The 57,671-nt window shown below is 42.0% G+C and carries 44 protein-coding genes and 1 tRNA gene (1 of these 45 running past the window's edge); 23 read left to right on the top strand and 22 right to left on the bottom strand.

The genetic code is table 11. From position 1 onward, the window contains the following. From QA601_01335 to QA601_01285, 11 genes are all read left to right on the top strand, one after another. Nucleotides 1–641, top strand: partial view of a CheR family methyltransferase gene (locus QA601_01335; GenBank protein ID MDG5813710.1) — the 3' portion only. The gene continues 844 nt to the left of window position 1, outside the view; 641 of the gene's 1,485 nt are visible here — the last part of the coding sequence; its start codon lies beyond the left edge, outside the window; it ends in the stop codon at nucleotides 639–641. Then, nucleotides 638–1,168, top strand: a complete 531-nt coding sequence (locus QA601_01330; protein MDG5813709.1) for a chemotaxis protein CheW — start codon at nucleotides 638–640, stop codon at nucleotides 1,166–1,168. Before QA601_01335 ends, QA601_01330 begins: the two co-directional genes overlap by 4 nt. Nucleotides 1,169–1,280: 112 nt before the next feature. Beyond that, complete coding sequence (locus QA601_01325) at nucleotides 1,281–2,753, top strand: methyl-accepting chemotaxis protein (GenBank protein MDG5813708.1); 1,473 nt, start codon at nucleotides 1,281–1,283, stop codon at nucleotides 2,751–2,753. Nucleotides 2,754–2,785: 32 nt separating this feature from the next. Beyond that, a complete protein-coding gene (locus tag QA601_01320) occupies nucleotides 2,786–4,984 on the top strand; it encodes a response regulator (GenBank protein MDG5813707.1) in 2,199 nt (732 codons plus the stop codon). A 3-nt stretch (nucleotides 4,985–4,987) separates the two neighbouring features. Beyond that, nucleotides 4,988–6,043 carry a chemotaxis protein CheB gene (locus tag QA601_01315; protein MDG5813706.1) on the top strand — a complete coding sequence of 352 codons (1,056 nt, stop codon included), beginning with the start codon at nucleotides 4,988–4,990 and terminating at the stop codon, nucleotides 6,041–6,043. 18 nt (nucleotides 6,044–6,061) lie between these two features. Next, nucleotides 6,062–7,696, top strand: coding sequence for a response regulator (locus tag QA601_01310; protein ID MDG5813705.1), 1,635 nt, complete (start codon nucleotides 6,062–6,064; stop codon nucleotides 7,694–7,696). A 227-nt stretch (nucleotides 7,697–7,923) separates the two neighbouring features. Then, a complete protein-coding gene (gene kaiC, locus QA601_01305; protein MDG5813704.1) occupies nucleotides 7,924–9,645 on the top strand; it encodes a circadian clock protein KaiC in 1,722 nt (573 codons plus the stop codon). Nucleotides 9,646–9,688: 43 nt separating this feature from the next. Then, nucleotides 9,689–10,030, top strand: a complete 342-nt coding sequence (locus QA601_01300; GenBank protein MDG5813703.1) for a circadian clock KaiB family protein — start codon at nucleotides 9,689–9,691, stop codon at nucleotides 10,028–10,030. A gap of 4 nt (nucleotides 10,031–10,034) precedes the next feature. Beyond that, a complete protein-coding gene (locus QA601_01295) occupies nucleotides 10,035–10,376 on the top strand; it encodes a circadian clock KaiB family protein (protein MDG5813702.1) in 342 nt (113 codons plus the stop codon). A 32-nt stretch (nucleotides 10,377–10,408) separates the two neighbouring features. Further along, nucleotides 10,409–11,767, top strand: coding sequence for a PAS domain S-box protein (locus QA601_01290; protein MDG5813701.1), 1,359 nt, complete (start codon nucleotides 10,409–10,411; stop codon nucleotides 11,765–11,767). 2 nt (nucleotides 11,768–11,769) lie between these two features. After that, nucleotides 11,770–12,129, top strand: coding sequence for a response regulator (locus QA601_01285; GenBank protein ID MDG5813700.1), 360 nt, complete (start codon nucleotides 11,770–11,772; stop codon nucleotides 12,127–12,129). A gap of 104 nt (nucleotides 12,130–12,233) precedes the next feature. On the opposite strand, the gene QA601_01280 is transcribed toward QA601_01285, so the two are convergent. Then, nucleotides 12,234–13,037, bottom strand: a complete 804-nt coding sequence (locus QA601_01280; GenBank protein MDG5813699.1) for a carbohydrate-binding protein — start codon at nucleotides 13,035–13,037, stop codon at nucleotides 12,234–12,236. A gap of 768 nt (nucleotides 13,038–13,805) precedes the next feature. Here QA601_01280 and QA601_01275 point away from each other — a divergent pair. Next, a complete protein-coding gene (locus tag QA601_01275; protein ID MDG5813698.1) occupies nucleotides 13,806–14,183 on the top strand; it encodes a hypothetical protein in 378 nt (125 codons plus the stop codon). A gap of 207 nt (nucleotides 14,184–14,390) precedes the next feature. Here the strand turns inward: QA601_01275 and QA601_01270 are convergent, their stop codons facing one another. From QA601_01270 to ispH, 4 genes are all read right to left on the bottom strand, one after another. Next, on the bottom strand, nucleotides 14,391–16,094 hold the full coding sequence (locus tag QA601_01270) for a lamin tail domain-containing protein (protein MDG5813697.1): 1,704 nt from the start codon (nucleotides 16,092–16,094) through the stop codon (nucleotides 14,391–14,393). A 245-nt stretch (nucleotides 16,095–16,339) separates the two neighbouring features. Next, nucleotides 16,340–17,344: an AEC family transporter gene (locus QA601_01265; protein ID MDG5813696.1), complete on the bottom strand. Its 1,005-nt coding sequence runs from the start codon at nucleotides 17,342–17,344 to the stop codon at nucleotides 16,340–16,342. A gap of 195 nt (nucleotides 17,345–17,539) precedes the next feature. Next, entirely contained in the window at nucleotides 17,540–18,619 is a 1,080-nt protein-coding gene (locus QA601_01260; protein MDG5813695.1) for a serine hydrolase, read from the bottom strand. Nucleotides 18,620–18,676: 57 nt separating this feature from the next. Next, nucleotides 18,677–20,542 carry a 4-hydroxy-3-methylbut-2-enyl diphosphate reductase gene (gene ispH, locus QA601_01255; protein MDG5813694.1) on the bottom strand — a complete coding sequence of 622 codons (1,866 nt, stop codon included), beginning with the start codon at nucleotides 20,540–20,542 and terminating at the stop codon, nucleotides 18,677–18,679. A gap of 91 nt (nucleotides 20,543–20,633) precedes the next feature. On the opposite strand from ispH, the gene QA601_01250 reads away from it, so the two are divergent. From QA601_01250 to QA601_01235, 4 genes are all read left to right on the top strand, one after another. Then, complete coding sequence (locus QA601_01250; protein MDG5813693.1) at nucleotides 20,634–21,551, top strand: ABC transporter ATP-binding protein; 918 nt, start codon at nucleotides 20,634–20,636, stop codon at nucleotides 21,549–21,551. Further along, entirely contained in the window at nucleotides 21,548–22,207 is a 660-nt protein-coding gene (locus QA601_01245) for a hypothetical protein (protein MDG5813692.1), read from the top strand. Before QA601_01250 ends, QA601_01245 begins: the two co-directional genes overlap by 4 nt. A 164-nt stretch (nucleotides 22,208–22,371) precedes the next feature. After that, nucleotides 22,372–22,992, top strand: a complete 621-nt coding sequence (locus QA601_01240; protein ID MDG5813691.1) for a UPF0182 family protein — start codon at nucleotides 22,372–22,374, stop codon at nucleotides 22,990–22,992. After that, nucleotides 22,886–25,165 carry a UPF0182 family protein gene (locus QA601_01235; protein MDG5813690.1) on the top strand — a complete coding sequence of 760 codons (2,280 nt, stop codon included), beginning with the start codon at nucleotides 22,886–22,888 and terminating at the stop codon, nucleotides 25,163–25,165. Before QA601_01240 ends, QA601_01235 begins: the two co-directional genes overlap by 107 nt. Here QA601_01235 and QA601_01230 read toward each other — a convergent pair whose 3' ends face one another. The 7 genes from QA601_01230 to pstS all read right to left on the bottom strand — a co-directional run bounded on the left by QA601_01230 (nucleotide 25,166) and on the right by pstS (nucleotide 31,759). Then, a complete protein-coding gene (locus QA601_01230) occupies nucleotides 25,166–25,450 on the bottom strand; it encodes a hypothetical protein (protein ID MDG5813689.1) in 285 nt (94 codons plus the stop codon). A 557-nt stretch (nucleotides 25,451–26,007) separates the two neighbouring features. Continuing rightward, the gene (locus tag QA601_01225; protein ID MDG5813688.1) at nucleotides 26,008–26,610 is read right to left on the bottom strand and encodes a hypothetical protein; all 603 of its coding nucleotides are present in this window, start codon (nucleotides 26,608–26,610) and stop codon (nucleotides 26,008–26,010) included. A gap of 475 nt (nucleotides 26,611–27,085) precedes the next feature. After that, nucleotides 27,086–27,781 (bottom strand): phosphate signaling complex protein PhoU, encoded by a 696-nt coding sequence (gene phoU, locus QA601_01220; GenBank protein MDG5813687.1) that lies wholly within the window; start codon nucleotides 27,779–27,781, stop codon nucleotides 27,086–27,088. A gap of 29 nt (nucleotides 27,782–27,810) precedes the next feature. Further along, the gene (gene pstB / locus QA601_01215) at nucleotides 27,811–28,665 is read right to left on the bottom strand and encodes a phosphate ABC transporter ATP-binding protein PstB (GenBank protein MDG5813686.1); all 855 of its coding nucleotides are present in this window, start codon (nucleotides 28,663–28,665) and stop codon (nucleotides 27,811–27,813) included. Nucleotides 28,666–28,701: 36 nt separating this feature from the next. Next, entirely contained in the window at nucleotides 28,702–29,565 is an 864-nt protein-coding gene (gene pstA / locus QA601_01210; protein MDG5813685.1) for a phosphate ABC transporter permease PstA, read from the bottom strand. Next, nucleotides 29,562–30,560, bottom strand: coding sequence for a phosphate ABC transporter permease subunit PstC (gene pstC, locus QA601_01205; protein MDG5813684.1), 999 nt, complete (start codon nucleotides 30,558–30,560; stop codon nucleotides 29,562–29,564). The genes pstA and pstC overlap by 4 nt, the downstream gene beginning before the upstream one ends. A 104-nt stretch (nucleotides 30,561–30,664) precedes the next feature. Next, complete coding sequence (pstS, locus tag QA601_01200; protein MDG5813683.1) at nucleotides 30,665–31,759, bottom strand: phosphate ABC transporter substrate-binding protein PstS; 1,095 nt, start codon at nucleotides 31,757–31,759, stop codon at nucleotides 30,665–30,667. A 639-nt stretch (nucleotides 31,760–32,398) separates the two neighbouring features. Here pstS and QA601_01195 point away from each other — a divergent pair. Further along, a complete protein-coding gene (locus tag QA601_01195) occupies nucleotides 32,399–33,490 on the top strand; it encodes a hypothetical protein (GenBank protein ID MDG5813682.1) in 1,092 nt (363 codons plus the stop codon). A gap of 586 nt (nucleotides 33,491–34,076) precedes the next feature. Here the strand turns inward: QA601_01195 and QA601_01190 are convergent. The 6 genes from QA601_01190 to QA601_01165 form a co-directional block, all read right to left on the bottom strand. Next, nucleotides 34,077–34,259 (bottom strand): hypothetical protein, encoded by a 183-nt coding sequence (locus QA601_01190; protein MDG5813681.1) that lies wholly within the window; start codon nucleotides 34,257–34,259, stop codon nucleotides 34,077–34,079. 157 nt (nucleotides 34,260–34,416) lie between these two features. After that, the gene (locus QA601_01185) at nucleotides 34,417–36,195 is read right to left on the bottom strand and encodes an ATP-binding protein (protein ID MDG5813680.1); all 1,779 of its coding nucleotides are present in this window, start codon (nucleotides 36,193–36,195) and stop codon (nucleotides 34,417–34,419) included. Then, on the bottom strand, nucleotides 36,186–36,890 hold the full coding sequence (locus tag QA601_01180) for a response regulator transcription factor (GenBank protein ID MDG5813679.1): 705 nt from the start codon (nucleotides 36,888–36,890) through the stop codon (nucleotides 36,186–36,188). Before QA601_01180 ends, QA601_01185 begins: the two co-directional genes overlap by 10 nt. A gap of 162 nt (nucleotides 36,891–37,052) precedes the next feature. Further along, nucleotides 37,053–39,992, bottom strand: a complete 2,940-nt coding sequence (locus QA601_01175) for a transglycosylase domain-containing protein (protein ID MDG5813678.1) — start codon at nucleotides 39,990–39,992, stop codon at nucleotides 37,053–37,055. 122 nt (nucleotides 39,993–40,114) lie between these two features. Then, a complete protein-coding gene (locus tag QA601_01170) occupies nucleotides 40,115–40,642 on the bottom strand; it encodes a hypothetical protein (protein MDG5813677.1) in 528 nt (175 codons plus the stop codon). Beyond that, nucleotides 40,639–41,709, bottom strand: a complete 1,071-nt coding sequence (locus QA601_01165) for a glycosyltransferase family 4 protein (GenBank protein MDG5813676.1) — start codon at nucleotides 41,707–41,709, stop codon at nucleotides 40,639–40,641. Before QA601_01165 ends, QA601_01170 begins: the two co-directional genes overlap by 4 nt. Before the next feature lie 227 nt (nucleotides 41,710–41,936). Here QA601_01165 and folP point away from each other — a divergent pair, with 227 nt between their 5' ends. The 6 genes from folP to rpmA all read left to right on the top strand — a co-directional run bounded on the left by folP (nucleotide 41,937) and on the right by rpmA (nucleotide 52,555). Continuing rightward, the gene (gene folP / locus QA601_01160; GenBank protein MDG5813675.1) at nucleotides 41,937–42,749 is read left to right on the top strand and encodes a dihydropteroate synthase; all 813 of its coding nucleotides are present in this window, start codon (nucleotides 41,937–41,939) and stop codon (nucleotides 42,747–42,749) included. Between the two features lie 98 nt (nucleotides 42,750–42,847). Further along, on the top strand, nucleotides 42,848–43,975 hold the full coding sequence (locus tag QA601_01155) for an SUMF1/EgtB/PvdO family nonheme iron enzyme (protein MDG5813674.1): 1,128 nt from the start codon (nucleotides 42,848–42,850) through the stop codon (nucleotides 43,973–43,975). Between the two features lie 2 nt (nucleotides 43,976–43,977). Beyond that, on the top strand, nucleotides 43,978–50,127 hold the full coding sequence (locus tag QA601_01150; GenBank protein MDG5813673.1) for a hypothetical protein: 6,150 nt from the start codon (nucleotides 43,978–43,980) through the stop codon (nucleotides 50,125–50,127). A 17-nt stretch (nucleotides 50,128–50,144) separates the two neighbouring features. Continuing rightward, the gene (locus tag QA601_01145) at nucleotides 50,145–51,671 is read left to right on the top strand and encodes an Rne/Rng family ribonuclease (GenBank protein ID MDG5813672.1); all 1,527 of its coding nucleotides are present in this window, start codon (nucleotides 50,145–50,147) and stop codon (nucleotides 51,669–51,671) included. Between the two features lie 272 nt (nucleotides 51,672–51,943). Further along, nucleotides 51,944–52,255 (top strand): 50S ribosomal protein L21, encoded by a 312-nt coding sequence (gene rplU / locus QA601_01140; protein ID MDG5813671.1) that lies wholly within the window; start codon nucleotides 51,944–51,946, stop codon nucleotides 52,253–52,255. Between the two features lie 42 nt (nucleotides 52,256–52,297). Next, nucleotides 52,298–52,555: a 50S ribosomal protein L27 gene (rpmA, locus tag QA601_01135; protein ID MDG5813670.1), complete on the top strand. Its 258-nt coding sequence runs from the start codon at nucleotides 52,298–52,300 to the stop codon at nucleotides 52,553–52,555. Nucleotides 52,556–52,844: 289 nt separating this feature from the next. Here rpmA and QA601_01130 read toward each other — a convergent pair whose 3' ends face one another. The 4 genes from QA601_01130 to QA601_01115 all read right to left on the bottom strand — a co-directional run bounded on the left by QA601_01130 (nucleotide 52,845) and on the right by QA601_01115 (nucleotide 57,375). Continuing rightward, complete coding sequence (locus tag QA601_01130; GenBank protein ID MDG5813669.1) at nucleotides 52,845–53,735, bottom strand: hypothetical protein; 891 nt, start codon at nucleotides 53,733–53,735, stop codon at nucleotides 52,845–52,847. 156 nt (nucleotides 53,736–53,891) lie between these two features. Beyond that, nucleotides 53,892–55,460 carry a DegQ family serine endoprotease gene (locus QA601_01125; GenBank protein MDG5813668.1) on the bottom strand — a complete coding sequence of 523 codons (1,569 nt, stop codon included), beginning with the start codon at nucleotides 55,458–55,460 and terminating at the stop codon, nucleotides 53,892–53,894. 101 nt (nucleotides 55,461–55,561) lie between these two features. Beyond that, nucleotides 55,562–57,070: an IMP dehydrogenase gene (locus QA601_01120; protein MDG5813667.1), complete on the bottom strand. Its 1,509-nt coding sequence runs from the start codon at nucleotides 57,068–57,070 to the stop codon at nucleotides 55,562–55,564. 231 nt (nucleotides 57,071–57,301) lie between these two features. Beyond that, nucleotides 57,302–57,375: transfer RNA gene (locus tag QA601_01115), tRNA-Arg, on the bottom strand. Nucleotides 57,376–57,671: the final 296 nt, after the last annotated feature.

The raw sequence follows: 57,671 nt of genomic DNA, 5'->3' as shown, positions 1-57,671 counted from the left end.
AGAATAAACAAAGATCAGAATCAACTTCCGTCGGTAAATCACCATTACCGGTATTGTCTGAAACTCATGACGGTAAGAATGAAAAAACTGAAACAACAGTCGTCGAAATGTTAAAAGAAAAAAAATCAGACATTCCAAAGAAACCAGAGGTAAAGAGGGGTAGCTATAATTATGCTGAAATCCTCTATATGCGTGGAGATTTAAGGGGAGCAATAAATGAGCTCCTGAGGTGTGAGCAGAGCACTCAGGTGCTCTATCTTCTTACGAAAGCTTATGCCGACAGCGGAATCTTCTCTGAAGCCCTAAAGTGGTGTAATCGGTTGCTTGAAACCGACAAGCTTGGAGCTCAAAATTATTATCTGCAATCTACTATACTTCTTGAGTTAAGCAAAGAAGAGCAGGCGCTGGAAGCTCTGAGAAGAGCGATTTTTTTAGATCCTAAATTTATTATCGCTCATTTTACCATGGCTAATGTAATCAGAAAAAAGTCAATAAATGAAGCATCAATTTATTTCAAAAATGCGCTACGGTTACTGAAGAAATTGCCTTATGATACAATCGTTCCCGAATCTGACGGACTTCCTGCCGGAAGATTACTTGAGCTTATAGAGATGATCGAAAGTGAAAGAAGTGGTAGATGAAATATTCAGAAAACGAGCATCAAAAAGAACAGGCTATTTTAAAAGCACGTGCGGAAGAGTTGGCACGTAAAACTCCAAAAACAGGTAAAGATAAAGACTGTGAAATTGTAAGTTTCAGACTACTATCAAAGGCCTATGCCTTTGAAGCTATGTACGTCGAAGGTATAATTCATATCGAAAACTATGCGCCGCTTCCCTTTACACCATCTTTTATCCTGGGAATTATTAGTGTAAGAGGAAAAATTATATCTCTTGTTAGTATAAGAGAGTTGCTGGGGCTTACTGGAAAATCAAATATACAGGAAGGAAGTGTTATCATTCTTAAATCAGAAACTATGAAATTTGGGGTTATTGCAGATTCTGTTTTGGGCTTCGAAAAAATAAAGTATAATGATGTGTGCTCTGTCCCAGAAGGTTTTAAAAAAAGTGAAGAGAGTTATATGAAAGCTATTACAAAAGATCAAGTCGTTTTATTGGATGCTAAGCGAATGCTTTCGGATAAAAGAATGATAGTTGGGAAAAGATAATTTATAGAATAAGGCAACGAATCACAAATTATAAAACAAGACATTTCTAAACTAAAAGAACTACCCGGAAAATTACTTTTTAATATGCATAAACTATTGGGAGGGAACTTCTATGAAGCTCTCATTAAGAGCAAGGTTATTAGTATCATATGTTGTAATAATAGTAGGGCTGTTGATCGTTTCGTTAGTTTTTGTTCTTAATGTAAACAATGTAAGACAAACACTAGTTAATGTCTTTGAAGGAGATTTCAGACCATACCAGGCCCTAACTCAGGGAGACGATTACATTTCCGAATGGATCGAACAGATCGAAACCATAGAAGGTATGGAACCTACAGAGCAGTTGAATGAATTACAGCTTGAATCTCAGGAACTTTACTCTGAGATACGTACTATAGTAACTGAGGTAATGAATCTACCTTTAACTGACTTTGGCAGGGCTATACTTGTAAGGTTAAGTGAAAATATTGAAAGTTTAAATCAACTCAGGCAGCAGATGATAAACGCGGTGCGTGGGGGCGAGGTACAGATAATTGAACTGCTTAAGCCGGAGGTGGAAGCTTTGGCACAAGAGATCGATCGTGATGTTTCTGAGTTTTTGGAGTTCCAGGAGAATCATTTTCTTCAGCAGATTGAAAATGCAGAGGAGGATGTATTTAGTGCAGTAGTTTTAATGGTTGCAATAATAGTAATAGTATTGGTTTTGGCAATAGTAACAATAATTAGTACTTACAGAATAGTAAGCACATCGGTTAAAAAGGTGGTTAAATCCGCGCAGGAGCTTTCGGTATCGTCAAATGAGATTGTTGCTACAACTTCACAGCTTACATCCAATTCTGTGCAGACAAGTACAGCCGTTAATCAGGTGACATCAACAGTTGAAGAAACCCGCCAGACTGCAAGAATATCAAATGACAAGGCCAAATATGTTTCTGAAAGTGCGCAGAACGTCTATCACGTTTCCACAAACGGGAAACAGGTGATAGAGAAGACTATCAGTGCTATGAGTGATATACAGCAGGAGATGAACCAGGTGGCTCAGGGCATTATAAAGCTTAGTGAACAGAGTCAGATGGTGGGACAGATAACCGATACTGTAAACGATCTCGCGGATGCTACCAATGTTCTCTCTGTAAATGCTTCAATAGAGGCGGCGCGGGCTGGTGAGCACGGTAGAGGGTTTTCTGTCGTAGCTGAAGAGATACGCAATCTTGCGGAGCGCTCTAAACAAGCTACCTTACGAATACGGGAGATTTTAAGTGACATTCAAAAAGCAACCAACGCAACTGTTTTGACGACTGAGCAGGCATCAAAAAAAGTTGAGCAGGGTGTTATGCAATCCAAACAGGCTGGGGAAACTATTGAGGTACTTTCTTCAAATATAACTGAAGCCGCGCAAGCTTCAACACAGATTGCCGCATCAAGCGGCCAGCAGCTTGCGGGAATGGATCAGATGGCCGATGCCATGACCAGTATAAATGAAGCTACTCACCAGAGCGTCTCCAGTCTAAAGAAGCTTGAGAGTGCTATGAGAAATCTTCAGGATTTGGGGGAACGGCTTAATGATGTTATAGAGGTCCTTTAATAAAAATGATTCGGGAAAAAAAGTAAAGCGTTATGCAGTCTAATGAAGAAGAGCTAAACAGAAAACTTATAGAGATATTTAAAGAGGAAGCCAGGGAGCATATTTCTGTTCTCAGCGTAGGGTTTATTGAACTGGAGAGGATGGCAGAGGAACAAAGGTCAGAGCTTCTTGAAAAATTATCTCGTCAGGCCCATACTTTTAAGGGTGCAGCCAGAACGGTTGAATATCACTTTATAGAAACAACATGCAGGTATTTGGAAAGTATACTATTAGCCTGGAAACAGGGTGAATTAGTGCCCGATAAGAACGTATTTGATATTCTTCACAGAGCACTTGATTTAATCAGAGCTTCTCTTGAGGGTGAAAACAGGGATAAAGATTTTGTACAGCTAATTGAAGAACTAGAAAGTATAGAAGCTAAAGTAAGCCAAACTAAAGGTAGGAAAAAGAACGTTGCCGGTAAGGGGGCATACGATCTATCACTCAATTATAAAAAAGATCTGTTAAAACAATATGGAAAAAACTTTCTTGGTGGAATGATTAAACTACCTGCCGAACAATTGGAAACATTTCTCATTGAGGCAGAGGAATTTATTCCACTTAAAAATGCATATGATGAAACGTTTAAAGATGTTTTAGATTTTGAGGATGAGCTTCAATCTTTGCTTTTTGATTGTGAAAGTTTTTATACTGATAAGGACGATAGTTTAGACCGATTAAAAATAAGAGAGGTTATTAGAAAGCTTGATCTTTTAAAAGATCGTTTGCGTCAAAATACATACGCTTTTAGTTCTGCCATAAACCAACATTTATGGAATGTAAAAAAAGCAGGGGTTGAGCCTTTTTCTGAGCTTACGGAATCATTTTACAGAATTGTGAGAGATCTTTCCCGTCAGCAGAATAAAGAGGTAACCATTGAAGTTACTGGTGAATCAATCGAACTTGATAGAAGAATGCTTCAGGAACTACAGACACCTTTTCTACACCTTATAAGAAATGCTGTTGATCATGGTATAGAAACTCCAAAGGATCGTGTCGCAGAAGGAAAAAATCCGGTTGCAAAACTATCAATATTTCTATCCCGGATAGATAGTGCTAAGTTTGAAATAAGCATAAAAGACGATGGAAGAGGGATCGAAATTGAGCCGGTAAGAAAGGAGATTATAAAACAAAATTTAGTTACTAAAGAGCAGGCAGAAAAACTAACTGATCGGGAAGTACTGGATATGATTTTCAAAAGCGGTATCTCCACAAGAGAAGGAATATCCGATCTCTCAGGCAGAGGTTTGGGGCTTGCCATTGTAAGAGAATCTGTTGAAAAACTTTCGGGGCAGGTGTGGGTTGAAAGTACCCTGAAAAAGGGGACTGTTTTTAGAATAATTCTTCCCACTTCGGTTTCAACACTTCGATGCATATTGATTGAAGCAGGGGGGTATGAGTATTACATACCCTCAGCGTATGTTAAAAGAGTTGTTAGGTACGGGGAAGGGGAAATAAAAAAAGTAGATGATGCGCCAGTATATGAATTTGAGAGTACATTTGTTTCTGTTATGAATTTAAGTGAGATACTGGATTTAAATTATCAAAAAGCAAATGAAAAAAAAAGTAGTTCAACAGCAGTGATATTAAATTTTGCTGGTCGCCATATAGCTCTAAAAATTGATGCTGTTTTGGATGCAAAAGAGATAGTTGTACGTGATCTTGGCCCCCAACTGTTTAGGGTTCGCATGATAGCAGGAGCAACGATTTCCGGAAGCGGAAAAGTAACCCCTATTTTAAATGTTGGGGATATTTTTACTTCAGATAAATTTCAAAAAAAAGCTACACAAATTGATGAAACAAAACAAACGCAACCATCTAGTAGTGAAATAAAAACGGTACTGGTTGTTGAAGATTCGATTACCGCTCGTTCTTTACTAAAAAGTATACTTGAAAGTTCAGACTTCAGGGTTAAAACCGCTATAGATGGTACTGAAGCCTATACTGTGCTTAAAACCGAAAAAGTAGATATTGTAGTATCAGATATTGAGATGCCACGAATGAACGGCTTTGAGCTTACCCGAAAAATAAGACAGGATGCTAACCTGAAGCGAATGCCCGTAGTTTTGATATCTGCACTGGAATCAAGAGAGGATATTGAACATGGAATAGAAGCCGGCGCAAATGCTTATATTGTAAAAAGCAGGTTTGAAAAGACTAATTTAGTTGATACTATAAAGGACTTAGTATAGAAAATGATACGTGTGCTTATAGCTGAAGGAAATAAAGAATTCGCTTTTTCAATCAGCGAACTGATTAATAAAGAATCAGATCTTACCGTTTGCGGTATTGTAACTGAGGGAAAGGAAATTGAGAAACGGGTAAAGAATTTAAAGCCAGATGTTTTACTTCTTGATATAGAAATGCCCAAGGGTAACAGCATCGAAGTTATACGAATATTAATGCATTCCTTACCGTTACCAATTGTGGTGATGAGTGCGATGGATGTTGGATATCTTAAAGAACTTACATTTAAAGCACTTGAAGAAGGCGCTGTGGCATTGGTTTCAAGGCCTTCACCTAATAGTGAAGAAAAAAAGCGCGAGGAAAAGAAGCTCACAGATACCCTCAGGCTGATGTCTGAAGTAAAAGTCATTACCAGACGAAAAAAAATAACTCGCAATAGAGATATGCGCCCTGTTACTATAAATTATTGTGAACCTGTTGTCGTTATTGGTGCTTCGACCGGAGGTCCGCCTGTTTTACAGACTATACTAAGGAATTTACCTTCAAATTTTAACGCCAGCATATTGATTGTACAGCATATAACTGAAGGATTCGTTCAGGGATTACAGGAGTGGCTAAATAGAACAACGGGCATTGAAGTTTCCATTGCTGTAAATAGAGAACAGATAAAAAAGGGACATGCCTATTTGGCACCTGATAACTATCAGATGGGTATAGATAAGCTTGGTCGTATTGTTTTGGTTGATGAACCTCCGGAAAATAATCTTAAACCTTCCGTTTCCTATCTGTTTAGATCAGCGCGTAAAATATATGGTAAAAGTCTGATTGCCATTCTGCTTACAGGTATGGGGAAGGATGGAGCCGAAGAGATGTTAAAAATCAGGGAAATAGGTGGTATCACTATCGTGCAGGATAAAGATACTTCAGTAGTTTATGGGATGCCGGGCGCGGCTGCTAAACTGAATGCGGCTCTTTATTACTACGACCCTTTGCAAATCGCGCTAAAATTGCCTGAGTTAGTCAGTTTTTGCAAAAAAGATAATAAGTGGCCTGGAATAAAATAAAAGGAGAATTGGGCAGGGATGAATACTACTACTGGCAAAACGATTCTTATAGTTGAAGATAGTGCAACGCAGAGAGAGCGGTTGCGCCATGTACTCAAAAAAAGAGGTCATGAGGTACTTGCCGCCAAAAATGGTAAAGACGCTCTGTTGAAACTTCAGTCAGAACCTATCGATTTAATTGTCAGTGATATAATGATGCCGGATATGAACGGCTATGAACTTACCCAAAAAATAAAGGCCTCAACCTCCTACTCAAAAGTTCCGGTTATTCTGGTAACAGCACTCACCGATCCTCAGGACGTGATTAACGGATTGAAATCTGGCGCTGATAATTTTATTACTAAACCCTATAGTGATGCTTACCTTGTCTCAAGAATTGAGAGTATATTCGATTACAAGGGGACAATGGAAGAACCGGAAGAGATAGAAATTAATTACGCTGGTCAAAAGTATACTGTTTCTGCTGGTCGCATGCAAACAATTAATCTTCTCTTATCCACCTATGAAAACGCGATTCAGAAAAACCAGGAACTTGATAGAGCCAATCAGGATTTAATAAAAGCTAAACGGGATCTTCAACACCTTAATACTAAACTAGAAAACCAAAGTTCCCTTTTGCAGACAATATTTGATTCTATACCGGTGATGCTTAGTATTTATGATCCTGATACAGGAACTTATATAATCAACAAATTTATCATTAAAGTAACGGGTTGGACTGATCAGGATTCTCAGAGTCAAGATTTTTTGGAAAAGCTTTTTCCTGATCCCCACTACAGGGAAAAAATGTTAGAATCTATGGATTCTTCCGAGCCAAACTTTACTGATTTAAAATTATGTACTAAAAGTGGTGATTTAATACAAACCAGCTGGGCTACTGTAACTATTGAAGATGGCAGACGTATCGGTATAGGACTTGATATAAGAGAGAGAAAAAAGATGGAGCTGAAATTAAAAAAGCACGCAAAAGATCTTGCCTATGCCAATGAGGAATTAAAATCCTTTAGCTACTCCGTTTCTCACGATCTCAGATCACCCCTTCGCGCGGTTTCAGGCTTCAGCGAACTTCTTCTGGAAGATTATGCTGATAAACTTGATAAAACCGCAAAGGAGTATCTTGATCATATCATAAACGGTACAAAGAAAATGAATAGCTTAATCGATGATATGTTGAGCCTGTCAAGAGTTAGCAATCAGGAGATGGACAGTATACCATTAAACCTTTCTGAGTTAGCCCGATCTGTAATTGAGGATTTAAAACGAATGGAGCCAAACAGAGATGTTTCTGTAAACATTGAGGAAAATCTTCAAACAACGGGTGATCCCAATCTCATTCGGCTTGCGCTATCTAATCTTCTCAGAAATGCATGGAAATACACCGCTAAGGTTGAGCAACCACTAATTGAGTTTGGTTGTATCTGCAAAGATAGACAGCATATATACTTTGTACGGGATAATGGTGCTGGTTTCGATATGAACTATGCCGAAAAACTCTTTGCCCCTTTTGGAAGACTTCACTCTGGAAGTGAGTTTCCTGGAACAGGTATAGGCTTAGCAATTGTGAAAAGAGTAATAAACAGACACAATGGAGACGTTTGGGCCCAAAGTGAGGAAAACAGAGGCGCGACTTTCTATTTTACTATCCGGTTATAGTACACTCCACATTTTGTAATGACTTACACCAAGGCTCCCATCCACTATTTGCTGGCACTGCTACTGCTGTAATGGCATAAGCTACTACATTTAGTTACACACTCATTCCTTTCTTTGAGCTTTCTGCTCTTGATCGCTACTGTTTTTTAGAATCTGGTGCGATTTTTGATGCTGAACTATGATGATTAATGATAGGCAATGGTGCATATATGAACAGGGAACACCAGATGAGCAAAGGAAAAACCGACAGAAAAACTCCCCCTAAAAGAGAGCCTAAGAAACTCCAAAAAACCCCTACTGGTATAACTGGTTTTGATGAGATTACCAGAGGCGGATTACCCCAGGGAAGACCATGCCTTGTAGCAGGGAAAGCGGGGAGCGGGAAAACGCTCTTTGGAATGGAATTTCTGGCAAGGGGGGCAATGGAATTTAATGAACCAGGTATGTTAATGAGCTTTGAGGAGAGAACAGAAGATCTCGTTAGAAATTTTGCTTCCCTGGGGTTCGATCTTCAGGACCTGATGGATAAAGATAAGTTATCTATAGATTACGTCTTTGTGGAGCGAAGTGAAATTGAGGAGACCGGAGAGTATAGTCTCGATGGCTTGTTTGTGCGTTTAGCCTATGGAATCGAACAGGTGAAAGCAAAGCGGGTGGTACTCGATACCATCGAAGCCCTCTTTTCCGGTTTGACCAATGAAGCTGTCTTACGGGCTGAGCTGCGTCGTCTTTTTTACTGGCTAAAGGAAAAAGGCGTTACTGCTGTTATTACCGGTGAGCGGGGAACCGACACTATTACCCGTCACGGGCTGGAGGAGTATGTCGCAGATTGTGTCATATTGCTTGATCATACGGTAGATGAACGCATTGCTACACGACGTATGAGGGTGGTAAAATATCGCGGATCTGCTCACGGTACCGATGAATACCCATTTTTAATTGATGAGGAGGGGATCTCTGTTTTACCCGTGACCTCACTGCAGTTGGAGCATCAGGTCTCCACTCAAAAAATCTCTTCGGGAGTACAGCGGCTTGATACTATGCTTGGGGGGCAGGGCTTCTTTTATGGTTCCAGTATTTTGGTATCAGGAACATCGGGTACAGGAAAGTCAACGCTTGCTGCTTCTTTTGCCGAATCTGGGTGTGAAAGTGGGAAAAATGTTTTGTATTTTGCCTTTGAGGAATCGCCATCTCAAATAATACGAAATATGAAACTCTTGGATATCGATTTGCAAAAATATATAAAAAAGGGCAATCTTAAAATAGAATCAGCGAGACCTACAGTGTGGGGACTCGAGCTCCATTTGGCTTCTATGCATAAGGCGATCAATGAGCATAAACCAGATATGGTAATCGTGGATCCCATATCAAACCTCATTTCTGTTGGTTCCTTAAATGAAGTAAAATCTATGCTGGTTCGGCTGATCGATTACATAAAAGGACTCAATATTACCGCTATGTTCACAGATCTTATACATGGAGGTAAACAACACGAAGCAACGGAAGCTGGTGTTTCATCACTTATGGATACCTGGATACTCCTTAAAACCATTGAATTAAACGGAGAAAGAAACAGAGGGATTTATGTCCTTAAAGCAAGAGGTATAAACCATTCAAATCAAATCAGGGAATTTTTAATAACCCCAAAGGGGATAGATATTATCGATGTATATACAGGTCGTGATGGTGTTCTTACCGGTTCCGCAAGAGTAAGCCAGGAAGCAAAAGAAAATGCGGAAAATCTTAAGAGAAAACAAAAGATAGAGAGTTTGCAAAAGAAAATAGAGAGAAAAGACCAGATGCTGCAAAATCAGATCAAGCTGTTAAAAGCTGAAGCAGAAACAGAAAAAGAGCTGCTCATTAAGGAAATCGAAGAAATGAAACAAAGGGAAAAGATACTTTCAATGGAGAGAAAGAATATCGCCTCCAAAAGACGGGCTGATATATAATACATAAGCAGATATCTATACTTCAAATTCAGAGGATTAAAAGATGACAGATAACCTTGAAGATAGAGAGTTAGATAGCAGCAACGCTGAAAACGAAAATACTGGAGAAAAAAAACAGTGGTGGCTAAGACTCTATGTTGCTGGTCAGACGACAAAATCTTTGGCTGCCTTTCAAAATTTAAAAAAAATATGTGATGAGCATTTAAAGGGAGAGTACGATATTGAAGTTATAGATTTGCTTAAAAACCCACAGCTTGCAAAGGGGGATCAAATCGTGGCAATTCCTACTCTTGTTCGCAATCTACCCGCACCGGTAAAAAAAATTATAGGCGATCTTTCAAATTTCGATCGTGTTTTAGTGGGACTTGATATAAAGGAAAAGTAATAAGATGGCAAAAAAGAAAAAAAGTACAACAGAGGAATTTGAGGAGGCCATAAAAAAGGGGGACCATCATTCTAAATTTGTACTGCGATTGTTTGTAACAGGCATTACCCCCCGCTCTCTTGAAGCAATTGATCAGGTTAGAAAACTCTGTGAAGAACATCTTCATGGACGTTATGAGCTTGAAATTATTGATCTGTATAAACAACCTAACGCAGCACGTAGTGATCAGGTATTTGCTGCACCTATGCTTATAAAAAAGTTGCCGCTTCCGGTAAGAAAGATTGTTGGGGATATGACCAAAGAAGAAAAGCTACTGGCCGGTCTGGATATAGAGATTGTTGAGTAAAAGGCTTCTTTTATGGGACCATGATTACACTTATGAATAAACGTAAGAATGAGAACAATACAGAAAAAATACGCATTAAAGATCTTGAAGAACAATTGGCTTTGGCTGAGTCAAATCTTGAGGCTATACGCAGTGGTGCAGCTGATGCTATAGTGGTTCAGACCGCAAGTGGAATTTCAGTGTTTACAATTCAGGGGGCCGAAACCGCTTACAGAACTATGGTTGAAAAAATGAACGAAGGTGCCTTCACCATAGACTCCCAAGGGGTAATTCTCTACGCCAATACCCGGTTCTGTGACATGCTTGATATACCCTGCTCTGCTTTGGTCGGAAAAATGGTTCAGGAGCTGGTGCCTGAAGAACAGGTACCAACTATTGAGCAGTTTATAAGAAAATCTATCGAAACCGGTGACATTCATCGCGATTTTGATTTGTTCAGGCGGGATAATTCCATTCTTCCGGCATATCTTTCAAGTGCACCGCTGCATATTGTCGATAGAGATGATATTTGCATAATTGTAAGTGATCTTACTGAACGTATTGAGGCAAAACAAAAATTATTAGAGCTCAATGCTTCACTTGAGCAGAAGGTAAAACTTCGCACCGGGGAGCTGGAAAGCCAGAAGCTTGAACTTGAACAAAGTAAAGGGAAACTTCAAAATTTAACTGATTCACTGGAAAAACAGGTCTCCCGACGAACTGATCAGGTTCGTGATTTGGCAAAGGCACTCACTCTTGCAGAGCAGAAACAACGCCAGGATCTTTCTACCATACTGCATGAGGATCTTCAGCAGATACTTTTTTCAATAAAGGCCCGATTTGGGTTGCTGGAAGATTCTGTTTCAGATGGTACTGCTGATGAGATAGCAGAAGATACTAATGAGCTTAGAGAACTAATTTCCAAGGCTTTAGAAGTCACTAAAAGCCTTGCAATAGAATTTAATCCACCGGTTTTAGCAAGTGAGGGGCTTGGTGCTGCACTGAACTGGCTGGTGCATCACATTGAAAAGCAGTATAAGTTAAAGGTGGATGTAAATATAGTTGAGGATATTAGTAATATTAGACTGGAGGAGCGTGTATTGCTGGTTCAGCTTGTGCGAGAACTGTTAACCAATATTATCAAACATGCTGGTACCGATGAGGCATTCCTGGAGGTTATACGTGATCACAACCATATCATTATACAGGTAGAAGACAAGGGACAGGGGTTCGATATAAAAAAGCAGAGACTGGTTGCCGGTGAAAAAACCCATATGGGACTTTTCAGTATTGAAGAGCGGCTGAGATTTTTTGGTGGAAATCTTACCATCTACTCAACTCCCGGTGAAGGAACCAAAATAAAAATGACATTGCCGTTTGACCCTCAGTTTCAACAACTAAGTGTGGAGTAAGTATGAAAACAATTCTTGTGGTAGAAGATAACGAAGATATGCAGCTTCTTTACAAAAGGCTCTTCAGAAAACACCAAAACATAACAGTTGAGACGGTGGATTCAGGAGAGAGTGCGCTGCAACTTATCCAAAAGATTACGCCAGATCTGATGATTATCGATATCTCTCTACCTGGAATAAGTGGGCTTGATCTGACCCGTAAGGTTCATCAACATAATGCTGCTATAAAAATTATTATCGTTACAGGGCATGAACTTTCCAGATATGAACAGAAAGCAAAAGAGGTCGGGGCTGATGAAGTCGTTTCTAAAGATATTGGAAAAGAAATTGTAAATAAATGCAGAACTCTTCTTGGGTTATAAGGATAAAAGCGTTTTTTAGGATGGGGTTGATTTTTTGATCGTTTCTCTCTGTTTTATCTTGAGATAGTCAACCGTACATCAACCCCCTTTTGTATTTGCTCCAGTTAGTTTGCTGGTTGCAATTCATTTGTTTTAGGTTTTCTGCTTCTTTTACTCTTTGTTGGCTTAGGAGAACTTTTCTGCGCTGTTTTAACAGTCGGTTTTTTGTCCCACAGGCTTTCAGTACTGTTTTCCGGTTTGGGCTGAGATGAATCTGTTTTCAGGTGTGAAACAGTATAGTTGCGCCCAAAGTTATTATCCCAAAACTCCTCTTCTCCTACTTTGCAAAAAAGGGCAAATTCAACCCCCGGTGCATCCAGCTCTTGCTCAAATAACCACACTTCAATGCCACTGTCCATAGTCCAGCTATGTTTGCCTTTGATTGTATGATGGTGTTTCCACTGATCGGTGGTATAGAGCAGGCCCACGCTTTTCTGTTTGCCTCTATTTTGAATAGCTGCAAAAATTTTTAGCTTTGAGTCTTTAAAATTCGCTTCTCCCATCACAACTGGAAACTGCTGCCCGGTGATAACATTTAACTGCTCTGAATGCTGCGATACCATATAATTATTGGAGTCATTGTTATCCCAATACTCCATTCCATTTACATCATACTTTATAACAAACTGGCTAAAAGGCTTATCACATGAAGTGATCCATTTTTCTTTGTTTTCAGGTAATGATTCGGCCCACTTACCAAAACAATCTTCCCAGACAGAACCATGTCTTTGCCCCCATATGGATACTGTTTTATCTGCTCCCATATTTTGTATTATGATTTCCGATTCTGCACAGAATTTGGGGCTTTTGGTAGTGTTAGAAGCATTGGGATAGATGCGCATGATTCTGAGTGCTGCAGGAACGTTCATTAACTCCTCCTTATTTGTTTTAAAGCGAAATTGAGAGGGAAACAATTCTTATGTTTGTGTACGAAAATTATTAACAGTGAGAACAATGGGACTCAGAAATGAGAGAGAAGACCAGTGATAGGGTCTGTTGTAAGGGAAAAATTAGGTTTAAGGCCTTTTTAATCCACGGATAGGATGCTGAGTCTTTGCCTTACATTAAGCAAATACCGTACCGCTGAGGCGCTGAAAGGGAGAGGGGGGGTAAAGGGAGGGTCAAAAGTCTTGTGTGGATGGAATTTACAATGTTGTTTTCTTTGTTCATCTTTTCCGCAAATATAATCCTCAGCTGGAAGCACCGCTTTCGGCCATCCGTATAGTGGTCAACGACAGTTATACCTATCGATCGCTGGTCGTGTTGAAGACAGTATAGGTAGTGTTGAAAATAGGTAATACCATTGAACACTATAAAAACCCCGCTTGCAAGAGGGAAAAACGTTTAGTGCACGATACATAATGCCTGGAACACGGGTAAAGCAGCCTGAAACATGACCGAAAATGCCTGAAACATGGATAAAATATTTGGAACATGCCCCAAAACGTTTGGAACACGGGTAAAACATTTTGGAACATGGGTAAAAAATCTTGGAACATGGGTAAAAAATCTTGGAACATGGGTAAAAAATCTTGGAACATGGGTAAAAAATCTTGGAACATGGGTAAAAAATCTTGGAACATGGGTAAAAAATCTTGGAACATGCCCCAAAACGCTTGGAACATGGGTAAAACATCTTGGAACATACCCCAAAACACCTGGAACAGATGCAATGTGCTACGTATTGTGCTATGTTCCAGGCTGCACGGGGCATGTTCCAAGCTGCACGGGGCATGTTCCAGGCTGCACGGGGCATGTTCCAAGCTGCACGGGGCATGTTCCAAGCTGCACGGGGCATGTTCCAAGCTGCACGGGGCATGTTCCAAGCTGCACGGGGCATGTTCCAAGCTGCACAGGGTATGTTCCAAGCTGCACAGGGTATGTTCCAAGCTGCACAGGGTATGTTCCAGGTAAAACAGGGCATGTTTCAGGTAAAACAGGGCATGTTTCAGGTAAAACAGGGCATGTTTCAGGTAAAACAGGGCATGTTTCAGGTAAAACAGGGGGTGTTGTAATCAAAGAGAACCCCCTGTGTCGGTTTTCGGGGGGAGGAGTTTTCTGCGCTGCAGTCGGAGAGTTACACTGGTTGGATAAATGGTAGAAAAAGAGCTTGAAGAGGTATATTGCTCATACCAGCCCGGAAAAAAGGCCCGGATCTTTCTGAATTGTCTGGGACCCCCGGGCATCGTGGAAGCTATGGTTTCTCTCTTCGGGAGGCGCTATCAATCAACGCTACTTCGCGGAGAAAGCATTTTGAGCGGGGAGGGCAAACGAAAGGCAAATAAAGTATGTAGCCTGTCACTTACTAAATAGATTTTTTCATCCTCTCTTAGTAGTGCTATAGCCTCTAAATCTCGCTTGAAAGCATCAAAAACAGCCAGAGGACGTCCGGTGAGATCAAGTACAAACACCGCCCGTGCTTCATCACTAATCATCCATAACACCTCTTTATCGCTGTCAAAGAAAAGTCCTGCCAGACTTAGGCCGGCAGAATCTTTGTGTGCACCTAAATTCATGGGAGCATAGAGACGTTCCCTTGACTCCTCTTCCCTGGATAAATCAAGCTCGATAAGTGCCCTTGGTAATCTTTTATTCACCACAAATACATTCCCGGTGAATGGGTTTATGGTGATACCCTCCAACCCATCATTTAACCTTTGAAACTCCACATCCACTTTAAAACGTTCTATCTCAGTACCGAGGGTATCATAAACCACTATCGTTCTCAGCCGCTCTTCAGCAACGTAAAGGTTACGGTTGTGCGGGTGTTGGCTGATACCTTCCATATCATGACCATCAACCTGAAGCTCTAAGACAATTGAGCCTTCTCTATCGATTTTGTATATACTGCCCCCCGGCATATCGCTTACAGTCCAGAAATAGTTGCCGGTGTGATCAACATCCAGCCCCGATGGATCTTCAATAGCGAGTTCATGGGACCCGAGCAGTTCCAGTCTTCTGAGCCGATTAGGCTCTCCCGGGGTGGGGTTATTCATGGGAAGTATAAAATCCCGATGATCAGCTCTAAAGCTAAATCTTCCAATAGAAATATCAGCCACAACATCTTCACTACTGTAGGAAATCGTATCCATAACAGGAGTGTGTGCCCACTGGGGACCATAGAGCCCTATTTGCCCACCCTCTTCACTTAGGGTAAGGGAAGTGTGAATGCCTTCTTTGACCATGTTTATTCCATCGGCCCAGATAAGCAGGTATCCTTCCGGCGCGATCACTGTTCCTCTGGGAAGTACACCCCATTGATTGGATTCGCTCCCAAGTGGTTGCCCCGATACTATCCAGCCACTGATATCTACCGCACCATCATCATGGTTATAAAGCTCAATCCATCCGCTGTAGTCACCGAAATCAGGATCTTTGAGCGTTTGGCTTTGCTTAACCATAAACTCATTGATAGTGACCCGGTGAGGGATAAAGTCCTGAGGCTCCCTGTTCTCATCTCCAAAAATGAATCTTCCAAAGGCAATATCCGCCGCAACATCTTCACTGCTATAGGAAATAGTATCCATAACGGGGGTATCGGCCCACCGGGGACCGTAGAGCCCTATTTGCCCACCCTCTTCACTTAGGGTAAAAGAGGTGTGAATACTGTTTCTGACCACGCCTTCTCCATTAGTCCAAATACGCAGGTGACTCTTTGGCGAGATTAGTGTGCCTTTGGGAAGTGTATCCCATCCATTGGCTTCGCTCTTAAACGGTTGGCCCGATACTATCCAACCCCCAATATCCACAGCATCATCTTCGTGGTTATAAAGTTTGATCCAACCACTGTAGTTCCCAAAGTCGGGGTCTTGTTTGGTTTCGTTCTGTTTAACCATAAACCTGTCTATAGATATATGGTAGGGGATAAAGTCTTCGGGATCCTTAATCTCCTCTATATCTTCGGAAACAACATTGGAACAGCTCAACAAAATTAAACCCAAAAGATAAAATCTCTCATAAACGTTTTTTAAGGAAGGAAAAGGCATGAGTGTATCAGGTCCTCAGTTTATATCAAAGTTTTATTGCGCCAAACCCCGGGGTTCAGCTTCAATAGAAAAATTCTACTACCATTATATAATAGCGGCACCATTTGTTCAACCGCATAAATCAAAATAGATACTGATAGATTCGAAATCAAAAATACCCCAAAAAGAGGTGGAAAAAAAGCAATTTAAAGCCCAAGAAACTGCACCAGTAACACTACAAGCGGAACGGTGAGAACACTCATGAGGGTAGTGATAAATATCCCTTTGGACACCAGAGCTTCATCCCCTTCATACTTTTCTGCTACAACAGAGCAGGTTACGGCAATCGGCATCGCTGAAATTATAATCAAAGTCATACTTACTGCCCTGTCAAAATGCAAGCCAAACACAGAGGCTCCATAGAAAAGCCCGATCAGGACTGCCGGAAAAAGTAATAGTCTAAAAATTGAAATGACTATGATCCCGCGGCCAAAAAGATTTTTTGTGCCTGCACCTCCAAGAAGCGCTCCGGTTACCACCATGGAAAGAGGGACTGTAACATCCCCTAAAAACTCTATAGCCTGGACAACTACACTCAAAATACCGGTGAAAACGGTGAGGTCTGTGACATCTGGATCAAGAAGTACCTCTGCTCCGGGAAACACAAGAGCCACTACGATCCCCAAAACAGTGGCCGCTAACCCGGGGTTGAGCACTATTGAGCGAAGCATGGCTAAATCGGGCTTGTACCCACGTACCATCCATACTCCAACGCTCCAAAACGCAACCAGTGCACCTGCATTGACCAGAAGCACGATTGTTTCTCCCCGTGCTCCGTAGAGCGCTGCCGCTACAGGAAGCGGAATAAAAAGCCAGTTGGGTGTTCCCATGGAAAAAGCGGCTGAACCGCGCTGGGGGTAAGTATCGATTTTAAAAAGGGGGGTTAAAATGTAGGCAACTATCATACTCAGGATGAGTATGGCAATCCCCGCCAGGGGAAAATACCAGCTTTGAGCCAAAATTTGAGGATCTATACTCTCAAGCATGGAGGTGAACACCAGTGCCGGAAACGCCACATCCACCACAAACTTACTAAGCCGGGTAGTGGAGTTTTTATCGAGTACTTTACCTTTGCGAAGGAAGAGCCCCGAAAGAATTACAAGAAAAAGCATCACAATGGTTTCGAGGACAATAAAGACTTCTTGGGACATGGCTGCGCTCCTGAAGTGTTTCCGTTTTTTAGGCCTTTGATACAAGCAACAAGAGTGCCTGTAAAATTTCAGATAAGAGTTGATCGGTGTGGCATAAAGAGCGACTGTTTATGGAGTTGGTGGTATACCCAGCATCGTTCTTTTCTGAACAATAGTGCGGCTGAGAGAGGCTTTGGAGAACCTTACACCTGCTTACTATTCACATTTCAGTAATTGCTTTATCACATCATAAATCATAAAACTCATAGCTTTTCTCTGGTACGATGAATCATTGAATGTACCGATGATATAAGAATCTGTTCTGTGATGATAGAACATAAACGCGCCGGTTATACCAGCGCAGCCCCAGCAGTTATATTTTGAAGAAAGCAATAAAGGAACGGTTTTGAATTTCCAGGTGCCGTATCCATAGTTTATTCCCACAAACGGAAACCCCATAGGGACGTCATCATTTAGCATCCTGTTAAGAGTTTCTTCTTTGATTATTTCATGATTGACCAATGCTTTGAAAAACAAAAGGTGCTCTTCAAGAGGTGCTGTTACACTTCCTCCGGCATAATCGATCTGGCCGTAGGATTCAACCTCTTTAAAGTTAGTGTTTCCGATATAAAAATCTGCTATCGGATCTTTGGGGGCGGTTTTGGGTTTGGAAAAACCAAGCATGCTGGCATGCTTCATCTTTAAAGGATCGAACAGTAACCGGTGCACTATCTTATAAAAGGGTTCTCCCTGCACTGTTTCCGCGATTAACCCTAAGAGATAATAGTTAGTGTCGGAATAGAAGTGTTTTTGTCCTGGTTTACCTTTGGGTTTGAGATTCTTTTTTCCCCACTCAAGAGCATCCCTTGTAGTTACCTTCATCTCCTGATTACTTGAGATTTTTCGCAGCATATAATAGAAACAATCATATAACCCCGATGTCTGCTTCAACAGGTGCTTAATTGTGATCTCGTTAGAATAGTCTTTTCCTTTATATACATGAAGCCCGTCCATGATGCTACTATCAAGGTAATTGTTGATAGTATCTTCAAAATCTAATTTGCCTTTTTCATAGAGAACGCTTATCACTGTTGATGTGAACAGTTTGCCAACGCTTGCTAAATAGTTTGGTTGCCCGGGGGTCGCGTCAACAGATCCGGTTTTTCCTTCTGCGACATTGAGGTGAATATTGTATTTGTCAGAATGCACAAGCAGGTAGGCGTTTTTGAGCTTTTTATCATTGGTAACCAGGTTCTTAAAATTGGTCGTTATCGAATTTATTGTCTGTTGTGACATATTTTCTCCGTAAAATCTGATTATTTCATTTCTACCATAACACAACGCTCTTTTCAATTACACCAGCAGGGTTGCAATTACCGCTCCCGCTCCAGCCAGAAAGAAAAGTCCGTCAGCAAGAAAGCTAAACAGCGCGGAGCGGTTTGATCGTATGCGTGGATTCCACCTTAAAAATGCCGCGATATAAAAAAGCACCGGTACCTGAAACAGAAACCGCACGGTCCCCAGGTGCCTGTATGCTTCCAGGCTTATTGTCGCGGGTGAAATGAGAAGAAGAGCCATACATGCCCAAATTATAAGGTTTATGGCTTTACGGGCGCGTTTTTCACCTACGATCGTGATCAATGTCTCCCGTCCCATAATCCTGTCACCTTCAATATCCCTGAGGTCAAATATCAGCGCCCTTAAAAAACCCAGTATAAAGATCCATACAAAGGAACCCACAGAAGTAGCTCTCAGCTGAATTTCACCATTGATAACATGAGGCAAAAAGGTAAGAACCGTTGCCCAGGCAAGGGCTACAAAGAGATCCCTTGATGTAGGGATATCTTTTAGCTTTTTGTACCGCAAAAAGTAACGTAACTGACGGGGGACAATGGTAAGGTGATACGCTAAGCCTAAAACAGTGGCGAACAACATCAGATAGAAAACCATTGTACTTATGGATGCGCTTAAAAACAGTACCGCTACGATACTGGCTGCCGATATGCCAAATACCAGCTTATTGTGGGCACTGTAGAAATTGTATCGGGAGATTCCGTGATGCTGGGTTGATTCAATTGATGCAAGGCTGTTCCACAGATACATGGACAGAAAATAGAGAAAAGATAATGCCGCCCCTTTAAAGGTAAAAGGGTAGCCCTGAAGCGTACAGGATACGTAGTAAACCACCGCAGCACCGATTGAAGCAAATATATTTAGATTCGCGAATATATCGAAAAGATGAAGACTTACATTAGAGATGCTTTTTTTTTTAGTCTGGTCCATGAATTGAAGGTAATCTCTTACTCGTGTAATCATCCAGTTGGGCGTGGACGCACCGGCGGTAACACCTATGGTGTTACACTGAGAAAGTGCGTCCCAGTCAAGCTCCTCTTCGGTTTCGATCGCCTGAGTGGGAGTGCCGCAGTCACGGGATATTTTCGCCAGACGCTGGGTGTTGGCACTGTTTTTACCACCAACGACAATGAGCGCGTCGACTTCACGGGCAAGCTTTTGGGTTTCTGCCTGGCGCTGATCGGTGGCCGAGCAGATCGTCTTTTTTACTATCACCTGGCCGTTTTTATACTTCTGTTGGATCTTTTCGGCTATAGTATCAAACAACTCACGATCAAAGGTGGTTTGTGAAACAACACACACTTTCTCAAGCGGCGGCAAAGAATCCACCTCTTCAATACTTCCTATAAGATACCCCGCCTCTCCCGCGTAACCAAGTAACCCGATCACCTCTGCATGCCCCTTATCCCCGGTGATCACAATTGAGTAGCCCTGTTTTCTGTGACGCTCTATGACTTTGTGCACAGTTCGTACCTTGGGGCAGGTACCATCAACGATTTGATGTCCTTTTTGGCCATAGGTTGCTGCTACACTGGGTGGCACACCATGTGCTCTGATGATCACGGTGGAGGGAGACGAAGGGATGGTGGATTCATCTATCGTCTCTACACCACGCTGGCGCAGCATATCAATGGTCTGCTTATTATGGATAAGGGGGCCATGGGAGTAGATGTCACTGCTTTTTTGGCCCGAATACTCTATAGCCAGGTCTACTGCTCGTTTAACTCCCATGCAGAAACCGGCTGTTTTGGCGATTATAATTTTCATCTTTAAGGATTCTCTGACTAAAAATGCGTCTGGATCGATAGTAATTAGTACGCTGAGAAAATAATACATTTCACCCCAGCGCAAACAATAGTCACGCATAATCCACTTGCCACCCGGTTTCTTTCCCTGAAGCTCGCTTTAGGAGCAGGAAAAGATTGAGCTTGGAGTGAAAAAAAGGCATTTTTACACTATGAATATACTAAAAACAGAAAATCTGGCACGGGGATTTGCCCAAAAACGGGTGATTAGTGATGTCACGCTGGAGCTTCAAAGCGGGACGGTGTATGGGCTTGTGGGCCTTAACGGGGCTGGTAAAACCACCTTTATCCGACTTTTACTGGGGTTACTGCAAAAGGATGGGGGGGAGCTTGATGTACTTGGTTTTGATCCCTGGAAACACAGCCCCCACTTTTACTCCAAGTTGGGGGTAGTGCTTGAAAATGATGGTTTTTTCGGCAATATGAGTGTCAGAGACAATCTGCGTATTTTTGCTTCTGCCCGGGGGGTGAGCTGGGCTGATGCGCAGCACTATTTCGAGCGATTCTGGGGTGATACCGAAATATTTAAGACCCAAAAGAAGGTTAAATTCCTCTCCAGAGGGCAAAAAGTGCAGTGTGGACTGTGCAGGGCTTTTATGGGATGGCCTGAGCTGTGTATATTTGACGAGCCTGCGGTAAGTCTTGATATCAGCGCCTACGAACATCTAAAATCAATGGTGCGTGAAGCCAGGCAGAGGGGGGCTGCAGTGATAATTAGCTCCCATCAGCTGGAAACCATTGATGATCTCTGTGACAGGGTTGGTTTACTCAGAGAGGGCAGAATTGAAGAGCTGCAGGATGATACCAACGGGCTCCAGCGATGGGTCATTGATGCACAGGGGAGTGATCATATCGGTAGTATCATCGAAAAATACGGCGCCAGGGAGGTTCAGTTCAGCGATGGTTACTGGAAGTTTTTGCCGCAAAAAGATTCCCAGACTGTACCACAGATTATTAAAGCTCTGGTGGATGAGGGGTGTGCGGTAAAAGAGGTGCGGCCAGAGAAAAACGACTTCAGTGATTCAATCAGAACCATTTTTGGCTCCTCTCAACAAGGACAGAAGGCATGAAAGGGTTAAAAACAGTACTTAATAAAGAGTTTAAAGCCTTTGCAGGAAGTGACAAAGGGGTGTTTGTTGTTTACTCGGTGTTGGTGCTTGCGTGGAGCTTTTTGTTTGCTTCCGGGGATGACTCGATGGTGGGCGGAGCGTTCTGGCTTGTCTTTTTCTCGGTTATTGTGGCCGCGAATTTCTCCAACACGGTGTTTATTTCTGAGCGCATGAGCGGTTCGCTTGAAATACTTATCACCTCCGGATTGTCCAGGGGAGCGGTGCTATTTGGAAAAATGCTCTTTATTATGGTTATGACTCTTCTTATCGGTGGTGCGTGTGCTCTTATTGCGAGTCTCTGGGGTGCTTTGCTTTCGGGATACGGCGGCAGGGTACAGTTTGGAGTGTTTGAAATTTTACTCTACACCGGGGCCACCTTCCTTAATGCTGCAGGGAGCGCGTACTTCTCTGTTCGCTTAAGCAGCCCCCGACTACTTCACTTTATAAACCTTTTCATCCTGGGGGTCATTATAACAGTCTATACTGTTATAGCGGAACTGTTTGTGGTAAGTGACTGGGTGCTTCTGGCCCTCGTAATTGTTCCGGGCGTATTGTTTTCATTTCTGGCCCACAGGGAGTTTTCCGGTGAGAGGATAATTCAGCCGGTCATTTTTTAGGGATTTAGGGGTGATGTAGTTGCATTCTCTGTTCACAGCCAGTGCTGTCTCTTTTTCCGCAGTTTCCACGTCTTCAAGTCCTGCCCACTGATTTCTTTTTGTCTTTTTTTTCTACACCAGGTATATTGTTTGCTTCTTTCGAAAAAATCTCAAAGGAGGCTGCAATGTTGTTTAATGTGTTAAGCGTGTTGCTACTGGTAATCGCTTCAATACCACTGATAAAAGCTTCGCTCAAAAAGAATATCTCAACCGATGAGCAGAAGATGCTACTTCAAAGAGGGAGCCTGTATCTGCTGGCCGGGATTGTTGTGGTGGCTTCACTCTATTTTCTTCTCGATTTTGTAACCGAATATTTCTGGTTTTCACAGCTCGGTTATTCTGAGCGATTTCTTACTGTGATTTGGACCAGGCTTTTACTCTACTTTGCCGGTGCACTTTTTGCCGGTGCGTTCTTGTATTCTAACTATGCCATCGTTTGCTCCAGATTCGGTTTAAGAAGGTTTGGTTACGGGTTCTATATAATTGGATTTGTGGCACTTTTGCTGGGGTTTTGGCCCGCAAGCTTGTGGAATGAGTTTCTTCTGTTTATAAATCAGGTAACTTCCCCGGTTGAAGATCCCATATTTGGCCGTTCAGTTTCTTTTTACATTTTTTCTCTTCCTATCTATTCGTTTCTCGTTGGGTGGTTTACAGTTATTTTGCTTGGGGGGGATTGTTGTAGTCACAACCTTAAGTGCCGTACTGTCTTCTCAACCAAAAAATTCCTTTCTGAATACAAAAGCTAAAGGCATCAATGCTCATTATCTCATTTTAACCGCACTGTTATGTGCTGTTTTTGCCTGGTTTTTCTACCTGAGAGTCTTTTACCTGCTCTATTCCAATGTAACCGCGGTAGTGGGAATAGGCTATACAGATGCCAATGTTACTGTCTATGGATATTACGCGATAGTTTTTATATTTCTCGTCTCTTCTGTACTTCTGTTTATTTCCGCGTTTAGTCCTCATCTCAGAAAACGGATACTATTTCTTTCACCCTACGGGCTAACCGCCAAGAGCCTTATAGCGCCGGGAGTCATAGCAGTACTGATGGCTGTTTTACTGTGGATAGTTCCCTTTTTCGTTCAGAACTTCATTGTGAGCCCCAACGAGATTACCCTTGAGCGACCGTATCTTGAAAATAATATCGCAATGACACGAGCGGGTTTTAGTATTGATACCACCCGTATTGAGATAGATCAGTATTCTGTTGGAAGCGAAATTAGCGATGAGATGGTGGATAAAAACCGCGCCACTATCGATAATGTTCGTCTCTGGGATCCGGAAGCCTTATTGGAAAATCTCCGGCAGCAGCAGGAAATACGGTTGTACTATAGTTTCAATGATGTGGATATTGACCGCTATAATATTGACGGGGATTATACTCAGGTGATGATTTCTGTCAGGGAGCTTGATAAAGATAACCTCGATCCCAGATCAAGAAACTGGGTGAGCATGCGACTGAAATACACTCATGGTTTTGGCGCTGTGCTTGTTCCGGTTAATGAGGTCCTGTCTCAGGGCAGGCCTAATTTGCTGATAAAAGATATTCCTCCACAGACAGAATTACAAACAGTGCAAATAAATCAGCCAAGAATATATTACGGTGAGTTAAAAAACGATCACGTCTATGTAAACACAACAGAACCGGAATTCAGTTATCCGGTTGGTGATCAGATGACAACCTATTTTTATGATGGAGAGGGAGGTGTTTCCATTGGCTCCTTTTTCAGAAAGTTACTGTATGCATTGCGGTTTGATGATTACCGTTTGCTCATTTCAGGTTATTTTACCGAAGATTCCAGAGTGATGTTCAGGCGTAATATCCGTGAGCGCGCACAGGCACTCATGCCGTTTCTGATGCTTGACCGGGATCCTTATCCTGTCATCACCGAGGATGGGAGAATTGTGTGGATAATTGACTCCTATACTACTTCAAGTATGTTCCCCTATTCACAGGAGTATTACGGAAATCTTCGGCACTTTCATGGTAATAATTACATCAGAAACTCAGCAAAAATCGTTGTTGACGCGTTCAATGGAACTGTCAAACCCTATATAGTTGATACTTCTGATGTGATTATGGCTACCTACCAACGTGTTTTTCCTGAGCTCTTTCGCGATTTTACCCAAATGCTGGAAGATCTCCAACGACACATTCGCTATCCGGTGGATTTTTTCACGGTTCAAAGTGAAATGTACACCGCATACCATATGACTGATCCCGAGACCTTTTATCAGAGGGAAGATATGTGGGAGTTTGCTACTGAGCGGTATCGGGAAGGCTTTCAGCAGGTGAAGCCCTATTATGTAATGATGGAATTCCCCGACAGTGATTCCGCGGAATTTGCTTTGATTATGCCGTTTACACCGAGGGGCAGAAATGTTATGAATGCCTGGATGGCCGGGCGTTCCGACATCCCAAATTATGGAAAACTAAACGTTTTTACATTCCCCAGAGGGCAGCAGGTCTTTGGCCCACGACAGATTGAAGCACGAATTGATCAGAACAGTGAAATGTCGCAGGCTATTACGTTATGGAGTCAGCGGGGCTCTGATGTAATAAGGGGTAATCTGCTGGTTATTCCGCTTTTTAATGAAGATTCCCTTCATGTGATGTATGTAGAGCCGCTTTTTGTTCAGGCACAGGGAACGGAGATCCCTGAAGTACGACGAGTAATTGTGGCCGATCAGGTTAATGTAGTATGGGCAGAGATGTTTGATGAGGCTATCGATCTTCTGACCGAGAGAATAGAAGCGCTCCCGGAGTTTCCTGTGTTACCGGAGGAGGAGGAGGTTGATATACAACGGGCAAGAGAGCTGCTGGATCAGTTAAAACGATTCTCAGCTGAGGGCAATTTTGGCGCAGCAGGAGAAAGGCTTGAAGAGCTGATACGAATGTTTGAGCCTCCTGCGCAGTAGTTACGGAGGCCAGAGCCGTTTTGGGGGGACCTTCCGACTATAATCACGGGAGGAAAACCCCAAAAAAGCCTTCATAAAATTCAGAAAAGCCTTCACGAAACCAGGAAAAGCCTTCATAAAACCGAGAAAAGCCTTCATAAAACCGAGAAAAGCCTTCATAAAACCGAGAAAAGCCTTCATAAAACCGAGAAAAGCCTTCATAAAACCGAGAAAAGCCTTCACAAAACCGAGAAAAGCCTTCATAAAACCGAGAAAAGCCTTCATAAAACCGAGAAAAGCCTTCATAAAACCGAGAAAAGCCTTACAAGACACAATAAAAAGCGACTTACATGGGTGCTATACATCATAATCAGGCCTTATCGGGAATAGAGTAAGCCTTAGTGGAAATAGAGTAAGCCTTAGTGGAAATAGAGTAAGCCTTGCTGGAAATAGAGTAAGCCTTGCTGGAAATAGAGTAAGCCTTGCTGGAAATAGAGTAAGCCTTGCTGGAAATAGAGTAAGAATGATGCCGTCGGCAAACTACTTTGTCATCCAACCCTCAGGGGTAATACTGCATCCATCGTTGAAAATTCGCTGTTTTATCACTGGTGTAGACAGTGTTTTACATGACAAAAAAGCTGCGTACGATGCAGAGGTGATTTTGATTAATCCCTTAGGGATCGCATAAAAAAGAATTAATCCCTGAGGGAGAAGGAATTTTTTGACAGTGTGTTTAGCTATACAGATGTAGTCCCTGCGCGACTATTGAAAAACATGGATCGGTATGCGTTCCAAAGAAGAATCAAAATTTCATTCCTCCTTAACTTCTGTACGCAGACAGCAAAATTATTTACGGGTATTCGTTACTGTTTAGTTTTGATCCCTTCCATTTTTTTTCCGATTTTTTTATCTTCTAAAATCGGCAAGAGCGCAAAAAGAATTACTATCACAGGTATGATATAGAAGATCTGAGGTGGGATTACTAAAATGAGAATTACGGCTATATAGATCACAAGCCAGAGGAACCCTTTAACCCCCTCTGCCAACCGGTTTTTATCCGGCATTCCACAGGAGGGGCAATTAAATTTCACAAAACCGTCCCATCTATAGCGGGGTCTGACAAATCCTTCGAAGCCACAGGAGGTGCATACAACGCCCACTTCTCCAATCTTATGTCCTGCTTTTCCCTGATACCTTTCTACCTCGTCAATATCGTTACAGTCGAAACAGAGCCATCTCGTATCGGTGCCGTAGTTATCCAATATGCCCAGTTTTTTACCACACTTCGCGCATTGGTTTTTTATCTCTTCGAGATCTTTTGGGTTGTCAAACCAAAGTATTGTTTTTTTCTCTGTATAATCTTTTTGCTTATTTGTACTGCATTCAAAACAGAGCCATCTCCCATCAATGCCGTAGTTATTCCAAATGTAGAGTGGCTTACCACATTCAGCACAGTAATTATCCACAGTTCCTCCTTTTTAAGTATCAGCACTTTATTGAAACCTATAAATGCAGTCGACCGAAAAATTGGCTGTCCGGAAAAGATTAACAGTACTATTAACGTGAGAATTAGTTTTTTTAAATGAGAGCGAGAGAACCGAATACTTAAAATATATATATGGGTGTATTGGAAAATGTAGGGGATATTATAGGTTTTTTGCGGCTCGGGGGCTTTGCTATCACCTTTTTGTCTTTGTAACCGAATTTGTTATTGAGAACGTTGTGTGGACGGTCGGGCCTCGACTCTGCTCCGGGAGCTTCTCAAAAGATAGCTGTATGCGCCTCAAATTACCCTGTTGGCTTTGCTCAGAGAGTTCGCTTAAGGATCATGCCTCTGGTTTGAGTAGAGGTTTTCTTTGAGGACCTTTTTAGATATTTTTCCTATGAATCAGTTTAAGGTGCCCGCAGCAAGAGGCCCCGGGCTTTTTAGAATAATTTGCACTATGCTTTGTGACTCGTTGCTACGGTTGCTTTTTTCTCTTGTTCGTTTGTATGCCTTACTATCCCACCCTGGGTCATGTAGATCACGTCTTCTGCGATATTTGTTGTTTGGTCAGCGATTCTTTCAAGGTGTCTGAAAATAGAGGAGTAAAGGTAAAGTGAATCTAAACGGGCCGGATCTTCAAGAATACAATTTTTAACCAGTTCAAAAGAATCCTTGTAAAGAGTATCAACCTCATTATCAGATTCACAAACATCAACCGCTAAAAAGCCATCCCAGTTAATAAGGGAATCGATACTTTTCTTTAACATTATTACCGCTTTTTCACTCATAGCAGTGCATACATTTCTAAGGTTTTCCGGGGGTTGTGCAGTAAGTGCAATGGTTCGCTCTGCGATATTAACTGCCAGATCGGCAATTCGTTCCAGATCATTATTAATCTTTAACACCGCAATAACGAAACGCAAATCACGTGCAACTGGTTGGTAAAGAGCCAGTATTTTCAGGCAATCTTCCTCAATTTCAACTTCCTCCATATCGATCTCTTCATCGGAACCTATAACTTTATGTGCAAGCGAATGGTCGAGATTAAGAGCTGACTTAACTGAGTATCGTACACTTTCTTCAACGAGCGTGCATAAGCCCATTATACGTTGCTTTAATTTTTCAGTTTCGATGTAAAAATGATTAGACATATGTAAATCCTTTTTTTTTGTGTGTGATATTACCCGAAACGTCCGGTTATATACTCTTCAGTTTGGATTTTTTCTGGATTGGTAAAAAGAATATTGGTGTCATTAACCTCTATTAGTTCACCGAGATAAAAGAACGCTGTTTGATCGGATACACGGGAGGCCTGTTGCATATTGTGTGTTACGATAACGATTGTAACATGTTCCTTAAGAGTTGAGATAAGGTCTTCAATACGGGTTGTAGATTTGGGATCGAGTGAGCTTGTGGGTTCGTCCATAAGTAGGACTTCCGGTTCTACGGCAAGAGCCCGGGCTATTGAAAGGCGCTGCTGTTGTCCTCCGGAAAGACCTGCTCCGGGCATACGTAAACGATCCTTCACCTCATCCCACAATGCAGCATGCTTAAGAGATCTTTCTACGACTTCATCAAGAATCGATTTTTTCTTTATTCCGACCAGTTTTAAACCAGCGATTACATTATCATAAATAGACATGGAAGGGAACGGAGTTGGTTTCTGGAACACCATTCCAATTTTCCTGCGGATAATGACCGGATCAACTCCAGGTGAATAGATATCCTGTCCATCCAGAAGAGCCTTTCCGGTAATTACTGTGTTGGGTGTGAGATCGTGCATCCGGTTAAGGGCTCTGAGAAATGTGGTTTTACCACAACCCGAAGGGCCGATCAGGGCTGTTACCCGTTTATTACGTATAGGCAGGGTCACATCCTTAACCCCTGGAGATTTTCCATACGAGACAGAAAGATTAATCGTGTTTAAACGGATATCAGTATCGTCGCTGTCAGGAGTTTCTGATGGTGATTGAAAATCTTTTTCTTCAGTGCCTGACACCGGCAGTTTTTCTTCAACAGTTACCTTATCTTCCATTAGTAATCGGTCTCCTTCAATTCACTATTTTTAAATTTATCTGTATTTTTTTTCCATGGTAGCCAGCCGGGCAACTATAAAGGATAGAATTACCAGACTAAGCAATACAATCCCAGCAGCCCATCCAAGCTCATGCCACTGTCTGTAAGGACTTATCGCAAGACTATACAATCTTTGCGGAAGAGAATCGACCGGTCCAAATATCCATCCGGTCCATCGGTTAGGCATATAGTTATTTCCAAAAGAGGTAAAAAGCAACGGTGCAGCTTCACCCACCGCCCGTGCAAAAGCAATGAGTAGTCCTGTAACCAGTCCTGTTTTTGATGCGGGAACAATGACCGACATTACAACCCGCCACCGGGGTAGACCGACTGCAAGACCTGCTTCCCGAAGGGACCAGGGGATATTCATCAAGGCACTTTCGGTAGATCTTGCAAGAATGGGAAGCATAACGAATGCAAGTGCCACACCTCCCGCAAACCCGGAAAATCCTCCCATGGGTTTAACAACCAGTGCCCATGCTAAAAGTCCTTTTAATACCGCGGGCATACCGTTAAGTGTGTCAGTCATAATTCTAAGCAGGGGGTTAATCTTATGGTCGGGATATTCTGATAACATGATACCGGCACCAAGACCAAAAGGCATGGCAATAATGAGTGCCATAAAATCTATTACAAATGTGCCGATTATGGTATGCACCAAACCGGTTGGTTGGCCTCTCATGGCTCTTGAAGGCGATCCAAGCTCCTGAGTAAAGAAGTCAAGGTTTATGGCTCCTATTCCCTGCACAACAACATACGATATAATAATAACTAAAGGAATAAGGACCAGTACTGTATTTACAGCAAAAAAGAGTTTCATGAGTTTATCATACATATACCGTCTTTGTAATGAAATCATACTGCTCTACCTCCGGTAAACGAAAACTTCCTTTGAATATGTGCGGCTACAAGGTTCACTGCAAGAGACACTAAAAACAGATAAAACCCTACCGCCATAAGACTGGATAGATGTAAATTACCAACGGCTTCCCTGAACTCATTTACAATAACCGATGGCATGGTAGAAGCCGGTCCGATAATTGAAAATGGAAGGGTGTTTCTGTTACCAATAAGCATTGCCACTGCCATGGTTTCACCAATTGCTCTGCCAAAGGATAGCATGGCACCGGCAAGTATTCCCCCTCTTGCATAGGGTATAATGGCCATTTTTATGACTTCCCACTTGGTAGCTCCAAGGGCGTATGCTGCTTCACGCTGTTCGCGGGGTACCAGGCGAAGAGCATCAACTGTTAATGCTGTAGTGTAGGGAATAATCATTACCGCCAGAACAAGAGTCGCGGTAGCCATACCATATCCAATGGGATTTCCTAAAATCGGCAACAATGATGGTGCATTGTCCAGAGTCCATAGGTAAACGGGAGTATATATGGTACCACGTAACCATGGGGCAAGAACAAAAACACCCCACAGCCCCACGATAACTGATGGAATAGCCGCAATGAGGTTTATAAGATTTTCTATTATCTGAGATAGCCATCGTGGAGAGTATTCTGCAGTAAAGAGAGCCACTGCTACCGCGGGAACAAATGCTATTAGTAGAGAAACTACACTGGTAATTACTGTTCCAAACAGAAACGGGAGACTACCAAAGACAAATGATGAGCCCGGGTCCCAGACTCTGCCTCTAAGAAACCCCCAAATACCAAAACGACTGAAAGCTTCTGCTCCGTCCAGGTACAAAACTATGGCCATCAGAATTGTACTTACAATAACAGCCATACCCAGTATGAAAACAGTCCAGCTAAAAATCCCGTCCCCAAGCCACCTGTAGAGCGGTCCCGGAGGTGTTCTCAATAATTCCGAAGTCGATATAGTAGTATTACCTTTACGCAAATGTTCCTCCGCACTTTTGGTAAACAGAGCAGAAGAATGAGTTCTGCTCTGCTTTATGTTTTGCTACCTGTAAAAGATTAACTGACATGGAAAATATATAGTACTTAGTTATCCAGAATTTTTTTGCCGATCGGCTCACCGTTCCATTTCATCTCACGGATCATGTTTTTGCCAAGTTCCACTGCCGCTGCAGGTAACTGTGCATATCCCAGCTCTTCGGATAGCTCCTGACCATCGGTTATAGCCCAAATGATGAACTTAATGAGCTCTTCTGCTTCCTGTTTGGTGTTGATGGCATTGTTCTTTTCCATATTTTCATAACAAAGCATCCAGGCAAAACCGGCGGCAGGGTAACCATTTGGAGCCGGTGTATTGGTGAAAAGGATGCGGCCATCCTGGGGAAGAGAAATGTCTGCTGCTGCAGAGGTAGACTCAAAGGAAGGGTTAATTACATTGCCGGAACTGTTTTTAAGATAAGCATAGGGAATATCGTTAAGCAGAGCATAGGCAAAACTGTTGTATCCAATTGCACCGGGAGTAGTCTGTACTACGCCAGCAACACCTTCATTACCGTTCCCACCAACACCAGTTGGCCAGTTAACACTTGTGGCAAAACCGATTGTTTTTGCCCATTGTGTATTAACATTAGATAGGTAACTTGTCCAGAGATTTGTTGTACCTGAGCCATCAGAGCGGTGAACCACCTGAATTGGAAGGCGGGGAAGATCAACACCAGGGTTCAAGTCTCGGATTCTGCGGTCATTCCATGTAGTAATCTTTCCAAGGAAGATATCTGAAATAACCTCTCCATCAAACACAAGCCCGGTTTTTACACCTGGAACATTGTAAGTTACCACCACATCTGCAAGTGTAATTGGAACATTAAATGCCCGGCCACCGGTTTTGCTCTCGACATCTTTCATAATTTCATCATTGAGAAATGCCTCAGTCATACCAAACATGATGGTCTGTTCACCAAACTGGCGTATTCCTCCACCAGATCCGATTGATTGGTAATTAATTGTAACGCGTCGATTCGTCAGATCCCGGTATTCGTCTGCCATAGCCGTTACAAGGGGAGCTGGAAATGAAGCACCTGCACCAATAAGCTGAACTCTATTCTGTGCTGTAACTGATGCTGCATACGTCATCCCAAATAGACCAGCAAAGACCACAACTTTTTTTAATGTTCTGAACATAAGAACTCCTTCTGAGTTTGAATGTGAAATAAAAATTAGATGTAAAATGTTAGAATTATGTTAGCCAACTATTCAACGTTTGTTATTCAGTAAGTTTTCAGGAACCGGGGTTGTTCACTCCATAAGCATTTAATCTGTTTTGCCTGTGTGCACAAACAACCTACAGGTATATTGAAAACATCTGTATCTTCCGTATTACCGGGAATTGTACCTGCCCTATTACCTCCTTTTATAATACAAAATCGATAAAAACTCTTTACGATGATAATATAGGAGCAGATTGTTACCAAACGGTTAGCAAAAGGATAAAGTTAGATTTGTTGTAAGGGATGAGAAGAAAGTATTACATCTGAGACCGGTATTAGAAATGAAAAGAAATGCTAATCATAATTTAACACAGAAATAACAATTGTCATCTACTTTAATTTCTATACTATTGAGACACTTATTTATAATGCCCTGAAGACAAAAAAATGTAGTAGACTAAAACTGTTTGAGGAAAGCATGCAAATACTAACTGATTACTAATAGTTCAATTATCAAACAATAATAATCGAAGGGTATATTTTTTGTGCAGTAAGATAGATAACAGATACAAAAATTCAGTTGTATCAATACATAACTTTTTAAGGAGGTTTTATGTTAAGGTTGGTAACAGGAGCAGCACTTGCAGGGATGTTTTTAGCTTCAAACGTAAGTGCACAACCCGAAGTGGAGTTTTCCGGATCCGCGCAGTACCGGGTCAGGGCTAATATTGATAGAGGAACAACTTCTGATGGCGCAGATAGACCTTCAGAATCCGACACGCACCACCAGTATGGGTGGAGTTTAGGAGTCGATGCCAAAGCAAATGATCAGGTAGGGTTGAGGTTTCAGATTGAGAATGTTGGGTTGAATAGTTTTTCCAGAAGAGTTGATGATAATGAAGGGCCTGCTTCAGGTTCAGATATACACAATCTTGTTGTAAGTCAGGCCTACTTATCATGGGAAACAACTATCTTTGGAGTCGAAGCAGGTATCGTCCCTGTGTCAGCAAACTCTGCATACGACGCAGGTTACCATGTAAGCAGGGGGAGTAGTCACTTCGATCGATCGGTTGCCTGGAATGAGATTGGTTCTGTGGCAGGTATCAACGTAGGGGTAAAAGCAGGGGATGCAGTTAAGATCAATCTCAACACTTCTACTAAAGGGAATACCGGGAGACTAATCCATGATAATGATGACCAGGTACTCGATGGATACAGAATCGGGCTCAATGCTCCTATTAGTGTGGGAACTATGACATTCACTCCAGCCGCATTTCTTGAGACAGGGATCTATAAGGAAGACACAGAAGGCAATGCAATTCCAGGTGAGAGCAACATGGCTTTGGCATTCGGACTCGACCTTCGTGCCCGTCCTACCGGAAAAGTAGACCTCCGTGGTGGTTTTGGATACGGAATGCTTGAAGTTGAGGATCAGACTGACCGCAACACAATCTACTTTCAGCTACATCCCCGTTTCTCACTACCCGGTGGAAGGCTTGTTACAGCCTACAGTCTTGGTATTGCACAGGATGAATTAACAGAAGTATCTTTTATGCGTCACTATGTTGATATTAACTATACACATAATATCAATAGTCATCTCTCCATAAGACCTCGAGTACGTACATACATAAGCAGTAATGATTTTGATGACGATCAGCGCACAAGAATCAGGCCTGAGTTGATTTTTGCAGCACGATTCTAAATGTTTGTTAAAAGTGTGGTTTGTGAAAGGGAGATAGCAATATCTCCTTTTTTGTTTTTTTGCTATCTATATGAATGGTTTTTAGAAATCAGCAGTTTATACCATCTGTATATTTTCCTAAAATGAATGTAAATGGTATACTTTTCTCATTTCACATAACACCTTTTTTTCATTGGATGTGAACTTTATTGAAATGTTTAACCATTAAGAATGGTGCTAATCTGATTTCATTTAGGAACGTTAGAAAAAAGAATGTTGTAGCTGCTTCTTTTGGCACCCTATTATTGCTGATTGAATGAAGGGTAGGGACATTTTTATGGATCATACTAATTTTTTTGGTCCCGTAGGGAACGGATATTTATAGAGAGAAATAGAACCAAACATAATCATCGCCCGGAAGGACGAAATATCTCATTGCTCATCACGTAACGTTATGACCATTGTGTCCCTACGGGACATGGATACCTTCATAAGTTATAATTTTCAATAATAGGTCTTAACCAGTTAAAAAAGACTTTTTTCTTTCATGTAATGTCCTATACAACTAAGGGATCTCTAACGACATCTGCTTCTCTGAAAACATATCCTACTGCTGATGATATTTATCCTCAAGCTGTAATAACTGTATACAGTCATTAATACTGCACTCGTTTTCAGTATGCAATGTATCAGTTTCTTTCAAGGAAAAAAACAGGATTGCAGCAACAATGAATGAAAGGTATAGTATTACTATAACAAAAGGTTTTGAGAAATACTTAAACGGTACCATATAACATCCTTTCCTGTTTTTTTTGCTCATACTGATCTGAAAGATTCCTATTACAAAAAATAGGCAAGGAGTGTTAGGTTACTTGGTGTAAGATGTTAAAATTGTGTTAGAAAAAGAGATACAAAGAGGATTATAAGGGGAGGTTTGAAGGAAAATTTTAGCATGGTAAGATTATTGTAAAACAAGTGCCCCGACCGTAATCACTCTTAACACTAATAGTTCCTTTATGCGCCAGAACAATGTGCCTTACGATCGATAGACCTAATCCGGTCCCACCGAGCTTACGACTTCTTGCTTTATCCACTCTGTAGAAGCGTTCGAAAATTCTGGGTAGATGGAGTTTTTCTATTCCGTAACCCTGATCCTGTACAGATATAATTGCTTTATTAACATCACTTGAGATGCTAATGTCAACAGTAGTATTATCATCGCTGTATTTGATAGCATTATCGATTAAATTAACAAGTGCTTGCTCAAGCATAAACGGATCAATGTTTGCCTTAATGTTATGTGAACCAAGCATGTTTATTTTGATATCCTTTGCGGATGCTTTTGATTGGCATACGTCTACTGCTTGAATGCAGACCGGTTCAAGAGGGAGAACTTTAAGATTAATATCTTCCATTTCTATATCTTTTTCCAGTTTAGAGAGATCAAGAAGGTCTCCAATTATTGAATCCAGTCGTGAAACATGTCTGCTTATAATGTTTAAAAACCGTTCTGTATCGTGAGGATTATTCTTTGCTCCGGCTAAAATGGTCTCAACAAAACCTTTAATGGAGGTAAGAGGGGTTCGAAGTTCATGAGACACATTGGCCACAAGGTCCTTACGCATTTGCTCAAGCTTCTTTAAACGGGTTATGTCGTTTAATACCACAAGAATACCGCATGGAGAATTTGAGGAATTCAGAAGAAGTGTACCATGCACCTGAAGAACACATTCTGTGCCATCTGGTTGCAAAAGCCTTAGTTCTTCCTCTGTAGGCTTTAGTGTGCTCAAAAGATTTTTTATGAGTTTATGTAGTTCACTGTTGCGAATGGATTCCTGAACAAATTTACCTCTTGCAGCCTCTATATCCAAACCGATAATGGTTTCAGCAGGTTTATTTATCTTTATGATCTTCTGATCCAACCCTATGGCCAGTACTCCTTCTCTCATACTGTTGAGTATCGTTTCCTGTTCATTACGCTGGGTGGAAATCGTTTCGAGCCGTTCCTTAAGTTGCATGGCCATATGGTTCATTGATCGGGCAAGCATTTCAAATTCAAGGGCACCAGATCCAGAAAGCTTATGGTCTAAATTTCCTTTGGCAAAAAATTGTGCACCAGTTTGCAAATGCTTTATTCTGTTGCTCAGGTATCTGCTTAGGGCTAATGATACAAGAGCCGTCACCAGAATCAGCAACAGCAGCATAAGCGCAATTTTTTCGTTTACCCTGGAAAGACTCTTACGGATAAAGTCTATGGAAACAGATGCGCGAATAAATCCTATCAATTTTCCATTTTCATCATGTAAGGCTTTTGCTGAATACTGCATATCTCTGTTTACCGATATACTGTATCGGCTGGTAGTACCAGTTTCACCTGCAAGAGCCTGAAGAATTTCTGGTCTGTTCAGGTGGTTATCCATGACCTGTGGCTTTTTATCTGTGTCTGCTATAACCGTTCCATCCGGAAGTATAACAGAAAATCGCATTCGTGCAGACTCTCCGTATCGTTTTGCCAGAGAATCAGCAAGTGAATAATTATTCTCCTTAATTGCCTTTTTGAAATTATCCTGAACAAGAGATATTCTTTCAGTTATTTTCGTCTCTGTTTGCTGGAAATGAAAGCGTTCAATAACACTTGTGATGAAGATCACTATGATCACCAGAGCTACTATGGTAAGAAGACTGTAAGAAGGAAACAGTTGCCAAAAAATAGGTTTTAGTCGCACACCTGTACCTGTTCCTTAAAACGGTATCCTACACCTCGTACCGTTTCGATCAGTGTTCCAAATTTACCCAGCTTTTTTCTTAAGCCTACGATTATTACATCTACACTTCTGTCGGTAACAGGATAGTTTTCCCCTTTGATAGCTTCAACAATCTGAAACCTGGAAAAAACCCATTCTGGTTTACTTGCAAGGTGATGTAAAACTGCAAATTCAGTATAGGTCAGATCTATTTTTTTGTTATCAAGCAAAACTTCATGTCTGCCCGGATGTATTACCAGTTTATCTAAAGCTATAACAGAAGAACTATCTGTGTTTTCCCTATTTTTTCTCCGTAAAATATTTTTAATTCGGGCAAGCAAAACCCGTGGACTGAATGGTTTAATAATATAATCATCAGCACCAAGTTCAAGACCAGTTACAATATCTGCGTTTTCACCTTTAGCTGTGAGCATTATAATAGGGATGTTTGTTTGAACTGCTTTAGTTCTGATCGATCTGCATACTTCAAAACCATCGATTCCCGGTAACATGAGATCCAATAAAACAAGGTTCGGTTGTTCTCTTTTGATCTTTTCAAGACCTTCTTCGCCTGAAACCGCAGCCACAACATCATAACCCTCTCGTGCGAGGTTATAAGATACCAGCTCAATGATATCCTCATCATCCTCAATAATCAGTATTTTTTTACTAGTCACTTGTGATTACCCTAAGTACCCTATGCATTTGTGTTAAGAAGCTTTTTCTATAAGATACACCAAAGCAGTTAAGAATATAACAGATTTGTGTTAGGATTTTGTTAGGGGTGCAACAGGTAGCTTTGGCCTGGTTGTCTGCCAGGCCAAAGTTCAATGTTATGGTTAACCAGGGAGGCCATTAGTTCGTTCTTCAACAATTTCTCTCTCAAGCTCCTCTTCATCGTACCCGGTATCTACCGGAACTGTAACTGGTTGCTGTTCACAATTTTTTTCCGCTTCAGGGGTTACACTTCGGATATACGACTCATACTGTGAATAGAAACCATTTGGGGCTCTGATACCAGCTTCTCTTAGTAGGCCTATAGTAAGAAACTTGTGCAGCGATTTTCCATCTCTGGCTCCGGTGTACTCCATATTTCCCTCGCCAATGGAAGCTACCGTCAGGTCTCTGATATCTTCGGGGCCTTCTGCTCCTGAAAATTTTGACAGATCAACCCGCACCACTGCATTCCAAAGCCCGTAATTGGTGCGCTTATCACTCGATGCATCCACGTTAAAGGGGCGGATCACTTCATCCGTTGTTCCGCTTTTGGCAAAATTAGACAAAGATTCATCTATGTAAAACGCGTCTTCATGAAAACTTTCGGAGTTGTAGACCGGATCGTTTAAATCCGGAGTATAGGCTATATCGTATGCAGTAAGTCCGTCTCCGGGATGGGAAACCAGTCTTTTGTGAAGTCCAAGTAACGTGGGGCGAATACTGTTTATATCTGACAATGGACGAAATCGTCTGATAGTATCATTGATTGCCACGGGATTTCCATTGAGTGTTATCGATTCAAGAACAAGTGAAGGTTGCTCCGCGGGGTTTTCGATAAGCTCATTGTTGTATAGCATGTTGAATACATGCATCTGTTCATAAAGGGACATTTCAAGTGTCCCCAGCGCAACCGAGTAGAGACTGTCTGAAATAGGTACTCTTCGTTGACCAGAGCGCATCGAATCGACTTCGGCCCCAATAATCCGGGATATCTCCTTATATACCCTCACCCCTGTTACATAATCCATATTGAGCTCATCGGTGATACGGGAATATGCCCCAAGGCGGTACAGAAGATTTACCAGTGGAAACGCCTGAGCGGGAATTTCACCATTGTCACTGATTCGCTGATTGAGTCGGTAGATCGTTTCCACTCCTAAAATGTTATTTGAGGTGTTTAGAAGATCAAAAACATACTGACAGCCCGCAAAACGTCTTCCATAGTTGTGTACACGGTAGCCTCTGCCCCTTACTGCTGTCTGGTCAAAGATCACACCTATTGGTCTACCGCCACTGTAGTTTATCTCTCTGCTCCACGGTACATCTTCCTTAACAGGTTCAGTATCGGTCCATCGACTGTAGGGCCGAAAGATGCCTAGATCATAATTAAGGGCATTCAGTATGGGCTTTGCGGTAGCAGAGCCGTTGGGGACTCTGTTTCGCAGCAGTCCTATCAGCCGTGAACCAAGGCGGTCTCGTGAGTAGTAAGCCAGAAGTTTACCGGTTCTTGAATCCATGATCGAATAGGCGTAGTACTGTCCATCGACTGTTTGTGGCATTCGGGTGTAGTAAAAAATACTACGTCTGTATTCCTGATTGTCCAGTTCTCTATAGCGGATGTTTTTAATGAGTGTATCACCAGGCTCCAAAGTGGTGATATAAGAGGAGCCGGGTTCAGAGAGATCCCTTTGTTCAGTAAGCACCTGGATTGATCTTACGGTATCTCTGGGGGGGGAATGTAGCGTAACATTTTCACCAAAACTTCCAATTCTGACCTCATTATGGATTGTTGTATCGGGGCCATAACCTCTGGCATCCACAAGCTCTTCAAGTTTTCTCTGAAGTGGCAGATCGATACTGAGCTTAAGAGTAAGATTACCCTTGCGGCGTACAAGTGAGTTGGGATCGATTAAATCCATCTGTGCAATCTGCTCTTCACTGGAACCATTCTGCCTGAGAGTTTTAAGCCAGAATTCATTGGCCAGGTCAACGAGGGGGCCATGATCGCCTCTTACCCGTTGAGGGCGAGTAAAGGTAAGGTTCTCAATCTCCTCAAGCACCTCTTCTCTTTTCTCTTCACTCCACCCCAGCGCATCACCCATTCTGGGCATATCTATTCTGCACTGTTCAATTATTCTTGGTCTGACATTGCGTCCCCATTTCACCATACGCGCAAGATAAATACACTCTGCGTCACTAAGCTCATGAAGTTCCTTACCAAAAAGTCCGTTTGCAATATCCTTGTAGCCTATAAGGCCATAATCGCTTGTTACACTGTGATTCATGTAAACCTCAAGGATCTCTTCTGCGCTGTAAAGCTTGCGCAACGCAACTGCAAGCCGTAACTCCCGAACCTTTCTGTCCACAGTGGTGCTTACTTCCCGACGTCCTACTTCATCGAGCCTTGAGATAAAAAGCTTTGCAACCTGTTGAGTGATGGTAGAGGTGCCTCGTGGTATAGCGCGTCGGAAGTTTAATGCGGAACGCTTTGCAGCCATAATTGCTGCCCGTGCAAAACTGTCGAATTCAAAGCCCAGGTCGTTTTCCCAGAAATTTTGGTCTTCGGCTGCAATAAGTGCGGTGATAAGAGTTTGAGGGAATTCATCAATCCTTGCCCGCTGATGATTCGTTTTGATGGTGGTCAGCGGGTGATCGTTGCGATCGGTAATTAAAATGGTGTTTGAATACTCTCGTATTTCGCGCAAAAGCTTTACCACAGAAAGGGAGGGGTAATCAGAGAGGATAATTCCATCAACAACTTCAGCTTCCTCTTCTTCAACACTATCTATGCCCTGAATTATTCTTTGAGCTTCAAGCTCCATTGCTTTGTCCATCAACACATCCTGCCACCCTGCACCATATTCTGTTGAGAGCAGCCCTCGTTTTTCAAGATCAACAAGCCTATCTCCCCAGTGCTCAAAATAACGGTTGAAAGCAAACCGTGCAGCCATGTATCCGGGAACAGTGGCTACTAAAGCCAAACCTGAAAGCACAATTATCAGGATTAAAAGACGCTTTGGTAAGGAGCGTTTCTTCTTTTCCTTTTTCTCTTTATCAGCCATAGTGGTAATAACTCCCTGTAGGATAAAATCTTTTCTGGTCAATAGTAAAATACATAACGGCTGTGGCGGAATGGCTCAATTGTGAACAGAATTTCGAATAGTATTATTCTTTATTGCTGATCTTAGTCATTCTCAATCACCGTTAAATTTCCAAACACCACATTTGCCCTGATTGTCCTGAATGGTTCATCGGCACTGTAGGCGGGGTTTAGGTAGGTATAATCACCAAAACTGATTGTGTTACCATCCGGAAGGGAAGTGGAAGCAAAAACGGCTGATACCTTTATCCTGGTGGGTATGTCTTTGGAGATTTTTAGTACACTGGAGCCAAAAACAGTGTTTGTTTCGATATTGTCGCCCCCCCTGGGCAATGGCTGTGTGGCATCGATCTGTGCTCTGCTGAAAATAACATTATATTCCCCCTCTTTAGCCCCGATAGTTCTGTCTTCAAACAGTGCGGTTCTCTGATCACCCCTGATCCACGCTCCGCCAACAAGCACCCTAATGCCCAGGTAGATAAGAATAAGGGCAAAAACAATTCTAAACAGTGGTATCTGAATATTGAATACCACCCGGATAATTATCGACAAACCTATGAGGATAAGAATTATCCCCCAAAATAACCCTGAAAACAGAAATCCCATTTTCACACCACCTCTCCTTTTCCTCGTTGCATTGAAACAGCATCTTTTTCTAAAATTACAGCATCTTTTTCTAAAATTATAGTATATGCTTCAGCATATTGTTCTGCCATTTTTTTAACAGAGAAGCGTTGTTCTGCCCGGTTTCTGCAGTTTACCCTGTTAATGGAGATGCACTGATCGATATATCTGGCCGCCTCCTCTGTTGTTTGGGCCAGAAAACCCGTTTTACCGTGTTCAATAAGCTCCGGCATGCTTCCCCGGTTAAATGCCACGGTGGGGGTGCCGCATGCCATGGCTTCAACCACCGATAATCCAAAGGGCTCATTAAAATTAATGGGATGCAGAAGCGCCAGTGCTTCCCCGAGGAGTTGATCTCGTTCAGCGGGGCCTACACTTCCTGCATAGTGAACATTCTTATTGTCGATATAAGGTGCCACACAGGTTTTAAAGTACTCCTGATCCTGAATAGGTCCTGCCATCACAAGCTCCATTGATGCTCTTTGAGCGATCTTTATGGCTTCCAGTGCGCCTTTATCATGGTGCATTCGACCAAAGAAGATCAGATATTTCCCCCGCTCTTTTCTGAACGTGAATCTATCAATATCTATGCCGTGATAGATTGTTTTCAGGTAGTTTAGCTGCTCTGAGCGATCTGAATCACTGATAGATACATAATTGCCCGATGTGTTATATCTTTTATAAACTGCAAGGATTTTTGGTGATGAAAACCCATGAATCGTCGTCAGGAGAGGAGTTTTGGTCAATTTAGAGTAACATAGTGGCAGGAAATCAAAATGGTTGTGAATTAAATCAAACTCCTCTGCGCTTTCGAAGCAGTTTGCTATATGAAGGCTTTCGCAAACCTTTGCATCACTATGGGGGTCCTCTTCATAGCCGCTTTTTACAACAGAGCGCAGGCGGGCTGAAGTAAGGGAGTCCTGAGTGGCAAAAAGGGTGACATCTAAGCCCATTTTCACCAATTGTTCGGTTAAAAGAGAGGTAACCAGTTCCCAGGGGCCATAATGGCGGGGTGGTGTTCTCCATGCAACAGGTGCAAGCATAGCTATTTTCATCTTAATTCTCCGGGGCACAAGTGGATAGTTACGTACTGAGAGAATTAGTAGTGAATTGGAAGTGAATGTAGAAAAGATAAATACTTAGGGTGGAAAACAGCAAAGAAAAATGTTAGTATTTGGTGATAAAAGAAATTAATTACCCCGTTGATTTTTATTGAAGAGCATCTGAATATATTTTTCTACAAAAAAAAGCAGCAATAAACCTTTTTCCTCTTCGCATTTCTATGAGTACTCTGGACAGCAAACAATTTCTTATAATGGGGATAGTGAATGTAACCCCCGATTCATTCTATGATGGTGGAAGATATAGTCAAATTGATGCCGCAGTAGCGCATGGTTTGCGCCTTGCACAAGAGGGTGCGGACATTTTAGATATAGGGGGGGCATCCTCAAGACCGGGCGCATCAATTGTTGATCCTGAGGAGGAATGCAGCAGAGTTGTCCCGGTTATAGAAAAACTGGCAAGAGACTTTAAGGGACCCATAAGTGTTGATACAACCTGGTCTTTGACTGCCAGAGCAGCTCTTAAGGCTGGGGCCAGCTGGGTTAATGATATCAGTGCAGCGAGATTTGATCCTCAAATTGCAAACGTAGTTGCTGAGCTGGGGGCTACGGTGGTGCTTATGCACAGCCGCAAAACACCGCAGACTATGCAACATGCTCCTTCTTATGACGATGTGATCAAAGAGGTGAGCGGGGAACTTCTTGAGGCGGTGAGTAAGTTCAGAGCAGCTGGGGTGGGTCGGGAGCGAATTATTTTGGACCCGGGGATTGGTTTCGCAAAAACGTTTGACCATAATATTGCGCTTCTTCGCGGGCTTGAGCGCTTAAAGGAACTGGGGTTTCCACTGCTTGTTGGAACCTCGAGGAAAGCGTTTATTGGGAAAATCACCGAGCGGGAAACTGAGCAAAGACTGTGGGGATCGCTGGGGAGTGTAGCAAGTGCATACACCAGAGGTGCTCGTATATTCAGAGTGCACGATGTTAAGGAAACGTTGGATTTCCTTAAAGTCTTCTCCACCATAGAAAATGTGTAACTTCGGTCTGAGTTTAAATCTAAAAATGTTAGAAACGTGAGAATGTAGTGCACAACGGGTCTAAAAAAAATAATCGGTATACAAAGAGAGCCGTTCTTGTGGTGCTTCTTATTGCCCTCTTTGTTATCACATTGTATCTTTATTTGAACTTGCGCCCTCAAATAAGTGAACCACCGCTCGACTATGATTATACCCAAATTGAGCCAGTGGATAGTATCTACGAAAGTATTGATGATACTGTGGTGGTTGAAAAAGAAGAGACTGAGGAGATAGAGGAACAACAGGAGGCAAAAGAGCAGGCTGATCAGTTACCACCTAAAGAAAAACATACAGAAACGATAAGCGACAGGGATAGTGTGGAAACGAGCTGTGAAGATACCACCAAAACGCCTGTGGACAGTTCTGTTGTGGAGCAAGAAAAGGTCGATCCCTGTGAAAGTGATACGGTAGTACTCATGGTTCACCCTGAACCATCGGGTGGAATACACTATGGCAGTGTTTCTGTAACGCTGGTGGCCAATAAACCCAGTACCGTGAAATGGCGCCTTGCAGAAGAGGGCTCTGAGTGGAATGTTTATGATGGCTCAGAGATAATTATTGATGAAAGCAGAACCCTTGTTTATAAAGCAGAGGATGAATGTGGGGAACTGTTTGCCCAGAGAAGAGAGTTTTATGAGATTAAACCAGAGTATTATCTTACACTTTGCCCGTCTGATATGATTTATGTAACTGATGGGGAAAAAGAGTTTTGTATAGATCGCTATGCATGGCCAAACAGGGAAGGGGTGTATCCCGTCTCCTTTGTTTCCTATTATGAGGCAATGGATTCCTGTTACTCTGCCGGAAAACGTTTGCCCACCAAAGAGGAGTGGAGCTTAGCATGCAGTGGTCCTCATCAATGGGCTTATCCCTATGGAGAGCGTTACCAAAGCGGCTTGTGCCCAACAGAAGAAACCAGAAAGCGGACTTCAGGTTCATTTTCTCAGTGCAGAGGATATTTTGGCACCTATGATATGTCCGGTGGCTTAGCAGAGTGGACATCAACACGATCAACTGAAAACAGAAGATTTTTTTACGTCATGGGTGGTTTTTGGGAAAGTGCGAACCAGAGTAATTGTTTTGACCCCCGCTATAGTTACTTTCCTCAAAACAGACATAATCCTGTTGGTTTTAGATGCGTTCAGGATGTAAAAAAAAATGATAGCAAAAAAGGGAGTAGAAGATAGTCGTGGGAAAAACGATTTTTGCGCTTTTATGCTGTATTATCGCCTTTAGTCAGGCTGCTTTTGCACAGGGATTGGTCTTTGAATTGCCGAAAATTGAGGGGTTTCATCCCCTGGATTATCAAGACCTCACCAGCCCCCTAAACTCTAAATCCCCGCGAATTTTAGATTTAAATACCACACTTTTCTCTGACACTGCGATCATAAACTTCGAAAATAGACAAATCACTTTTATGCGCAAGGATGAGCTTGGGTTTGCTGTTTGGGCATATCATTACAGTGAATTAAACGACTATCTCCTTTCACGTAACAATTACCTTTTAAGAAACAACTGGCACGAAGGGGTACTCGAAAAACTTAAAGAGGGCGAAGAAGAGGAAGATGACAGAAGGTCGCGCCTTGAACTGGCTCTTCCGGTACACTACCCTTCCTGGGCTCAGCGTCTCATTGGAACTGAACCACCACGTCTGTCGGTTAGTGGGTCCTTAACTATGGGGATAGAGTATGATCGAACTACAGTGAGAACAGGTGAGTTAGAAAACACTGGTCCTGGCTTCAATTTTACCAGTGATCATCACTTTAGTATAACCGGTAGTATTGGCAGATTGATAAGTATAAATATCAGCGCCAGTGATGATGATGGTTTTGGATTGGATAATCCGCTTCAAAATTTTAAAATCGAATATACAGAGAACACTCCCGGGGAACTTGAGGATGAAATTATTCAGGAGGTCGTGGTTGGGTATACTGGGTTTGATATGCCTGGTACCAGTCTTTCGGGGTACTCTGAAAGGCATGAGGGATTATTTGGGATAAAGATGAGAGGTAAGCTTGGACCTCTTATGCTTACCACGATTCTCAGTCATGCTCAGGGAGAAAGTGAAAGGCTTACAGCCGAAAGGCAAACGGGTGTAGAAGTATTCAGAGAGGATGATTTTGTAAAGAATCGCTTCTTCTTCCTTGATACTCTCTACAAACGATATTGGAATCAGAAATATTATTATGACGATGAAACAAGTCCGCCCAGAGTTGATGCAGTACAGATTTTAAAAAGAATGACTTCCTTTGACAGGGCTGAGGTTGATAGAGCTTCAGACCGTACCTGGGTAAGAGGGAGAGCCGGTTCGCCAGATATCGCTGAATTCGAAGTGCTAATAGAAGATAGGGACTATTTTCTTAATCGGGAAGAAGGGTGGATTCGTTTCAAAGAGAAACAATACATCAGCGATAACGATCTGATCGCTTTTACTTTGAGAACTGATGATGGAAGTTTAAATAAAGGTCAGTTCGCTGACACCCAGGATGGTGACGACTCCCGGGTATATGATTTTGAAGTTCTTAAGCCAGATAATATGCGCGACAGAGCTTCAAATGATCCGACCTATCATCTTATGTGGCGTAATGTATATCGAATATCCAGTTCCAGGGATCGCTCAAATTTCAGGCTTAATTTCCAGTATGTACCGTATGGTACCAACGATACATCTTCAAGTGTTTCTGGTAAATTTATTGGGGATATACTTGGGGTAACTGAAAATAACAGTCCTAAGCATGATAATCCCGACATTTTTGATTGGGATAATGGCTACCTTATAATTCCACCTTTTGACAGCACGTTTCATGGTAATGAACCCTTTTCTAATCCTGCTCTTGGTGAATTGGCTGATACTACAATTTATCGTTACGGTCATAATTCACCGGAATTCAGAGAGTATAATCCCTTGTTTGTCATAAGGACTTCAGGAACTACCGTTGGTACCAGTTTTAATTTAGGTTGGGGAGTGATGCGTGGTACGGTGAGAGTCACCGCAGGAGGGGAGGTATTTGAGGAAAATGTTGACTACGTAGTTAACTATGACATGGGAACTTTGGATCTTGTCTCTCCCCGGGCTCAATCGAGGGCAGAGGATGTAGAAATAGAGTATCAGCGTGAGTCGTTGTTTGTTCCTGAGAGACAATGGTTTTTTGGTACCAGAGGAGAGCTGCAACTTCCTTTCTTTAGTGACAGATCCTTTGCTGCAATGAACTTTCTTTACCAGGGGACCAATTCAAATCAAACACCCTATTTAGGAAACGAACCTCATGGTAAAATGTTGCTTAACTTTAATACCAGACTAGATTTTGAGCCCCAATGGATGACGGGTTTGGTTAACGCGCTACCGCTAATCAATACTACAGCAAAGTCTTCTGCTCTTTTTGATTTCGAAGTGGCGTTTAGTAATATGAATCCAAACAGAAGAGGGAGCGCATATGTTGATGACTTCGAAAGAGTGCGGCAGAGTTATGCTCTTTCCTTAAGTCACAGATCATGGCATATGGCAAGCTTTCCCTTTGATGGCGAAGATATACTCGAAAGGCCGCCGGCCTGGGATTTTTATTGGTTTACACCAATATCTTATGATTCCAAGCACAGAATACCAAGACATCACGTGTGGAGCAATGTTCAAACTACCAGGGTAGAGTATGAAAATGTGCTGCGTTTGCATACAACACCAGGACATCCCGTCGATTCTTTGACCGATCGTTTTGCCAACTCTTATGCTTCTATTATGACCCCGTTTCATAGCAATGCAATGAACCTTGAAAAGGCCGACTATTTGGAAGTACTTCTTCAGCCTGACACAAATCTTGCCACCGGAAGAGGTAAGCTGACTATTCAAATCGGTCAAATGAAAGAGGATCAGGTGCGCCATGGTGGACCTCCCAATCAGAAGGCGGACGCAGAGGATCCGCTTCGTAGAGGTGAAATCAGATCAGAGTTGGACCTTGGTTTGGATGGTTTGCCTGATTCGCTTGAGTATTATCTTATTCCCAATGCTAATGCCAGTGCTTGGGATACATTATGGTATGGAGATTCTTTATTGCTTTACCCGGATGATCCATCCGGTGATAACTATAGAGAATACAATAGCTCAAGCAACGCAGGGGATTACAGGTTTGTAAATGGTACTGAGCGTAATAGCAGAATGGACAGCGAAGATATCCTTAACAATGGACAGGTTCGCATTTTTCAGGACGAATGGTACTATAGCTATACTATTGACCTTGATCTTGATGATCTTCCCTTTATAGATACTTCCGCAGCACTGGTTACAGAAAAGGGGTGGAGACTTTACAGAATACCCATAAAAGAGGTGCTTGATGGAGTACGGGATAGTGTAGGGGACCCATCATGGCGTGATGTTGATATGGTGCGTTTAGTGTGGCATGATTTCAATGAGTACAATCTTACCACAGAGCATCAGCTGGTGATTGCAAATATGGAGTTTGTTGGCAATGAGTGGGAAGTGGTTCCCAATGTCCTTCCCGATTCGGGCGAAGTATTTAAAATTGAAGCATCTTCAATCAGTAATCACGAAAATGAGGATTTTAGAAGAAGCCTTAATCGCGATTTGCCTTTCCGGCCAGATTCAACAAGAGATCACGGACTTGAACTGGAGCAAGCCCTGAGACTGAATTTTCATGATCTGGAGGTAGGGGACACAGCTTTGGTCAGAAGAAATTTAAGCCGTATGTCTCAGGATATCTCTCCTTACGATTCCCTTACTTTCTATATTCATGGTGATGAAAACGCGCCGTACAATGAAGATGTAAAATTTGTTTTCCGCTTTGGACACAATGACTCTACCTTCTATGAGTATCGCACAGTAATAAACAGTAGCTGGGATGATAATTACAACGCGATTAGTCTTAATGATTTTTCCGATCTAAAACTTACAGTGGACTTTGATAATCAGCCCATAGATATAACAAGTGAAGACGGGTCAATGAGAATTGTTGCTCCACCCAACATGCGTCCAAATTTCGCCAATATTACCTATATGGCGTTAGGTGTTTACAAGGAAGGAGTAGGTGTCACTCCCCGGTCCGGAGAAGTTTGGGTTAATGATATGAGAGTAGTGGGGGCCAGAAAACTTCGGGGCTGGGCCTCAAGGGCAAGTGTACGAACTCAGTGGTCTGATTTCATGAATTTCTCTGCAAGCATGGATTACAACGATGCAGACTTCAGGCGAATGGTGGATAATGACATTACCGCTCAGAACAGCAGGCTTTCGGGTAACTTCAGTGTGGGAGCGAATCTTGACAAGTTTATGCCTGATAACTGGGGGATTTCATTACCCGTAGGAGCCTCTGTTAGTGGTACTATAACCCGACCGCAACAAGCCCCGGGTTCCGATATTTCCCTTATGGGAGAGAACAACAGGCCCGATGTTCTCAGAGATATGGGAGCCGATGCGTTGAATATGATTTTTGGCCGTGACCTGTTTAAAAGCGACACTTCACTGGCTCAGCTTTTTGAATCACAAAATGTTAGTCGCAGTGCATATGCAACTTTTGAGAAAAGGACTACCTCTGATAACCTTTTTGTTAATATGACACTTGATAGAATCAGAGCCGAAGTACGCTACAATGAGAACGCTTCCATGACAGGCCGGGGACTCCATCCTCATCCGGATACCCTTAATTATGTGACTTTGGATTCTACCACTACCTACTCGGGAAGACTGAATTATGATCTCAGCCCCGGAAACAATCTCTCATGGACACCGTTTAGAAATTCGGACTTACCCTGGCTCCCCGATGAGGTAAAACGGTATGAGATTAATCTTTTGCCCCGCACAATTAATTTTGATCTGGCAGAAGTTAGCTACAGAAAAGAGCGAAATATCAGAACCGATGCGGAACCGGTTTTTGCTCCACCTACAAGCTACACTTTTGGTCTCAATCACGGGATGCGAGTTGAATATTCCCCCATAAGACCGCTGTTGAACTTAAATTATTCTTTGAACATTCAAAGAGATCTTTCTGAAAGTGGCGGCTTTTCCAGGGATGAAATGTGGGGAGTAATGAGGAACAATATCTTTAGTCTCAACGATAACTGGGACCCAAGATATATGATTTTACATGGTGAAAGAAGAAGAACTCAGAGCGCTGGCATAAGATTTGAGCCACGTATCTTCAATTGGCTTACACATAATTTCAACTACAGCGGAAACTATGAAAGTAACCTTAGAAGTTCAACCGGAGCGGCAGCAAGAGACCGTTTTGATGCTACAGTAAATACAAGTTTTGAAGTCAGAACCTCTCTTCGGCTCAATACTCTCTTTAATGAGCTTGGCTCCAGAGCTGTAATTGGAGATTTTTTCAGTTTGATTGGTGATGGTTTTCAAAACATCGAATTGCGCTCTGTAGATTTTGATTATATAACCAGTACAGAGCTAAGAAATTTTAATCTTGACTCTGAATTCCTTGAAACCGCCAATGTCAGTGGGTTAGATTTTTTTAAATACCAAATTGGGGTTAAGGGGCGCTCATTAAGCGATATATTCAATGCTCATATGGATGACTACTATGCCTTAGGCGGTATGAATTTTTGGAGTCGCCATGGCGAGAGCGATTATTCAAGGAATTACAGGCTCGGAACAAGAAGACGCTCTTTTTCAACCAGGTTCTCAATTCCTGAGCCTTTCAGGGTCAATTTCACTAACGTAAGCTTTGGATGGAGTGAAGAATTCAGAGTTCAACCTGATACTGCAAGGGTAGATACATCCTACATTGAACCTGAGATTCGTATCAGTGCAAATTCACCCCTTCTTATGGATATAGGATATTTGGATGATGTGTTTCAGAGATTGAATCTTTCTTCTACGCTTAATTTCACGAAAAGCAGGAATGTAAATTCCTTGTCGACAGTAAGAGAGTCTAAGACCACGGTCTTCGATTGGGGACCTCTGATAGGGATTGATGGCACCTTACGCAGGTGGCCTGTTAATTTCAACTTCAGGCGCACTTTAAATAAAAAGAAGGAGTCAACACGTGAAATTATACGTTCCGGTAATAACTTTACTCTAAGTTATGAGATTACACAATCAAGTGCTATTGATGATATAACACTGTTTAACCGAACTATTCCTGTGCGTGGCAGAACGAATATAGGGTTGAATATAACCACAACTAATGAGGAAGAAATTCTGGAGGATGCTGAAGATCAGGATCCAATAAACAGATCTGAGCTCAGAATACAGCCCAATATATCATACACATTTACAGATAACATTACCGGAAGAATGGAATTCCAACACTATAAAAATAAAAGAGGTGATGAAGAAAGAACGAGTAATACTTTTGCTTTGCTCGTAACTATCAGATTATAAAAGAAAAGATATGACTTATGACGAAAAAGATACTTTTTAATGCAAGTCCAACTGAAAAAAGGGCTGCATTGCTTGAGAATGACAAGTTAGTTGAAGTAGTGGTAGAGCGGCCGGATCACTTTCGTCTGGTTGGAAATATTTATAGAGGCAGAGTAGAGTCTATCCTTCCCGGTATCCAGGCAGCATTCATAGATATCGGTCTTGAAAGGTGTGCATTCCTGCACGCCTCGGATGTGGACCCGTCACTGCTTCTGGAAGCCGATGATACACTTATGGAGCGCTACACTGGTCATGGGGCTTCAAAAAGGGGCAAAGTACCCAAAATCCCCATAGAAAAAGTGTTAACCGTTGGTCAGGAAATCCTGGTGCAGGTTCAAAAAGAGCCTATCGGCAGCAAAGGTGCTAAAATAACAACTCAGATTAGTCTGGCAGGACGCTTCCTGGTTCTTGTCCCTGATACCGATTTCATCGGTGTTTCCAAGAAAACCCATGATACTCAAAAAAGGTCTCGGTTAAAAAGGCTGATCTCTCAGATTAAGCCCAAAGGGGTAGGGTTTATTGTCCGTACGATAGGACTAAAAGTTTCCGAATCGGAGTTCATAAAGGAAATACATCTCCTGCTTGATGCCTGGCGCAAAACGCAGGAAGAGGCGCTGAGTGGAACCGGCCCAAAACTTATTTACCATGAGCTTGGGATTACTACCAGAGTAATAAGGGATCTTTTCTCTGAAGATGTACAACAAGTTTATGCAGATGAAGAAGAGGATTATAACGAAATAATTAGTTACCTTGCAGCACTTTCTCCTGCTCTAAGAGAGAAGGTCATTTTATACAAAGATGCGGTACCTCTCTTCGATAAGTTTGACATAGAAAAAGAGCTGGAGAGGCTTTTAAAACGAAAGGTTTGGCTAAAGAGTGGTGGCTATATCCTGATTGATCGTACTGAGGCGCTGGTTGCAATAGATGTGAATACCGGGAGAAATGTAGGGAAAAGCAATCTTGAAGAAACCATATTCAAAACCAATTATGATGCAGTTGGGGAGATATGCCGCCAGCTTCGACTTAGGGATATCGGTGGTTTGATTGTCGTTGATTTTATAGATATGCAAAACCCGGAAAACAGGAAAAAAATTGAAAATGAAGTTAGAAAAGCCCTTGACGCTGATCCTACAGCAACTTCCTGCACCGGTCTTTCGAAATTTTGTTTAATCGAAATTACAAGAAAACGTGTGAGACCTGAATTGCAGGAGTTTTTCTCTGACGTTTGTCACGCCTGTGGTGGATTGGGTTGGGTGTTTTCGCCAGAAACGGTAACAGCCCGTATCGATCGCACATTACGAAGAACGCAGCAAAAACCTTCGGTACTTACTCTTTCGGTGCATCCTGCTGTTAGTGCATATCTGAAAAAAGATGAGGGAGCGGTGAAAAAAATGCTCGAAAATGAGCATGATTGCCAAATAAAGGTCATAGAGGATGAGCAGCTTGATCAGGATGAATACAGCTTTGAAGAGATTGAAGGGGGCAATTCAGTTACAAGCGAATAAAACCATCTGAATGTAGTTGCAAAGCCCCTTTGGGGTGGTTTTGTATTCAAAAACACTACTAAATAGTGATATTCTTGCTTGTTTTTTTTCTGTGCATCTAATTATATTTAATGGCTGTTAAGATTGTAAAATTATAGTTGGTCTTTTTGTAATATCGGGAAGAACTATTATTCTCTCCCCTATATTTGTTCAGGGCTGGGTCCTTAAAATACAGGTCCAATGAGGCCGAAAACCGCATGTAAGCGGTTGATGATGTTAAAAGAGGAGATTTCATGTATTCCATTATTGAACAGGGCGGTGCCCAATTTAAAGTTAGCTCCGGAATGAAAATCCGCGTTCCATTTTTTGATGCAGAAGCGGGTACCGAATTTACTATCGATCGCGTCTTACTTGCTGCTAATGGTGATGATGTAAAAATCGGAAATCCGGTCGTTGAAGGGGCTTCTGTAAAAGCAAAAGTCCTTGAGCAGGAAAAGGGTGATAAGGTACTGGTTGTTAAAAAGAAGCGTCGGAAAGATTATAAGCGTGTTAATGGACATCGCCAGCTCTATACCAAAGTTGAGATTATCTCTATAGATGTATAACCCCTTGCTGATCGATGTAGTTTTGATTTAAGGAGAAAAGATATGGCACATAAAAAAGGTGTTGGTAGTTCCAGAAATGGAAGAGACAGTAATCCAAAGATGTTAGGTGTAAAACGCTTTGGTGGTGAACAAGTTAGTGCTGGAACCATTATCATTCGTCAGAGAGGAACCGTGGTTCACCCTGGAGTGAATGTTGGTAAGGGTTCTGATGATACTTTATTTGCTAAAATTGATGGAACTGTGCAGTTTAGAAGATTCAAAGAAAATAAGAAGAGAGTAGATATAGTACCAGTAGCATAATTAATAGTAAATGGATTAATAGTATAAGGAGGAGTAACCGTACTGGTTGTTTCTCCTTATTTATTTGGTAAGGAAATGAAGTTACCCTAATGGTACTAATGTATAACAAACAGATGTGATGCGAGCAAGAGATAGTACTGTAATTTATATGCAGTGTGGTTTTTCAATAGGTAAAGTAGGGTAGTAGGGTTCAGAGGTAGCAAAACGCTGAAGTATAACTATGAAAAAGGCAACTATACAAAATAGTTGCCTTAAAACTTAACATAACTAAATACGTTTTATTTAAATCTTATAATCTTCTGATTCTGGTAAAATCATCTTCAAGATCTTCCCAGAGGATGAAACGGTCCTGGCTGCCATCGGTTATTGTTGAATCATAGGTTGGAGCAGGTTCGCTCTTCCACACCGGTTCCCCGTCTACATTATGAATACGTTCAAAGTCTTGTTTTATGGATGCAAAACGCGAAATGAACAGGAATATAGTATCACCAGCCAGCTCGTAGGTACCTTCAGATTCAAATTTCCAGTCTTCTTTGAGGTATGGTCCGCTCTGGCCTTTTTTCTGTTCCACTAATTTAGCACGTCCATCTCTGAAGAAAGAGAAAAATTTCTCCTCAAGAGCATTAACCTCCCGGTGTTGTCTGCTTGTTGTTCTTTGCTGAGAGCGCCAAACCCCAGGGACACGTGAGCTTAATTCAGAAGCTCTTTCTTCGTCCTCTTTTAGCTGTGGCAAACTTTCCTTTAATTCAACAGCAACATTATTAGCCTGCAGTAGCCATTCAATGTTTATAAAAGAATCGATGATAGCAATGGTACTGTCGATTTTACGAACCTGCATACCACTGAGTTCTTCGCGTGCTTCATTAACTTTTTCCAGATTGGAATTAATGGTGGGCATGAGTGTTGCGATTTGCTCATCATACAGATTTTGTGCTTTTTCGATATGGTACAGGGCTGAATCATAGGCCTGTTTAGCGTCTCTACTGTTTCCGGTACGACTTGATTCACGTGCCTGATAGAGAAAAACTGTAGGTCTGGACAGCTCGTCTTCGGGCACACCTCTCGACTTAAGATCCTCAAGATGCGCTTCAGCTTCTGTAATAGCCTCATCGCTTACACCGCAACCAACCACCAGTAGCAGTGAAAAGAATGGTAATATCATCGCCAACCTTTTAAACATGAATTCCTCCTGAAGAGTTAAAGATAGTTTATATTATGGAAGATACGTTCTTAGTTGAGGATGAGTCAAGAGAAATGCATTGTATCAGAACATAAAATAACCCTGAATCCTGCACAAGGACCCAGGGTATGTTTTGAGAGAAAATTATGGCTTTTATTATCGTAATCGAAATGCCCTGAAAAATGTATTCCCATCCCGCTGGATCAGAAGTAACAAGGGGTCACTTTTTTGCAGCTGGTTTGCTATTTTTTCAACGTCATCCACAGACTGTACCGGGTTTCGATTCACTTCTATTATTATATCGTTTTCACGTATGCCTTCTCTTGCTGCTCTGCCGTTTGGAGCTACACCCTGCACGATTACACCATTGGTGTTGCGGGGCAGATCAAGTTCCCGGCGGATATCTCTGGTGATATTGCCAAGACTCAAACCAAGAGTCTTTTCAATTCCGGAAGAATGCTCGTTCTCTTCTGAGCTGCTTCTTTGTGCGCGTGTGGTTTGCTCATCACGCTCAGTAATCCGTACGTTCAGAGTTTTAGTCTTGTTATCTCTGAGTATCTCAACTGGGACTTCCTGGCCGGGGCGGATATTTGCAATAGCATTTCTGAGTTGATTAGGTTCGGTAACAGCTCTTTGGTTTACACTTACAATGATATCACCTCGTTTTATACCAGCTTTATCGGCTGGCTGATCATCAAAAACATCACCAATCAATACACCTCTGGTACCTTCTGCTATTCCAAACGCCTCACGTGTGGACTGATCAAGCTCCTGGATCATTACACCAAGCCAGCCTCTGGTTACCCGGCCTTCATAAATCAGATCTTCCATAACTCTGCGTGCCATATTGATTGGTATGGCAAACCCAATACCCATGTTTCCACCGGAGCGAGTGTAGATCATAGTGTTTATACCTATCAATTCACCCCTGATATTCACAAGTGCTCCACCGGAGTTACCTGGATTTATTGCTGCATCAGTTTGTATAAAGTTTTGGTAGGTGTTGCCGCTTCCACCCGGTGTTGTTCTTCCGGTTGCAGAAACGATACCCATTGTTACCGAGGAGGTTAGGCTAAACGGATTACCTATAGCTATAGCCCAATCACCGGGGCGAAGCTGTTCTGAGTCTCCAAGATAAGCTACCGGAAGCCCTTCTACACTATCTTCGATTTTTAAAACTGCAACATCAGTTAAAGAGTCGGAACCAACTATTTGGGCATCATAACTTCTGCCGTCTGAGGTCTTAATTTCAATTTCATCAGCCCCCGCTATTACATGGAAGTTGGTGAGAATGTACCCGTCATCGGATACTATAACACCGGAGCCAAGCCCTTGTCTTCTGTGCTCTCTTCTTTCTACCGGAGGCGGAGAACGTCTTTGGCGGGGACGTCCGAAGAATTCCTCAAAAGGGTTTCCAGAGAAGGGGTCGCCAAAAAACTGATAAAAAGGATTATTGGAGAAAACTACTGTATCAATTTTGGTTGGAATAACTGAAACAACAGTCGGAACTACTTCTTCTGCAACATCTGCCACTACATTAGCAAAACCCTCCATTGCGGGAGCGGTTTCGATATTGGGCTGTTTTTGGGCTCCAAATTGGATTGATCCCCGCTCTGGTTTGTTATTTTCTGCAAAGAGAAATGAGTTGTGCAGAAAAAATGCACCCAGAGCAATTGATAAAAGAATCGATACTGAGACGACAGGTCTACGAAGAATTTTGGCCATAATTTTACCTCCTACGTTAAGAGTTTGCTTGCAATCGTGAATACGAATGTTTGAATAAAAAATTGCAAGTTAAGGAGGAAAATAAACCTCCTTAGTAACCCTTACACTTCATGAGGAATATCTTTATCCAGTGAAACAACATTAGAAGTACCACCTTCCACAAAAGATTGTTCAGAGATTCTTGTAAGAACTGAGTTCTCTGAAAACTCTTTTAAGGTAAGTGAGCCCATATTGCACATGGTTGATCTGATCTTAGAAACCGTTACCCCAAGAACTTCTTTTACCGACCCCACCACAGGAACATATGCATCTACACCTTCTTCAAATTTCAGTCCACTTTCAGACTCACTGTACCGCTGCCAGTTTCGGGCTCGGTTTGAACCTTCACCCCAATAGGGTTTGTAAATTCTACCACCAATTGATACCCGTGGAGTAGGGCTTTCATCTGTCATAGCAAAATACCTGCCCATCATTACAAAATCAGCTCCCATTGCAAGGGCGATAATTATCTGAGTGTCATTTGCCAATCCTCCATCGGAACAGACGGGTACATAAGTACCGCTTTCTTTGAAATAGCGATCACGTTCCGCTGTTACATCAAAGAGTGCCGATGCCTGCCCCCGACCAATGCCTTTCTGCTCCCGGGTAATGCAAATTGAACCACCACCAATTCCTACTTTTACAAAATCCAGTTGCGCTTCCTCTGCAAGAAATCTAAAAGCCTCCGCATCAATAATATTACCACCGCCGATTACTATCTTATCACCATACTCTTTTCTGGTCCACAATGCTGCATCTTTCTGGAATTCACTATACCCGTCGGATGAATCGAAGCATACTACATCTACACCAGCTTCCACCAGGGCCGGAATGCGATCCTTGTAATCATGGGTGTTTACACCTGCTCCTACAACCAAACGTTTTTGGTGATCAAGTAGTTCGTCTGGATTGTTCATATGATCGAAATAATCTTTTCTGAAAACCAATGAGTGGAGGTTTTCGTCTTTATCAAGAATAGGAAGGCACTCTTTTTTGTGTTTCCTCAAGAGTCGGTTGGCTTCATGGAGGGTAATGCCCAGTGTCCCATAGACCACGTTTTCTTTGTTTGTCATAAACTCAGATACCGGTGCATCAAGATCGTCTTCAAATTCCCAGTAATCTTTGTCCGTAAGAATGCCGAGAAACTTTCCATTCTTTGAGCCGTCCTGAGTGACTGGCATGGTAGAATGGCCATTTTTTTGCCGCAATGTGAGCGCATCTCTTAGTGTACTGTCTGCTTTGAGATTTGAATCTGAAGGAACAAACCCTGCTTTGTGGGATTTTACCTTCCTTATCATTGCAGCCTGGTTTTCTACACTTTGTGAGCAAAATATAAAGCCTATACCACCTCGGCGTGCAAGAGCTATTGCCATATCGGGACCGGAAACCGCCTGCATACTTGAACTCACAAACGGAATGTTTAGTGAAAGTGATGGTGTTTCATCCTTCTTATATCTTGAAATAGCGGCCTGAAGGCAAACATTCTGAGGCACATTGTTTTGGCGGGTTAGACGGGGTAAAAGAAGATACTCTGAAAAGGTCCGTGAGACTTCATCAATAATCCTGGCCATTGAATCCTCGCTTTTTTTATTCTAAAAAGTTTATATACTACAATTGAAATGTATTGAAAGTAGGAATACACCTATGAGATTACAAGTATTGTTGCTAATACTCAAGTTAAAGTTAAACAATAGATTACTATAATTTTACTGTTTAGATGGGCTTGTGGACCAAAAACAAAAATTTATAAAAAAACCTGTTTCGTAGATCTGATTACGAAACAGGTATAAGTGTATGTTTAATACCCCCAAGTGGATTCGAACCACTGGCACCAGGTTTAGGAAACCTGTGCTCTATCCTACTGAGCTATGGGGGCATGAATTTTTCTACTGTAATAAGTAATAAAATAAACTATTCTTGATTACGCTGCAACTACACATAATTAAAATTTGCATTTTTTATACCTGTTTGGTTCCTCAAAACTGTTTTTGGGTGTGTTTTTTGCTGCTTTGATTGGATTGGATTAAATTTTTTTCATGATAAGACGTAGTGTCTCTTGCCTCAAAAACAGTCTTTTTTGAAAAAAAAAGCAGAAAAAGGTAAAAAACATTTGACATCGAATTCCAATTGTGGTATTTTCGATACGCCTCTGAAAAAGGGGGCTGAAAAAAA

This window comes from Chitinispirillales bacterium ANBcel5, assembly GCA_029688955.1.
Classification (GTDB): Bacteria; Fibrobacterota; Chitinivibrionia; order Chitinivibrionales; family Chitinispirillaceae; genus Cellulosispirillum; species Cellulosispirillum alkaliphilum.
The sequence above is the reverse complement of the archived record's forward strand: the minus strand, read 5'-3'. Positions and strand labels throughout refer to the sequence as shown.

What these genes read in the sequence shown, in the direction of transcription:
- QA601_01330 (MDG5813709.1), top strand. Translation starts at nt 638, where the DNA reads ATGAAATATTCAGAAAACGAGCATCAAAAAGAACAGGCTATTTTAAAA.
- QA601_01325 (MDG5813708.1), top strand. Translation starts at nt 1,281, where the DNA reads ATGAAGCTCTCATTAAGAGCAAGGTTATTAGTATCATATGTTGTAATA.
- QA601_01320 (MDG5813707.1), top strand. Translation starts at nt 2,786, where the DNA reads ATGCAGTCTAATGAAGAAGAGCTAAACAGAAAACTTATAGAGATATTT.
- QA601_01315 (MDG5813706.1), top strand. Translation starts at nt 4,988, where the DNA reads ATGATACGTGTGCTTATAGCTGAAGGAAATAAAGAATTCGCTTTTTCA.
- QA601_01310 (MDG5813705.1), top strand. Translation starts at nt 6,062, where the DNA reads ATGAATACTACTACTGGCAAAACGATTCTTATAGTTGAAGATAGTGCA.
- kaiC (MDG5813704.1), top strand. Translation starts at nt 7,924, where the DNA reads ATGAGCAAAGGAAAAACCGACAGAAAAACTCCCCCTAAAAGAGAGCCT.
- QA601_01300 (MDG5813703.1), top strand. Translation starts at nt 9,689, where the DNA reads ATGACAGATAACCTTGAAGATAGAGAGTTAGATAGCAGCAACGCTGAA.
- QA601_01295 (MDG5813702.1), top strand. Translation starts at nt 10,035, where the DNA reads ATGGCAAAAAAGAAAAAAAGTACAACAGAGGAATTTGAGGAGGCCATA.
- QA601_01290 (MDG5813701.1), top strand. Translation starts at nt 10,409, where the DNA reads ATGAATAAACGTAAGAATGAGAACAATACAGAAAAAATACGCATTAAA.
- QA601_01285 (MDG5813700.1), top strand. Translation starts at nt 11,770, where the DNA reads ATGAAAACAATTCTTGTGGTAGAAGATAACGAAGATATGCAGCTTCTT.
- QA601_01280 (MDG5813699.1), bottom strand. Translation starts at nt 13,037, where the DNA reads ATGAACGTTCCTGCAGCACTCAGAATCATGCGCATCTATCCCAATGCT.
- QA601_01265 (MDG5813696.1), bottom strand. Translation starts at nt 17,344, where the DNA reads ATGTCCCAAGAAGTCTTTATTGTCCTCGAAACCATTGTGATGCTTTTT.
- QA601_01260 (MDG5813695.1), bottom strand. Translation starts at nt 18,619, where the DNA reads ATGTCACAACAGACAATAAATTCGATAACGACCAATTTTAAGAACCTG.
- ispH (MDG5813694.1), bottom strand. Translation starts at nt 20,542, where the DNA reads ATGCGTGACTATTGTTTGCGCTGGGGTGAAATGTATTATTTTCTCAGC.
- QA601_01250 (MDG5813693.1), top strand. Translation starts at nt 20,634, where the DNA reads ATGAATATACTAAAAACAGAAAATCTGGCACGGGGATTTGCCCAAAAA.
- QA601_01245 (MDG5813692.1), top strand. Translation starts at nt 21,548, where the DNA reads ATGAAAGGGTTAAAAACAGTACTTAATAAAGAGTTTAAAGCCTTTGCA.
- QA601_01240 (MDG5813691.1), top strand. Translation starts at nt 22,372, where the DNA reads ATGTTGTTTAATGTGTTAAGCGTGTTGCTACTGGTAATCGCTTCAATA.
- QA601_01230 (MDG5813689.1), bottom strand. Translation starts at nt 25,450, where the DNA reads ATGAAGGCTTTTCTCGGTTTTATGAAGGCTTTTCTCGGTTTTATGAAG.
- phoU (MDG5813687.1), bottom strand. Translation starts at nt 27,781, where the DNA reads ATGTCTAATCATTTTTACATCGAAACTGAAAAATTAAAGCAACGTATA.
- pstB (MDG5813686.1), bottom strand. Translation starts at nt 28,665, where the DNA reads ATGGAAGATAAGGTAACTGTTGAAGAAAAACTGCCGGTGTCAGGCACT.
- pstA (MDG5813685.1), bottom strand. Translation starts at nt 29,565, where the DNA reads ATGATTTCATTACAAAGACGGTATATGTATGATAAACTCATGAAACTC.
- pstS (MDG5813683.1), bottom strand. Translation starts at nt 31,759, where the DNA reads ATGTTCAGAACATTAAAAAAAGTTGTGGTCTTTGCTGGTCTATTTGGG.
- QA601_01195 (MDG5813682.1), top strand. Translation starts at nt 32,399, where the DNA reads ATGTTAAGGTTGGTAACAGGAGCAGCACTTGCAGGGATGTTTTTAGCT.
- QA601_01190 (MDG5813681.1), bottom strand. Translation starts at nt 34,259, where the DNA reads ATGGTACCGTTTAAGTATTTCTCAAAACCTTTTGTTATAGTAATACTA.
- QA601_01175 (MDG5813678.1), bottom strand. Translation starts at nt 39,992, where the DNA reads ATGGCTGATAAAGAGAAAAAGGAAAAGAAGAAACGCTCCTTACCAAAG.
- QA601_01165 (MDG5813676.1), bottom strand. Translation starts at nt 41,709, where the DNA reads ATGAAAATAGCTATGCTTGCACCTGTTGCATGGAGAACACCACCCCGC.
- folP (MDG5813675.1), top strand. Translation starts at nt 41,937, where the DNA reads ATGAGTACTCTGGACAGCAAACAATTTCTTATAATGGGGATAGTGAAT.
- QA601_01145 (MDG5813672.1), top strand. Translation starts at nt 50,145, where the DNA reads ATGACGAAAAAGATACTTTTTAATGCAAGTCCAACTGAAAAAAGGGCT.
- rplU (MDG5813671.1), top strand. Translation starts at nt 51,944, where the DNA reads ATGTATTCCATTATTGAACAGGGCGGTGCCCAATTTAAAGTTAGCTCC.
- rpmA (MDG5813670.1), top strand. Translation starts at nt 52,298, where the DNA reads ATGGCACATAAAAAAGGTGTTGGTAGTTCCAGAAATGGAAGAGACAGT.
- QA601_01130 (MDG5813669.1), bottom strand. Translation starts at nt 53,735, where the DNA reads ATGTTTAAAAGGTTGGCGATGATATTACCATTCTTTTCACTGCTACTG.
- QA601_01125 (MDG5813668.1), bottom strand. Translation starts at nt 55,460, where the DNA reads ATGGCCAAAATTCTTCGTAGACCTGTCGTCTCAGTATCGATTCTTTTA.
- QA601_01120 (MDG5813667.1), bottom strand. Translation starts at nt 57,070, where the DNA reads ATGGCCAGGATTATTGATGAAGTCTCACGGACCTTTTCAGAGTATCTT.